Here is a 57,671-nt window from a genome sequence, read left to right on the forward strand (position 1 = left end):
GGGTACGATTGCCGGTGGTGCAGCAGCACGTCCGTTCATCACCCATCATAATACCCTTGATCTTGATATGTACCTTCGCATTGCAACTGAGCTTAATCTGAAGCGCCTTGTTGTAGGCGGCATGGAGCGCGTATACGAAATTGGCCGTGTATTCCGCAACGAGGGCATGGATGTACGCCATAATCCGGAATTTACTTCCATTGAGATTTATCAGGCCTATGCCGATTATAATGATTTGATGGATGTTACTGAGGGCATTGTTCGTGATGCAGCTATGGCTGTTTGTGGCAGCCTGCAGGTGGATTATCAGGGTACCACCATTGATTATTCCAGCTTCAAGCGTATCAGCATGAATGATGCGGTTAAGGAGACTACCGGCAAGGACTTCCTGAGCTGTGAAACCGTGGAGGAAGCCCGTGCTATGGCTGACGAAATCGGTGTTCCTTACGAGAAGCGTTTTGGTATCGGCGGTATTTTAAATGCAGCCTTTGAGGAAAAGGTGGAGGAGACCCTCATACAGCCAACCTTTATTACTGGTCATCCAACTGAGATTTCCCCACTGGCTAAGCGCAATCCTGAGGATCCTCGTATTACTGACCGCTTTGAGTGCTTCGTATATGGTCGTGAGCTGGCTAATGGCTTTACTGAGCTCAATGACCCTATTGACCAGGAGGGCCGCTTCATGGATCAGCTTAAGGCCCGTGAAGACGGTGATGATGAGGCTCACATGATGGACCGCGACTTCATTACTGCCCTTGAATATGGTCTGCCACCAACAGGCGGCTTGGGCATCGGTGTGGACCGTCTGGTAATGTTCCTCACAGACAGCGCATCTATTCGAGATGTCCTGCTGTTCCCAACTATGAAGCCTTTGGCTGAATAAGTTAATACTATTCGGGATAATTTGTTTTTTCGGAGCTGTTTCTTGTGATACAGCTCCTTTTTTATGAGAGTGTGTGTAAAATGAAAAATAAAATTCTTAGTACGTTGCGACGGATTGGGCAAAGTTTTATGCTTCCAGTTGCAGTTATGCCAATTGCTGGTATTCTGTTAGGTATTGGTGCATCTTTTACAAATCCGACCACCATCAGGAGCTATGGACTTGAACCCATACTTGGCGATGGCACGGTGCTGCATTCACTGTTGATGGTTATGAGTGCTGCAGGGGGAGCCATTTTCGGCAACCTTCCTATTATCTTTGCCGTAGGTGTGGCCATTGGTATGGCAAAGGCTGAGAAGGAAGTTGCTGCCCTGGCTGCCATGATTTCTTTTTTCGTTATGCATGTTTCATGTAACGCAATGTTGCGAATAACAGGGAGAATTCTGACTGACGGCTCTATTGCACCTGGGGTACTGGAAGGAACAATTGCACCAAGCTGTGGCATTATGTCACTGCAGATGGGGGTATTTGGCGGTATCATCGTGGGAATTGGCGTTTCCGTGCTGCACAATCGCTACTATAAGATTGTTCTGCCCTCTGCCCTGTCCTTCTTTGGGGGCTCCAGATTTATTCCGATTATATCGACGGTGGTATTTCTGTTCGTAGGTATTATAATGACCTTTATCTGGCCCTTTGCCCAGGATATCATCTTTGGTCTTGGTAATGTGGTTACGGGAACAGGTTATATCGGTACCCTGATTTTCGGTATCGTAAAACGCGCATTGATTCCATTCGGTTTGCATCACGTATTTTATTTGCCATTTTGGCAGACCGGCGTGGGAGGAACCATGATGGTGGATGGCCAGCTTATCCAGGGTGGTCAGAACATCTTCTTCGCTCAGGTGGCTTCCACTAATGTTGAACATTTCAGTTCTGATGCTACCCGTTATTTTTCTGGTGAGTTTATTTTTATGATTTTTGGTCTTCCAGGGGCCGCTTTAGCTATGTACCGTTGCGCTCGTCCTGAAAAGAAGAAGGCTGTGGGCGGTTTATTGCTCTCTGCAGCCCTGACTTCCATGCTGACCGGTATTACAGAACCGATTGAGTTTTCCTTCCTGTTTGTAGCTCCGTTGCTTTTCGGTGTACAGGTTATTCTGGCCGGTGCAGCCTACATGATTGCTCATATACTTAATATCGCAGTTGGTCTTACCTTCTCCGGAGGTTTTCTGGAATTGTTAATCTTTGGTATTATGCAGGGTAATGATAAGACCAGCTGGATGCTGATTATCCCGGTTGGTATTATTTACTTTTTCCTGTATTACTTTTCCTTCTATTTCCTTATCAAGAGGTTTGATTTCAAGACTCCGGGCCGTGAGGATGATGAGGAGGAGACCCAGCTAAACAACAAAGATTATACTGAAGCCTGATGGAATGGCGGAACACTGCTTGGAGGCAGTGCTCCGCTTTTTTTATGTAATTGCTCTTTCTTATTTATGATTAATTTTGATTAATTTTGATTATTTATGACTGATATTGGTTGACTTTGACTGAGTTTGGCTGTATTATTAATACAGAAATCAATTTTAGGAGAGTGATAGCCGTGCTTACCGAGGAGAGGTACGCAGCTATATTGAAGATTTTGGCGGAAAAAAAGGCGGTGACGGTTCTTGAGCTGACCAAAGCCTTACAGATTTCGGAATCCACAGTGCGGCGGGATCTGACCGCTCTGCATCGTAGCGGCAGATTGTACAAGGTATACGGCGGTGCCACGACCATTGATAACAATTACTCAAACGCAGAGGAAGATATGCAGACCAAGTGGGATTTGCATCCTGAGGAAAAGGTTGCTATTGGCCGCAAAGCTGCAGAGCTTATCACGGGTGAGGATTTTGTTTATATTGATGCTGGTTCTACCACGTTGCATCTCATTGATTTTTTGACGGACAATGGTGCGACCTTCGTAACTAACGGTATGCAACACGCAGTGAGTCTGCTAGCCAAGGGCATCAAGGTCTTCATTATCGGTGGAGCGGTAAAGGCCGTAACTGAAGCCGTGGTTGGTACAGAAGCCTTGAAAAGCCTGGAGAACTACAATTTTACCAAGGGCTTTTTCGGTACAAACGGAATAAGCCCCAAGTCTGGCTTTTCTACTCCGGATGCCGATGAGGGGGCTGTCAAAAGTGAGGCAATGGCGCGATGTAAGAGTGCCTTTGTGCTGGCCGACAGCTCAAAGTTCAACAAGATTTCCCCCATTACCTTTGCTGGAATTTCCAGCGCCACCATAATTACAGGACGGCTGGAGGATAAGAAGTATCGTGATTATACCACCGTCTTGGAAGGAGAGTGAGTGCATGATTTATACCGTAACCTTTAATCCGTCACTGGATTATATTCTGCGCCTTGATCATTTCGCTGCCGGCGAAATAAACCGGGTGAACTATGAACAGATTTTAGGCGGTGGCAAGGGAATAAATGTATCCATTGTGCTGAAAAATCTTGGCCATGATAGTACCGCCCTTGGTTTTGTGGCTGGCTTCACTGGTGAGGAAATCAAGAGGCAGCTGCAGGAGTTTGGTGTAAAAAGCGATTTTGTTCAGCTGGAGCAGGGCTTCAGCCGTATCAATGTGAAGGTTAAGGCTGACAAGGAAACGGAGATAAACGGACAGGGACCGGACATTAGCGAAAACAAACAAGGGGAGCTTTTTTCAAAATTAGATAAATTGGTGGCAGGGGATACCTTGGTATTGGCCGGTTCAATTCCAAAGGCACTGCCGGATGATATTTATCAGCGTATTATGGCACGACTTGAAGGCAAGGGGATTCGAATCGTGGTTGATGCGGAAAAGAAGCTGCTTCTGAATGTTTTGCAGTATCATCCATTTCTCATAAAGCCAAATAATCACGAGCTTGGGGATATGTTCGGTGTGAAGCTCACCGACCATGATGAAATAATAACCTATGCCAAGAAGCTGCAGGAAAAGGGAGCACAAAATGTCCTTATATCCATGGCTGGGGATGGAGCTATTCTGCTGACAGCAGCAGGGGCATCTTATAGGTGTCCGGCACCTAAAGGAACTTTGGTGAATTCCGTTGGTGCAGGGGATTCTATGGTGGCTGGGTTTATCACCGGCTTCATGGAATCAAATGGGGATTTTGAGAGGGCTTTCCACATGGGAGTGGCCACTGGGTCGGCTTCGGCCTTCAGTGAAAATCTCGCCACCAGGCCGGAAGTGGAAGAACTGCTCAAAGTAATTGAGTAATAGCCAATAGGCATTATTTATATAACATTTATTTATATAATTTTTATAAGGGGAGAGAAAATTATGCGTATTAGGGATTTGCTCAAGCAAGAGAGCATTGTATTGGGTGCACAGCCGGCGGATAAAAATGCCGCCATCAATCAGTTGGCTGACCTTATGGAGGCCGGTGGCAATTTGTCCGATAAGGCGCAGTATGTGAAGGATGTGCTGGCCCGTGAAGCTTCCAGTTCCACAGGTCTAGGGGACGGCATAGCAACCCCGCATGCCAAGAGTGCCGGAGTAAAGACAGCCGGCCTGTCTGCTATGACAGTGCCCAACGGTGTGGATTTTGATTCCGAGGATGGAGAGCCTAGCCGTTTGTTCTTTATGATTGCTGCTCCGGAATCGGCTTATGATGCCCACTTGGAAATATTGTCCAAGCTGGCTACAATGCTTATGGATTCAGATTTCAAAGAAGCCCTGGTGGCTGCCAAAACCAAAGAAGAATTTTTGCGCATCATAGATGAAAAGGAAGATGACAAGTGCGTTGTTGCTTCAGATGGGGTAGCGGCTCCTTCTGATTACATTCAGATTTTGGCTGTAACTGCCTGTCCTACTGGTATTGCCCATACCTTTATGGCGGCAGAAAGCCTGGAGCAGCATGCCAAAAAAAGAGGCATTTCCATTAAAGTTGAGACCAATGGCTCCAGCGGTGCCAAGAATGTGCTGACGGCAAAAGAAATCAGGAAGGCTGATGCCATTATTGTGGCAGCTGATAAGAATGTTGCCATGGCCCGGTTTGACGGAAAGCCTGTCATTATAGCCAAGGTGGCCGACGGTATTAACAAGGCCGATGAACTTATTGATCGCGCTTTGTCCGGCAATACTCCAATATATCACGCCACTGGTGCCGAAGGTACAGAGGGGGCTGCTGATGTGGAGGGTGAAAGCCTGGGCCGTCAGATTTACAAGCATTTGATGAATGGTGTCAGCCACATGCTTCCATTTGTAGTAGGTGGCGGTATTCTAATCGCTTTGGCCTTCCTCTTTGATGATTATTCCATTAATCCAAGCAACTTCGGTTCCAATACTCCATTGGCGAAGTTCCTTAAGGATATTGGCGGTGCTTCATTCGGCTTTATGCTTCCTATCCTTGCGGGCTTTATTGCAATGTCCATTGCGGATCGTCCAGGTTTGGCTGTAGGCTTTGTGGGTGGTGCATTGGCCAATACCACCGGCTCCGGATTTTTGGGAGCTTTGCTGGCAGGCTTCGTTGCAGGCTACAGTGTAAACCTGTTGAAGAAGGTATTCGCCGCCTTGCCTGAATCCTTGGAGGGTATAAAACCAGTTCTCCTGTATCCGTTCTTTGGTATTCTCCTTATTGGCTTTATCAGCATGTTTATAATTGCACCACCTGTAAGTGCCATTAACACCTGGTTGGTGGATACGCTGAACAACATGGATCCAAATGCCAAGATTATTTTGGGTATTGTTATGGGTGGCATGATGGCTATCGACATGGGTGGTCCTATTAACAAGGCTGCTTATGTTACTGGAACTGGCTTGTTGGCCTCTGGTCAATATTATGTGATGGCCGCTGTTATGGCCGGTGGCATGGTTCCACCGCTTGCTATTGCTCTTTGTACTACTATCTTCCCTAACCGTTTCACTGAAAGCGAGCGAAAGGCTGGTATCACCAACTACATTATGGGGTTGTCCTTTATTACTGAGGGTGCCATTCCGTTTGCTGCCAGTGATCCATTGCGGGTAATTCCTTCAGTATGTGTCGGTGCGGCTACCGCCGGGGCCTTGTCCATGGCCTTTGATTGTACGCTGCAGGCCCCTCATGGTGGTATTTTCGTAGTACCAACCATCGGTAATGCCGGTATGTATCTTGCAGCTATTCTTATTGGCGCAGTAGTGGGATGCATTATGATGTCAGTGCTGAAAAAACCATTGAATAAATAAATGAATAATTGCTTGTTGTCATAAGCATAAAAAATAGTGAACCCATCTCGCCTGTATGAGATGGGTTTTCTTTATTTATATAATGGGCAGATAGGCTTTCTGCGGTATCAGGGAAGATAGTTTTTTTACTCAACTATTCATTTATATATAGCTTAAATATTGGGATTAAAATTTATTTTAATTTTTTTTTAATGTTAGCAGGAATTATGGATATTATGTAGAAATATAAAATCATGTTCAGAATACCTGAGCGAATTTAAAGTTTAATATTGTGCACTGAGGGGTGCGCATGTGAAACGAAAGGGGTAAGTTTATTTATGAAGACAAGTAAGAAATTAGCATCCGCATTGATCGCTTTGGGCTTAGCTTTTGGTGCTGTAGGGGCAGACATGGCTACTACTGAGGCTGCTTCTGTTAGCGAGATTGCTCAGATTAACGTAAAGAAGGATGGCTCCAACTTCCAGTATTGGAATCAGGATTCTGCTTCCTTCAAGGCACTGAAGGCTTATGTTGAGGATGTTACCAATCCTAGCAGCCCTAACTTCATTCCTGTAAAGGATCGTGTATGCGTATCTGACATGGATGGTACTTTCTACGGCGAGTTGGCACCTACTTATTCTGAGTGGTATCTGTATTTCCATCGTATGTTCAATGACCCAACTTATAACCCAAGCCCAACTGAAAAGGCTTATGCTTTGGAATGCCTGAAGGCAGCTAAGGCTGGCAAGATTTCTGCTGACATGGATGAAGGCGAAGACCGTGCACAGTCCTATGCTTTCCAGGGTATGTCCATGGAGGACTTCGACAAGTATGTTGATAACTACTTCAGCAATGCACCTCTTGATGGACTCACTAACTGCACCTTTGCAGAGGCTTACTATCTGCCAATGGTAGAGGTTATTACTTATCTCCAGAACAACGGCTTCAACTTCTACGTTGTAACCGGTACTGACCGTCAGCTGGTTCGTCAGGCTCTGAAGGCTCCAATTCCTTCCATCAATGCTGACCATGTAATCGGTACTGACAGCTTGCCTGTTATGGAGCGTCAGGGCTGGGCTGGTTCTCAGTACTTCCTCTTCAATGAAGATGGCGCAAAAGATAAGGTAATGCGTGGCCCATTCCAGTTCACTGATAACAAGGCTGGTAAGGTTCAGAACATTGCTAAGGAAATCGGTATTCAGCCAGTTATCGCTCTTGGTAACTCCACTTCCGATGGTTCCATGCTGAACTATGCACTTGCTAACCCTAAGTATAAGAGCTTCGCTATGGGCGTATGCTGCGATGATAGCGTTCGTGACTGGGGTTCCCAGGCTAAGGGCGACAAGTTCAAGGCTTTCTGTGAGAAGTATGGCATTACTCCAATTTCCATGGCCAAGGATTGGAAGACTATCTATGGTTATAACGTAACCAAGACTCCTACCCGTGATTTTGATACTGCCAAGGATTTCAAAAAATAAGCATTTGGTTATATGAAATAACCCATCATTAAACACATAAAGGCTGTTTGTCAGGTGATTTATTCATCTGGCAGGCAGCCTTTTCTTATTGCAACGATTTATTATTGAACTGTTATGGCATTATATGTATAATATTCTAGGTGGTTTTTACGCCACATTTTTTGTGTGCAAAAAACTATGGATGGTTATTTTACCCAAGGAAAGGAAGTTATAATATATGGAACTGGATAGCCTTTCTTCGCTTGAAAAACGTGAGATTTTATTTACTGATATAAAAAATGCCATTGAGGTCAACTGGATCAACAATTCCAAGCTACCCAACAATGATGCTATTATTCGTTCTGTTCTCAACTTGTCAGATATTGATTCCGCTGAGGCACGCTTGAGACGTTTTGCACCATTTATCAAGATGATATTTCCAGAAACTGTAGAGTCAAAGGGAATAATTGAATCCCCATTGGTGGAGGTGCCAGAGCTAAGAAAAGCTCTTAACCGTGAAAAAATAGGTGCCAATTTGGCGGGTAAGCTCTATATGAAGATGGACAGTATGTTACCTATAGGAGGCTCCGTAAAGGATAGAGGCGGCATCTATGAGGTGCTGAAATATACCGAGGATTTGGCTGTAAAGAACGGTGTACTGGAAAGCTATGAGGATGATTATTGCAAGCTGGCCAGTCCTGCCGCCAAGGCCTTTTTTAGTACAAAAAAATTACATATAGGCTCCACTGGTAATTTGGGGCTTAGTGTAGGTCTTATGGGCAAGGCCATAGGTTACGAAATAATTGTTCACATGTCCTCTGACGCAGCGGAGTGGAAAAAAGAGCTGCTTCGCAGTAAAGGGGTAATCATAAAGACCTATGAGGGTGATTACGTTGAGGCTGTTTCCAAGGCAAGGGCCGAATCAGAGGTTGATGCCAATGGTCATTTTGTTGATGACGAGGATTCCAAAGAAATGTTTTTGGGCTACGCTGTTGCTGGCAAGAGGCTTAAAAAGCAGATGCGACAGCAGGGCATAGTAGTGGATGATAAGCATCCTCTGTTTGTATATATTCCATGTGGTGTAGGTGGTGCTCCTGGCGGTATTACCTTTGGCCTTAGACAGTTTTTGGGTGACAATGTACACTGCTTTTTTATAGAGCCAACCCAGGCTCCTTGTGTGCTTTTGGGTATGGTTACTGGCCTTTACAATAATATTACTGTTCAGGATATTGGACTATCCGGGAAAACCCATGCTGATGGACTGGCAGTGGGCAGACCATCGGCGGTTATTGGTGATTTCATCAAGCCATTTTTGACTGGAATTATTACTGTCAAGGACAAAAGACTTTTCGATTATTTGCGCATTTTGTGGGAGTCAGAAAAGATTTTCATAGAGCCTAGCTCCTGTTCAGCCATTCATGGTCCTGTTTGCTGGAGCCATTCCAAGGAGATGGATGATTATCTGGAGGATAATAATCTTCATCGTTATATGGAAAACGCAACCCATATTATTTGGGCCACCGGTGGTGGAATGGTGCCTGAGGATATTCGTCAGGAGCTTTTGGCGAAAAGAGTTTGATAAATATATAAATATAGATATTTAGTTGATTTGGAGTTGAAAAAATGGATTTTATGGTACTTTCCCTTCTGGTTTATCTGTTGGGAGCTGTGACATTTATTTGGCCGAAAAAGGCTGAATTAGTGGCACATTATTTTGGTATGCTTTGCTCCATTGCAGCCAGCGGATTGGTGGCTTTTTCATCATTGAGCTATCTTCTTTCCTCTGACAGCGTATGGCTTATTGATATGGCCTGGGGGCAATATACCCTGCAGGCCGATGGCTGGAGCGGGGCTTTTCTTTTGATTACTGGTGTAGCTGGTGTAATCATCAGTATTTATGCCATTGATTATGGCAAGGGATATCTGGGCAGCCGAATTAGGGCATTGGGTGGCCTATGGAATTTATTCCTTATGTCAATTGTTTTGGTACTCATTGCCGGTGATGCCTTTACCTTTATTATTGCTTGGGAAATCATGGCCTTGGTTTCCTTCTTGCTGGTAAATCATGAGTCGGAAAAGAAAAAGACTGTTAGTGCAGCTTATCAGTATATGGTAATGACCCATATTGGAACAGCGGCTATTATGGTGGCCTTTTACTTGGTAGCCAGTGCCGCAGAGAGCTTTTCCTTTATCGATATGGCCAACAATAATTTATCCGGTTACATGAAAAATGTGGCTTTTTTGTTTGCCTTTGGCGGCTTCGCTTTAAAGTCAGGTCTTATGCCACTTCATATATGGCTGCCAAATGCTCACCCGGCAGCACCTAGTCACGTATCTGCTCTTATGAGTGGTGTTATGTTAAAGGTGGCTCTTTATGGCTTTGGTCGCTTTGCCTTCCAGTTTATTGGTATGGATGTATTCTGGTATGGACTTATTGTAATGGTTGTGGGCCTGATTTCCGCCTTTTTAGGTGTACTCTATGCCACTATGGAAGTTGACATGAAGCGCATTTTGGCCTATTCCTCCGTGGAAAATATGGGTATTATTTTCTCAGCCTTTGGTTGTGGCATGGTGCTTTACTCCATGAAATTCCCTATGCTCTCCGTGGTTGCCTTTACTGCGGCCCTGGTTCATGCTGCCAGCCATAGCCTTATGAAGGGACTGCTCTTCATGAGTGCCGGATGTGTAATGCATGCTACTGGCAGTAAAAATATTGAACACATGGGTGGACTGGCAAGAAAAATGCCTTATACCGCTTTATTTACCTTGATTGGATCTATGGCCCTGTCTTCCATGCCATTCACCAGTGGCTTGGTAGGGGAGTGGCTTACTTTACAGAGCTTTATTACCTTTGCTCAGCAGGCTGGATCACCGGAATTACGTTTATTGGTGGTATTTGCCTTTATTATGCTGGGACTGACTGGTGCTACAGCCCTGGGTTGCTTTGTACGTATGTATGGCATTGCCTTTTTGGGTCGAGCCCGTACCAGTATAGTGGAGAAGGCTCACGAAATGCCGTTCTTCATGCTGGCTGGTCTGGCCCTTGAAGCTGTTTTGATTGTTTTTGTTGGTGTAATGCCAGATTTTCTGGTAAATCTTATGCAGCGGGTCGTTTCCGGAAGTGGCATTATCCTTATGGGCAATCCATTGGGAATAATGTGGGGTGGAAGCGGCTACTATGCACTGTATAGTCCTGCTCTTATCTTTATTGTCTTTGCTTTTATTGGTGTATTTATGGTTGCTGCCGTTTATCGTTCCAGCACCTTCCAGGCAAAGGAGGTTACATGGAACTGCGGTACTGTGCCTACCTCCCGTCAACAGTATTCTGCCACTGGCTTCAGTAAGCCACTGCGCCGCGCCTTTGACGGTATTCTCAATCCAAGGCGCCGTACCACATATCTCCGCAAGGAGCATGCTTATTTCGGTCGTAAGCTCCATTATGAGCTGTCCATTCCGGACCTCTTTAATGACAAGCTGTACAAGCCACTTCAGCAGATGCTGATAAATTCATCCTCATCCTTCCACAGAATTCAGGAGGGAAGTGTTAGTATTTATATTGGCTACACCATGGTGGCCATGATTGTTGTATTGATTTGGGGGGTACTGTTGTAATGGAATATATAGTGACAAGTATCGGCCTCAGTTTGGTACAGGGATTTGTGTTATTGCTGATTGCCCCATTGGTGGCTGGTATAATTAACAAGGTTAAGGCACGGCTCCAGAAGCGTCAGGGTGCCAGCATTTTTCAGGAGTATTTTGATATCTGCAAGTGGTGGAAGAAGGCCACAATTTTGACTCCATATACCGGGGTTATCTTTGTGCTGGCTCCAGTGGTTTATTTTATGACCTCTTTTATGGCAGCCACCATGGTTCCAGGCTTTCTGACTGGTCAGTTCAGTATGGGTGATGCCTTCATTTTCGTGTATATTTTAGCCCTGGGCCGTTTCTTTATGACCCTTTCTTCAATGGATGCGGCCACTTCCTTTGGCGGCATGGGTGGTTCCCGTGAAATCTACATTTCCGTATTGGTGGAGCCTGCGGTTATGCTGGCTATTCTCATTAACAGCATCCGCTATCATTCCACGACCCTTTCTGCCATGGTAATTGACTACAATGAGGCGTTCTTTACCGTGTCTGCTGTTTTGGCTTGTGTTGCCTTTTTCCTGGTTATGCTGGCAGAAAACAGCCGTCTTCCGGTGGACAATCCGGATACCCATTTGGAGCTAACCATGATTCACGAGTGCATGACTCTGGAGTATTCCGGAAAGCTTTTGTCCCTTATTCATTTGGGCAGCTATCTTAAAATTGTCGTTTTTCTGGCTTTGTTTGGTGCCCTTTATGTGCCGGTGGAAATTCCTTTGGCACTGAAGGTACTGTTGGGGGCAGTGCTTATCGGTATTGTGGAAACCCTCAACAATAAAATGCGCCTTTTCAAGGTCCGTGTATATCTTGGTGCCGCAATAGTTCTCTTATTGCTGGCTATTATTGCAGAATAAGGGGGTCACAGAAATATGGATTATTTAGTAGTGTTCTTAGTTCTTGTGGTTTTCCTGCAAACCAGAGTTACGGACTTAAAAAGAGCAGTTATCTGTTTGGCTAGTCAGTCGGTAATCATTGCAATTGCTTGCTTTGTTATCGGTTTTTCCCATGGCAACGACATCCATGCCATAATGCCTGGTGTATTGACTCTTATCGTTAAGGTTATCTTCATTCCAGGTGCTGTATATCGTCTGGTAAACAAATTGAAAAACGAGCGGGAAATCGTTTCCGCCAGTAATGTAAATTATTCCACCATGGCGGCGGCCCTCTTTTTAGTAATGGGCTATGCCTTGGTTGAGCGTCTTATGCCTGGTTCTGTTGGCCGTGATATAGTGGCAGCGTCTATTTTGATGATTATGACCGGCCTTTCACTGATGGTGCTCCGAAAGCGTGCCATTATTCAGATTTGCGGTCTTATAACCTTGGAAAATGGCATCTATCTGTTAGGCCTTCTCATGACTGAAGGCTTGCCTCTGGTGGTGGAGCTTGGCGTTTTCCTGGATGTGCTGATTGCCGTAGTGGTTCTGGTTATACTTACCTCCAGAATGCGTCTGTCCTTTATGACAACTGATACAAGCGTAATGAAAAAATTGAAGGGGTAATTTATGAATTTAGATATACGAGAATTAATATATATAATACTTGCCCTACCATTGGTTTTCAGCGCTATCTCGGCGGTAAATTTTCTGGGCAAGAATGTACTTCATTGGTTGAACCGTTTGGTGGCAACCGGAGTTGGGGCAGCTATTGTTATGCTGCTGATGACCTTTGATGCCAATATCCCATTTGCTGGTCAATACATCTATTTAGATGCCCTCAGTATGTGGATGCTTATGATAATTGGTACTCTGTATTTTGCCTTTGCCTGGACCAGTAAGGCATACTTGGATAGAGATACCAATAAGCGCTATGGATACCTTAGACGCTTTGGTTATCTCGAGGGGCGTTTCTATGCTCTTTCCCATATATTCGTATGGATTATGATGCTGGTGGTGCTGGTAAATAATTTGGGTCTTATGTGGGTTACCATTGAGGCGACCACCTTGGTTTCAGCATTGTTGGTGGCCTTTAAGTTTACCCGTACCTCCTTGGAGGCTACATGGAAGTATGTAATGGTATGTACAGTAGGTATCTGTCTGGCCCTTTTGGGTACCATTATTGTTTACTATATTCAGCTTTCTGCCATGGGCAGCGATAACCCATTAAATTGGCTGTACATGGTGGAGCACAGCAAGAATATCGATCCGGTTATGGCTAAGTTCGCCTTTTGCTTTCTCTTTGTGGGCTATGGTACCAAGATTGGTTTAGCACCAATGCACGCCTGGTTGCCTGATGCCCACTCCGAGGCCCCGGCCTTGACCAGTGGTCTGTTATCCGGCTCATTATGTATTTGTGCTATTTATGTGCTTATCCGTAACATCGTTATTCTCATGCCATCTATTGGCATAGATTTCATCAGCGGCTTATGCCTGTTTTTTGGTATATTTACCATTGCTGTGGCTGTACCGTTTGTGGTGGTGCAGCGCGACATCAAGCGCATGCTGGCCTATTCCTCCATGGAAAACTTCGGCCTTATGGTTGCAGGACTTGGTTTATTTGTACCAATTGCCGCTCAGGCCATGCTGCTGCACATGTTTAACCATGCACTGGTAAAATATTCACTGTTTTATACAGCTGGTACTATTATGGAGGAGTACGGAACGAAAAATATGATGCGGATTCATGGCATGATGGTTCAGGTGCCTCGGACAGCCTGCTTTTTACTTCTAAGTATTGTTGCTATCCTTGGTATGCCACCATTTGGTGTATTTTTCAGTAAATTTTACATGATCTATGGCTTCTTTACCGCCGAGCATCCTTGGTTGGGCGTTATCACCCTGATATTGTTGGCTGGTATGCTGATTGGTATCCTGTATCATATTCTCCGCATGATGGGTGGTCAGTCGAAAAAGAAATCCTCCGGAGAGCTTTTTGGTGTTATTGATTCCTTGACCATTGCCGGATTGCTAATCTTTAGTGGAATTGCCAGTGCCGGGTTAAGTGAAATTACTGTCCTTAACCGCCTGTTGGAGGCTGCGGCCAAGATTGTATTGGGAGGTGTCGCATAATGATGACAACTATTATGCCAGAGGCCATCCTTATGGCAGCTGAAAAGATGTCCGCAGGTGGCAAGCATCCTCTCACAGCCATGTTTGGTCGTGATGAAACAGCCAATGGTGTGGGCTATGTTATATATTGTTATTTTGAAATTCCCGAAAATAAGACCGTGGATGGATTTAAGGTAGTATTTAATCCAAACGGTTCTTTGGAGTATGATAGTATCACCCATATTATCCCGGCGGCTGCCTGGTATGAAAGGGAAATTAAGGATATGTTTGGCTTGGTGCCAAAGGGTCATCCTGATCTTCGCTCATTAGTGCTTCATGAAACCTTTCCAGAGGATTTTTACCCTCTCCGTAAGAACGTAAAGGTTAATGCCAAGGTGCGGGGGGAACGCCAGTTTAAGGTGCGTACTGCCAAGGGTGAAGGCCTTTTTGAGGTGCCGGTTGGACCAATTCATGCTGGTATCATTGAGCCAGGGCATTTCCGCTTCAGTCAGGCCGGTGAAGCCATGCTTCAGCTGGATGCCAAGCTCTTTTACACTCATCGTGGCATAGAAAAGGCAGTGGAGGGCAAGACTCCTTATGAGGCTCTGCCTATAGTGGAGCGCATTTGCGGGGCCTGCAGTGTTTCCAACACCTGGAGCTTCTGTCAGGCGGTGGAAAAGGCTGTTAATGTTAAGGTTCCAAGACGTGCTGAAATTATCCGCACCCTGTTAATGGAGCTGGAACGTATCACCAATCATGTTGGCGATATCGGCAATATTCCCGCAGGTGTGGGCTTCAATCCAGCCATCAGCCTTGGTGGCCGCCTGAAGGAAAAGCTGATGCGTCTCTGCGAGGCCGTGGCGGGGAATCGTTTCCTCAGGGGCATGATTATCCCCGGCGGTGTGTCCATGGATATTACTCCTGAGCTTTGTGACCGTATTCATCAAGTGATGGATGAGGTGGCTGATGGAGTGGAGGATATGGCCACCATGTTCCGTGAGCAGGAGAATTTCCAGAATCGTATTCAGACCACTGGTATTGTGCGCAACCAGACTGCCATGGATTTGGCCATGGTGGGCGTTGGTGCCAGAGCCAGTGGCTATAGCCATGACAGTCGCTGCGACTTCTCTTATGGAGTCTATGATGAGCTGGACTTTAAGCCATATACCAAGACCATGGGGGATGTGGCAGCCCGTCTGCTGGTTCGCATCGGTGAGCTGTCTGCTTCCTTTGAAATGGTGGATAAGCTCATTGAATTGCTGAATAGCTGTGGGGAACAGGAGCTTTCCGTGGCAATGGAATATAATGAAGGTTCTGGCTGGGGCATCAGTGAATCTGCACGTGGCAGTAATTTCCAGTATGTGGCTCTTGATGGTGATGGCCGCATTGACAGACTCTTTGTCCGCAGTGCTTCCTATGCCAACTGGCCAGCCCTGCCTATTGCGGTTCAGGGTGATATTATTCCTGATTTCCCGCTTATTAACAAGAGCTTCGAGCTTTGCTATGCCTGCATTGACAGATAAGGAGAGATGAGTAAAAGCTATGTTTAAGGTTTTAGAACGTATTTTTAAAGACAAGCTGGCTACTGAGAAAATCTCTCTGGCAGGCAGTGATAGATATAGAGGGCCAATAGAGGGCAGTGCTAATGGTGATGTACTTAAGGCGTGTGCCGCTGTTTGTCCCGTAAAGGCCTTTGCTGTATCTGGTGAAGATTATACCATTGACTACAAGAAATGTATTTTTTGTGGTCGTTGTGTGGAGGCCTGTGCCAATAAGGCCATAAATGAGTCCGGACTTCAGCATAAGCATGAGGATGCTCTGCCAGTATTGCTGGAAAGCGGCCAGGAGGTTTTACAGGATGTGTTAAAGGAGAAGCTGGGGCGTTCTCTCCATGTTCGTCATTTAGATGCTGGTTCCTGTAATGCCTGTGACTTTGAAATGGGGGCCATGAGTAATCCTGTTTACGATTTGCATCGCTATGGTGTTCATTTTGTGGCATCTCCAAGACATGCGGATATGCTAATGGTGACCGGCGTGGTAACCCGTAATTTGGAGCAGGCTCTTAAGATGTCCTATGATGCTCTTCCAGAGCCAAAGCTGGTAATGGCCTGTGGTGCCTGTGCAGCTGGTGGCGAAACCTATGGTGACACATACGCAGTTGTAGGAGCCGCTGATAAGGTGGTGCCGGTTGATTTATATGTACCAGGCTGTCCTCCAAGACCAACAGCCATGATTATGGGATTGTTGGCGGCTGCTGATATGCTAAAGGAAAAAATGAAATAATTAATTTACATGAATCGGGCTGCGTATTGCAGTCCGATTTTTTGGTGGGAAAATTAAAATTAAATTGCCTAAATATTACATGTATACATGCAAAACCTATATTAAATTTACCGTTTATGGTATAATATGTAACTGTGTTCACTGTATAAATACAGATACATAAAATTTAGGGGGATTGTTTTTATGAAACACGACGAGAATGAGTTTATGCAACACGAATTGCGTCTGCCTGAACTCACAGTTCGTGGTATGCTGCTGGGCGCTTTACTTACAGTGATATTTACTGCATCCAATGTATACCTCGGACTAAAGGTAGGACTTACTTTTTCCTCCGCCATTCCGGCGGCGGTAATATCCATGGCGGTCTTAAAGATGGCCAAGGATGCGAATATTTTGGAAAATAATATGGTACAGACCCAGGCATCAGCGGCTGGTACTCTTTCAGCAATTATTTTCATTATTCCTGGTATGCTGATGATTGGTTATTGGCAGGGCTTTGAATTTTGGCAGACCCTGTTGGTTTCCCTGTGTGGTGGCTGTCTGGGCGTATTATTTACCATACCATTACGACGGGCTATGGTTGTACACAGTGATTTAGCCTATCCTGAGGGCGTGGCAGCAGCTGAAATCTTGAAGGCTGGCAGCCATTCCGAGGATACTGATGGCAAGAGCAGTGGTCTTAAGGAAATTATGGCCGGAAGTATTATTTCTGGTATTGTAGCATTGCTGACCAATGGCTTTCAGGTGATAGCTGGCGGTCTTTCTCTGTGGTTCCCTGTAGGCCGTGGTATTTCTCAGATTGCTTGTGGTTATTCTGGCGCATTGGTTGGTGCCGGATATTTGATAGGTCTCACATCTGGTTTAGCTATTTTGGTGGGTATCATTATCGCCTGGTGCGGTTTTGTGCCATACTATACCATGACTGGAATACTGCCAGATGGTATGACCATGGAACAGTTTGGTGGCGTTATCTTCAAGGATAGGGTTCGTCTTATCGGTGCTGGTACCATGGGCGTTGCCGCTATTTGGACCCTTATTACTCTGGCCAAGCCAGTAATTGAGGGAATGAAGGAATCATTGGCTGCGGTGAATATGTCCTCTGAGGAACGGGGCCTGCATCGCATGGATATTGATATGTCTCTTAAGAGCATTGGAGCAGTATTTGCCCTGACTATGATAGGTCTTTTGGGGATTTTCTTCGTCTTTGTTTCCGCCGAAGGACTTCCTATGAATGAGACCCTTACCTTTACCGTTGTTGGCGTTGCTGTGGCCACCCTTATGGGATTCTTTGTGGCAGCGGCCTGCGCTTATATGGCTGGTCTGGTTGGTACATCCTCCAGTCCTATTTCCGGTATTGGAATCATTGGTATTATAGTTTCTTCTCTGGTAGTTTTGTTCCTGGCAAATTCCTTTGGCATCTTTGATATGCCAGGTGGAGAAAAGTTTGCTACTGCAACTGCAATTTTTACTACCTCAATTATTTTAGCCATCGCCTGCATATCCAATGATAATATGCAGGATTTGAAAACTGGTTATCTTGTTGGTGCTACACCTTGGCGTCAGCAGGTGGCTCTGTTATTGGGCTGCGTAGTAGGTGCTTTGGTAATTGCTCCGGTTCTTAATCTCCTTTATGAAGCCTATGGCTTTGTAGGAGCTATGCCACGTCCCGATATGGATCCGGATCAGGTTCTTTCTGCTCCACAGGCCACATTGATGACTACAATTGCCCAGGGTATTTTCTCCAGTGAATTGGCATGGGAATATATCTATATTGGCATTGGACTTGGCGTTGTTCTGATTTTGGCCGACCAGCTGTTGAAGAAGACCACCAAGAGCTGTGCCTTGCCACCATTGGCTGTAGGCATGGGTATTTACCTTCCACCATCTGTTCAGCTCCCATTGGTAATTGGTGCAGTTATGGGCTACTTTGTAAATAAGAGTGTCAGAAAGGCCAAGGGAGAAGAGGGAGAAGCCGAGGGCCTGCGCCGTGGTACCCTGTTTGCTTCTGGTCTGATAGTTGGTGAATCAATTATCGGTGTAATACTGGCTGGTATTATAGTAGTATCCATATCTGGTGGCGGTAGTGATGCACCACTGGCTATTTCCGGTTTTGAAGCTGTCGCTGATTGGTTGGGCTTTATTGTATTTATGGTTGTAATGGCCATTTTTGTGAAGATTGTTAAGGGCAACGCAAACAATTGATTTATATTTTATTTAAGAGGCGAATGTAGTGATGTTGGATTATTCAGATGAAATGATTATAGATGGCGTGCTGGAAGAATTTTCTCAGCTGGCCAGGATTCCCAGAAAATCTGGTCATGAGAAGGCAGTCAGCGACTATTTGGTGAAAGCCTTTTCTGATATCGGCTGTGAAGTACATCAGGATGAGGTAAATAATGTAATAGCTGATTTGCCCGCCACTGATGGCATGGAGTCTGCCCAAAAAATTATATTGCAGGGTCACATGGACATGGTTTGTGTGGCAGATCATGGTGTGAATTATGATCCGTTAAAGGACCCTATAAAGCTGGTGCGGGATGAAAAATTCCTCTCTGCAGATGGTACCAGCCTGGGTGCCGATGATGGTATTGGTGTTGCAGAGGCTCTTTATATTATGAAGAATCTGAAAAAACACGGACCACTGCGGGCCATAATCACTGTGGATGAGGAGCAGGGAATGACTGGTGCCGTTCATCTGGATGCCAAATATCTAAAGGATGCCCAGTATCTCATTAACTGTGATTCGGAAAACTATGACGAGCTCACCGTGGGATCTGCCGGCAGCGTTAATATTGATTTCAATCGTCAGCTGGAATATTCAGCACCTACTGGCAATAAGGCATATAAGATACACCTCAAGGGACTTCTTGGTGGTCATTCCGGCATGGAAATCAATAAAGGTCGGGCAAATGCCATTCGCATTATGGCTATGCTTCTTAATGCCCTTGATGAGGCTGGTATATCCTATGAGCTGGCCTCTTTTACAGGGGGCAAGGCAAGAAATTCCATTCCTGCAGAAGCAGAGGTGGTTATCTCCACCATGGCTGAGGACCAGGTTGTCCAAGAGGTTATTGATGCTGAGCGCGATAGCTGTCTTGATAAATACGGTGCTGTAGATAATGGTATTGAGTTTGAGCTTACTGCTGCTGCTCAGCCTCAGCGGGTTATGAGTGAGGATGACCGCGATAGTATCATTCGTCTGTTGATTTCCTTGCATAGTGGGGTATATGCCATGTCCCAGGTGGTACCAGGCTTGGTGGAAACCTCTGCCAATATCGGCATGGTGAAGCTGAAGGATGGGGAAGTGTTGAGTATTGCTTATTTCCCTCGTTCCTCCAATGATGCCAAGATAGATGAGTTTATCCTTCAGGCGGATATACTGGCTCAGATGGCTGGCTTTACTGCTGTTATAGATAATCAGGCACCTGGATGGAAGGAAAATCAAAATAGCAAGCTGGCCAAGGTGATGCTGGAGGTTTTTGAGACCCAGAATGGGATGCCGATGAAGGTGGAAACCATCCATGCGGGGCTGGAGTGTGGCTATCATGTTATGAAAAATCCAGAGCTGGATGTGGTATCCATTGGCGTAAACACCTTTGATATTCATAGTCCAAAGGAAAGACTGGAGCTGGCCACCATTCCACCACAGATTAAGCTTATTGTGGAAACCATGGGCCGACTGGCTGAATAAAAATTAAATTATCGCATAATTTTGTAGAAATACAGATATGACAGGTTCCTTTGTCAAGGGAGCCTGTCTTTTTCTTTTGTTTAATTTTTGGAAAAGTCTGGCAATTAACTTTGCCAAATGATAAAATGTAGCCAAGGAAAAGTGTTTCTTAATTTTTTAATCATAGGAGTGATTATATGTTTAAAGAATTAGCTTATTATGATGGACAGTTAGGTACCCCTGATGAAGTGATGATACCGTTCAATGACCGGTCTCATTTCTTTGGTGATGGTGTATATGAGGCTACACCAGCCGGTAATCACGTTCCTTATCTGGTAGAGGATCATCTGGACAGATTTTATACCAGTGCAAATATTATGGATATTAAGATTCCTATGGAAAAGGATGAATTAAAGAAGCTCCTGCAGGATTTGACCAAGCAGGTGGAAGGCCATACCCATTTTGTATATTGGCAGGTTACCCGTGGACTGGCAGCCCGGGACCATGTATATAGCAAGGATATGGTGGGCAAGCTGTGGGTTTACATCCGCCCTTCCAAAATTGGTGATATGGAAAATCCAATAAAGGTGCAGACCCATGAGGATTTGCGTTTTGAATACGGCAATGTGAAGACCCTGAATCTCCTCCCTGCTGTTTTATATTCCCAGGAGGCACATCATAAGGGCGTCACGGAGACAATTCTCCATCGTAAGGGCATAGTTACTGAGTGTGCCCACAGCAATGTTTCTATTTTAAAGGACGGGGCAGTGATTTCCCATCCAAATGACCAGTATATTTTACGGGGTATTGCCAAGACCCACATGATTCAGGCCTGCTATCGCCTGGGGATTCCGGTTTACGAGCGGGAATACACTTTGGAGGAGCTTATGGATGCAGACGAGATTTTTGTAACTTCATCCTCAAACTTCCTTACCTTTGCTGATACTGTGGACGGCAAACCGGCGGGGAACAAGGACCCTAAGACCAGAAACCGCCTTAAGGACGAGCTGATTAGGGAATATTTTGAATATACCGGCTGTACCAAGCTGAATGGCTGATTAAAGTGATTACAGATTTTATTGATAACAAATTTGAATATGTGAGCGATGAGGCTCAGCACATTAAGAAAACAGGGGCCTGCTTCTTTTGGGATGTGGGTCCCTTTGTTGTATTTGAGGAAAAACGCTTACCAATGGAGGAAAAAATGAGCTGTGTGGATTTGAATTGTGATTTGGGCGAGAGCTTTGGTGCCTATACCATGGGTATGGATGAGGCGGTCATACCCCATGTTACTTCTGTGAATGTGGCCTGTGGCTGGCATGCCGGAGATCCCCTTATTATGGAAAAGACTGTGGCCTTGGCCAAAAAGCATGGAGTGGCTGTGGGAGCTCATCCAGGCTTTCCGGATTTAATGGGCTTTGGCCGTCGTCCTATGACCGTGACTCCTGAGGAGGCCGGGGCCTATGTAAAATACCAGCTGGGGGCGCTTATGGCCTTTGCCAGGGGACATGGAATGGAGCTTCAGCACGTTAAGCCCCATGGCGCCCTTTATAACATGGCGGCTAAGGATGAAGCTCTTGCCACTGGTATTTGCGAGGCTATTGCCTCTGTTGACAGGAGCATTATATTTATGGGACTGGCTGGCTCGGTTATGCTAGAGGCAGCTAAAAAGTGCGGCCTTGAAGTGGCCAGTGAGGTTTTTGCAGACAGAGCCTACAATGATGATGGTTCCCTTGTAAACAGAAAGCTCCCTGGAGCTGTGATTCATGATCCTCAGTTGGCTATGGAAAGGGCTGTAAAAATGGCCAAGGAGGGAAAGGTTATCTCCATTAATGGTAAGGAAATCAATATAAAGGCAGACAGCATCTGTGTTCATGGAGATAATGAAAAGGCCATTGAGTTGGTACAAAATATCCGCAAAGCCCTGGAAGGTGCTGGAATAGAGGTTAGGAGCCTGAAATAATGGAAGCTATGAGAATTCTTACTGTAGGTGACTGCGCTGTATCTGTGGAGTTCGGCCAGGAAATCAGTCTGGAAATTAATCATAAGGTTATGGCTCTGAAAATGGTGCTGGAGCGGGAGCCCATCAGGGGAATTGTGGAGCTGATACCCACCTATTGCTCCCTGCTTATTCAATATGACCCTATGGACCTTCGCTATGGGCAGCTGCGGGACAGGCTGGAAGCCTTGGTAACTCAGTTGGATGAGGTGGAAATGCCACCAAAACAGGTGGTGGAAATTCCCGTGGTCTATGGCGGTGAATATGGCCCTGATTTGGGAGAGGTTGCCAGAGCCCATAATATCAGCGAGGAGGAGGTTATAAAGCTCCATTCTGAGCCGGAATATCCCATTTATATGCTGGGCTTTGTGGCGGGATTTCCCTATCTGGGGGGGATGAACAAGGCCATTGCCACACCCCGGAAGCAAAGTCCCCGCCTTAAAATTGAGGCGGGCAGTGTGGGCATAGCCGGTGAGCAGACGGGTATCTATTCCGTGGAATCTCCTGGTGGCTGGCAGATTATTGGCCGCACCCCATTAAAGCTATATGACGTGAATCGTAATGAACCTGTGCTGCTAAAGGCTGGGCAGTACATTAAATTTAAACCAATTACCAAAGAAGAATTTAGGGCGATGGAAAATGAGCATAAAGGTGATTAACAGTGGACTTATGACCACGATACAGGATAAGGGGAGAATGGGCTATCAGGCCAGCGGTATGCAGGTATCCGGGGATATGGACAGATATTCGGCCAGTATCGCCAATGCCTTGGTAGGCAATGAGGATGATGCCCCATTGCTGGAATGTACCTATTTGGGACCGGAGTTGGAGGCCAGTGAGGATGTGCTGGTGGCAGTAACAGGTGGTGAACCAAAGGTTTTGGTAGATAATAAGCCTGTTCATGCCTATGAGTCCTTGATTCTTCATAAGGGGCAGCATATTAAGGTAGCCTCCATGGATGAAGGGATCAGAGCTTATATAGCCATAGATGGTGGCATCGATGTTCCGCTGGTGCTGGGAAGCCATTCCACCAATTTAAAGCTGGGAATAGGCGGCGCAGAAGGCAGCAAGCTGTATAACGGTGAAGTGCTGAATACGGGAAGGCCCACAGATTTGGCCAAGGCCATTATTTCCGGGAAGTCCCATATCCGCCATACGGATCATGAATATATGGCCCATCATCATTTGTGGCAGGAAAATAATCACGGTGACAGCCATGAAATACGTATTGTGCTAGGGCCACAGGATGATTATTTCACCCCGGAGGCGGTAAAAGCCCTTGATGGTGCAGTTTATACCATATCCAACGATTCTGACCGCATGGGCTATCGTTTGGAGGGGGATATAATTCAGCGTGCCACCCAAAGGGATATGATTACTGATGGCATAGTATTTGGTTCCATACAGGTGCCTCCAAATGGACAGCCAATTATTATGATGGCAGACCATCAGACCACCGGCGGCTATCCAAAGGTGGCTACGGTTATTTCGGCTGATTTGCCCCTTTTAGCCCAGTGTTCTCCTGGCAGTAAGATAACCTTTAAGGTGATTTCAGTGGAGGAAGCCCAGGATATTTACGTTCAATTTCGGTTGGCCATGAAGGAGCAGATTGCACTTATGGATAAGGACACAGAAGATGAAGAATGGCCGGACAGCCGGCCCGGGGTAAGGAATTATAATTTGAAAATTGACGGACAACTTTTTCGGGTGTCTGTGGAAGAAGTAAAATGAGAAGATAATCAAGTGAAAGCAAAAAGGGAGGCGGTTACGGTGTCGGAATATGGAGATATGCGTCCTGAGGACTTATGGATAAAAATAAGAAATGGGGAAATAACGGGCCAGACCTCTGGTATGGCCAATGGCTATGCCCAGGCCAATCTGGTAATATTGCCGGAAAAATACGCTGGGGATTTTGAGGAATTCGCCAGAAAAAATCCAAAGCCATGTCCGCTGCTGGAGGTAATTCACGGCAGTAAATTTGTGAAGGATATGGGTGAAGGCGCCAATATTCTTACAGATATACCGAAATATCGCATTTTTGAAAATGGAGTGCTTACCAAGGAGGTTACTGATGCCACCCCATATTGGCAGGATGATTTTGTGGTGTTCCTTATTGGTTGCAGCTTTTCCTTTGAGGAAGCTTTAATGGAGGCTCATATTGACATCCGTCATATATCCATGGGTTGCAACGTTCCCATGTTTAAGACCACCACCATGTGTGAGCCAGCGGGAATCTTTGAGGGTGAGCTGGTGGTGAGCATGCGGCCAATGACGGCCCAGAATGCCATGATAGCCGATGCCATAACCGGTCGTTTTCCTAATGTTCATGGTGCCCCAGTGAATATAGGGCATCCGGAAAAGCTGGGAATAAAGGATGTACTAAAGCCGGATTATGGTGACCCTGTATCCTTTAAGCCAGGTGAAATTCCTGTATTTTGGGCTTGCGGGGTAACCCCTCAGGCTGTGATTGAACATGCCAAGCTGCCATTGGTAATAACACATGCTCCTGGTTGCATGTTTATTACCAACAAGCTGAATAGTGAAATAAATGATTTTTTGGAAAGCAAGAAAAAATAAACAACAGCATTATGAGGAGTGAGCATCATGACTTTTTATGAGAAGCTGGACAGTATAATGAAGGAAGACCCGGGGAAGCGTGGTTTAATTCCCACCATGCCACCAAATCCCGTAAGGGAATTGGACAAGGCCCTGGACAGTATGGAAAGGGTTATACTTTTGACAGGCTTTCCCACCCGTCTGGGTGAAAATAAATGGATAGGAGAAACGGATGGCCCATTGGGGACAGCAAATATTGCCGTGGCCCTGGAGAAGCTGGGGATATCTGTTATGCCCATGACGGATAGTCAGGGGTACAGACCCTTTGAGGCGGCACTGAAAACCATTGGCTGTAAAACCCGTCCAACTCTTATTCCTTATGAAGAAACGGAAGCCTTTATTATTCGTTTGCTGAACAAGTTTAAACCCACCCATCTTATAACCCTTGAGCGGCCGGGGAAGGCCAAGGATGGGCATTATCATAATATGGGGGGCAAAATAATAGATGATATGCTGACGGATTGCTCCTGTATAATTGACGAAGCAAAAAAACGGGGAGTGATTACCATCTCCATTGGTGATGGCGGCAATGAAATCGGCATGGGAGCCCTGCGAGATGTTATTGAGGCCAAGGTGCCCCATGGAGTGGAAATCTGTGCCTCGGAGTGCGCCCAAATCCCCTTGGTATCAGGTGTATCCAACTGGTGGGGCTGGGGGATATGTGCCCTTCTCAGCCTAAAGCATGGGAAAAATCTCCTTTCGGACAAGGAAATGGAAAAGAAGCTCATTAAGGCCATTGTGGCCGCCGGCAGCGTGGATGGCTGCACCCGTCAAAATGGACCTACGGTGGACAGACTGCCTATGAGTGTGCATCTGGATATTTTGAAGAAGGTACAGACAATATTTAATGAAGAACACAAGATAAATGGACAGGTGACAGTTGGCTAGCGCAGTTGAACAGGTCACGTTAAGAAAATATTTTTTGCATTCCTGCATTAGCGATAAAAATTATCTGTTTGAGAGACGCGGAACCAGTTTTGTAATGGCGGAGCGAGTTATAATTTTTATCGCTATTTTATTTTCTGCAAAAAATAATTTTAGTGACGTGTTCTTGCGATAGCCAGCTATCACCTGCCCTAATTTTGTTTCAGCGGTTTAAATTAGCCTAATATTATGATATAATTGCTTCTGTGTGTAAACAATGAAATCTATATCAAATATATGATTTGGATGGTGATAAAATGAAGGTTACCAAGAAGGATATGGAAAATGTAGCAGTATTGTCCCGTCTGGATATTCCTGCTGACAAGGAGGCTCAGTACACCCAGCAGCTCAATGATGTGCTGGAGTATTTTGACAATCTGAGCGCCGTTAATACCGACGATATTAAGCCACTGGCCCATGTATTGCCTATCAGCAATGTGTTCCGTGAGGACGTGGTGAAGGAATCCCTTGATCGCGATTTGGCTTTGTCCAATGCGCCACTTAAGGAAGATGGCTATTTCAAGGTTCCAAAGGTATTGGAAGACTAAACTAGGAGGCAGCACTGTGAAATTATTTGAACAGCCAGCACATGTCCTGCATGACATGCTTGTTAATAAAGAAATAACCTCACTGGAGCTTACTGAAGCAGTTTTGGCCCGTATTGATGAGGTGGAGGGTGATGTTAAGGCTTATCTGACCATTACCCGTGACGAGGCTATTGCCCAGGCAAAGGCCGTAGATGAGAAGATTGCCAAGGGTGAGACCATTTCCTTCTTGGAAGGTATCCCTGGCGCCATTAAGGATAACATCTGCACCAAGGGTGTAAAGACTACCTGTGCATCCAAGATTCTGCAGAATTTCGTTGCTCCTTATGATGCAACCGTTATGACCAAGCTGAAGGCTCAGAACCCTGTTATTATTGGTAAGGCCAACATGGATGAGTTTGCCATGGGTGGTTCCACTGAGAATTCCGCTTTCCAGAAAACCGGCAATCCGTGGAATACTGAGTGTGTTCCTGGTGGTTCCTCCGGTGGTAGTGCCGCTGCTGTTGCTGCTGGTACTGCTGTATGGGCCCTGGGCTCCGATACTGGCGGATCCATCCGTCAGCCAGCATCCTTCTGCGGTGTTGTAGGTATGAAGCCAACCTATGGCCGTGTATCCCGTTATGGTCTGGTGGCTTATGCGTCCTCTTTGGACCAGATTGGACCTATAACCAAGGATGTTACTGACTGTGCTCATATCTTAAATATTATCTCCGGCCGTGATGAAATGGATTCCACCAGCGTAAATGAGGAAGTACCTGATTTTACAAAGGCTCTGGTGGAGGATGTTAAGGGCCTGAAGGTGGGTATTCCTAAGGAATACTTCGTAAAGGGCATGGACCCTGATGTGGAAAAGACCGTTCGTGAGGCTATTGATAAGCTGAAGGAGCTGGGTGCTGAAATCCTTGAGATTTCCCTGCCAAATACCGATTATGCTATTTCTACATATTATCTTATTTCCCCAGCTGAGGCTGCTACCAATCTTGCCCGCTATGACGGCGTAAGCTATGGTGAGCGTGCTGAGGATGCTGCTGATTTGGTTGAGATGATGACCAAGACCCGTACCCAGTATTTGGGTGAGGAGGTTAAGCGCCGTATTATGATTGGTAACTATGCCCTTAGTGCTGGTTACTATGATGCCTATTACTTGAAGGCCCTGAAGGTTCGTCGCCTTATTAAGGAGGACTTCGATAAGGCCTTTGAGCAGGTGGATGTAATTGTATGTCCTACTGCACCAACCCCTGCCTATAAGATTGGTGAGAAGATTTCCAACCCACTGGAAATGTATTTGCAGGATGCCTGCACGGTTCCTCTTAATCTTGCTGGTCTTCCTGGTATTTCCGTACCATGTGGTTACAGCTCCGACAATATGCCAATCGGTTTACAGATTATTGGTAAGGCCCTGGACGAGGAGACTATTCTCCGTGTGGCCTACACTTATGAGCAGAGTCAGTCATTCCATAATGACCGCGCTCAGTTGGGAGGTAACTAAGCATGAGCTACGAGGCAGTTATTGGACTTGAGATCCATAGTGAATTAAAAACTAATACCAAGATTTTCTGTGGCTGTGCTACTACCTTTGGCGCTGAGCACAACACCCATGTGTGCCCTGTATGTCTTGGTCTTCCAGGGGTATTGCCAACCCTTAACAAGCGGGTTCTGGAATTTGCCATTAAGGCAGGCTTGGCCCTGAATTGTGAGATTAATAAATTCTCCAAATTTGACCGTAAGAATTATTATTATCCTGACCTTCCAAAGAACTGGCAGACCTCTCAGTATGATTTGCCAATCTGCGAGAATGGTTATGTAGATATTACCAAGAGCAATGGTGAAACCAAGCGCATCCGCATCACCCGTATCCACATGGAGGAGGATGCCGGTAAGCTGGTTCATTCCGGCAACACCATTAAGGACTCCGATACATCAAATGTAGATTACAACCGTACTGGCGTACCTCTTATTGAGATCGTATCCGAGCCGGATATGTCTTCCCCTGAGGAAGCCCGCCTTTATATGGAGAAGGTTAAGTCCATTTTGCAGTACATTGATGTTTCCAACTGTAAGATGGAGGAGGGCAACCTCCGTGCTGACCTTAACGTATCCCTCCGTCCTGCTGGTAGTGATGTTCTTGGTACCCGTACTGAGATGAAGAACATTAACTCCTTCAAGGCTGTGGAAGAAGCCCTGACTTATGAAATCGAGCGTCAGGAGGAGGTTCTTGAGGATGGTGGTCACATCATTCAGGAGACCCGTACTTGGGACCCTGACCGCGGCATTACCCTTTCCATGCGCAGCAAGGAAAATGCCCATGACTACCGTTATATGCCAGAGCCGGATTTGGTGCCTATCATCACCACTGACGAGGAAATCGAGGCCTTCAGAAAGTCTCTGCCAGAGCTTCCAGATGCCCGTAAGGCCCGCCTGGAGGAGCAGTTTGGTCTGTCTGCATACGATGCCGGCATTATTACCAGCTCCCGTGAAATGGCTGAGTATTTTGATGCGGTTATTGAGACCGGTGCTGATGCCAAGCTGGCAGCAAACTGGATTATGGGAGATTTGTCCAAGAATCTGAATGCTGAGAGCCTGGAAATTTCTGATTCCCCAGTTGACGCAAAGCGTCTGGGTGAGATGATTGGTCTTATCAGCAAGGGAACTATTTCCTCCAAGATTGCCAAGAAGGTATTTGAGGAAATGTGGAAGAGTCCTGACAGTCCTGAGAAAATCGTTAAGGACAAGGGCCTGGTACAGATTACTGATACCAAGGCTATTGAGGAAATCGTTGATAAGGTTATCGAGGCGAACCAGAAGGCTGTTGAGGACTACAAGTCCGGCAACAAAAAGGCTATTGGCGCCCTCGTTGGTCAGGTCATGAAGCAGTCCAAGGGCAAAGCAAACCCACAGACTGTAAATCAGATTTTGGCCCAGAAGCTGGGATAAGTACATAGTGAATAATTAAACGGAGCTGTTTCTGTGTGGAGATAGCTTCGTTTTTTTGTTTTAGCCAAATTTTTGTCCATTTTAAAGGATTTACCATTTATTTGTCGAAAAATAATAAGGAAATAAAGTAAATTGAGAATAGAAAACAGATTGGAGGCATCATATATTATGGATACAATATATCAAATATTTATTGCCAACGGTGCCTTCGCTACTATCTGTAAGGGCCTTTGGGTAACGGTGGAAATCTCCTTGGCTGCCCTTGTATTGGGAACCTTGCTGGGGGCTGTGCTGTGCTTCTTCAGAATGGGAAAAAACAGTCCTATGCGATTTTTGACAGCAGGCTACATTGCTTTGGTACGAGGATGTCCAGTGCTGATGTTATTGATGCTGCTATTTTACGGCGTGTTGGCCCAAAGTGGACTTACACCAATAGTGGTGGCAATTCTTGCCTTTGCACTTCATACGGCGGCCCATGTGGCTGAACTGTTTCGTTCCTCCATTATGGCCACTGATTTTGGACAGGTGGAGGCAGCCAGAACCCTTGGTTTTTCCCGTATCCAGGCTTTTCGTCTGGTAACCCTGCCTCAGATGATGCACATTGCCAGACCAGTTTATCAGTCCACCATAGTGAACTTGATTCAATGGACCAGCGTAGTAGGCTATGTGACTATCACTGATCTTACCCGTGTTATTTATAATACGGCCTCCAGAACCATGCAACCAATGATAACTATACTTGGCGGAATGATTATCTATATTGCCATATCCTATTGCGTATATGGAATCTTCGCTTGGCTGGAATGGCGGGATAAGAGGGAGGTGGCGGAATAAATGGGCATTCTTGATGTAAAGGGCCTGTCCAAAGCCTTTGGGGATTTACAGGTGTTAAACAATGTTGACCTCAGTGTTCAGGAGGGAGAGCGGATTGCCATTATCGGGGCCTCTGGCTGTGGTAAAAGCGTTTTCCTGCGTTGCTTGAATCTTTTAGAGGTACCGGATGAAGGTCATATAACCATTGATGGTGAGGAAATTACAGCCAAGGGAGCTAATATTGACCTTATTCGCCGTCAGATGGGTATGGTATTCCAGAAATTTCATCTCTTTTCCCATTACAATGTGATGGATAATTTGTGCTTGGCACCAACCTATCTTTTAGGTATGGACCGTCAGACGGCGGAGAAAAAGGCTATGTCCTTGCTGTCTCAGGTGGGGTTGGCCTCCAAGGCAAAGGTATATCCTACAGTTTTGTCAGGTGGTCAGCAACAGCGTATTGCCATTTGTCGTGCTCTTATGATGGAGCCAAAGGTGTTGCTGTTGGATGAGCCTACCAGTGCCTTGGATCCTACGATGGTAGGCGAGGTGTTGGCGGTTATTCGGATGCTGGCAAAGAAAAAACTGACCATGATTATCGTTACCCATGAAATGAAATTTGCTCAGGAAGTGGCAAATCGCGTATTGTTTTTTGCTGATCATGGGATATATGAGCAGGGCCCGCCGGAGGAGATTTTCAATTCTCCAAAGAGGGAAAAAACCATTTCCTTTATACGCAAGCATACATTCTTCAGTTATGAAATTTCCAAACGGTCGGAGTTTGACCTGATGAAGCTCCAGGGGGGAATTTGGAGCTTTGCGGAAAAATACGGTATAAATGATAAGCATACTTATTTGCTCCAGCTTTCCAGCGAGGAGCTGATATATGAATTTTTCCATGGCAGCTTTGCCGACGATGAGGAGGTGGACCTTAAGCTGGATGTGACTTATGCTCAAGCCATGGATCGCATCATCTTGGAAGTTGTTAGCGGTGGTGCTGCCTACGACCCGATTTTGGCTGAAAGTCAGGATGAGGATGGTATGGAGCATATTGGTATCACCCTGTTGAAAAAACGGGTATCCAGTATTTCTTACACCCACGAGGGTGGAAAGAACCGGGTGCGTGTTGAAGTTGCAGGAAATTAATTTGAGATTGAGGAGGAAAGAAAAATGAATTGGAAAAAAGCGGCTACAATTTTATTAGGTTGTGCCCTGGTAGGGGCCGTTCTGGTGGGATGCGGTGGCCAACAGGCTGCCCAAAAGGATAATAATCAGGATGGGAAAAATATTGTCAAGGTTGGCTTGCTGACAAGACAAAATCTTAGCGAAGATAAGCTGAATAGTTTATTAAAGGAAAAAGAGTCATCCGGTCAGGCAATGATAGTTACTTATTATGATAATCTTTCCGCTATGCAGATGGGCTTGGATGCCGGTAACATTCAGTCCATGAGAATTTATAAGAGTGTGGCAACTTATTTGACAGACCGCAATAATAATTTGGTAGTAAAGGAAGTTGCTGATCATCCAATGGATGAATTCTGCTTTGGTGTCAGAAAAGAGGATGAAAAATTACAGGCTGATTTGAATCGGGTTATCGCTGATATGAAGGCCGATGGCACCTTAGAAAAGCTGTCCAAGGAATATGTTACCGCGCTGAAGAAGGGTGAGGAGCCACCTGCAGTAACCTTGCCATTCCAGCCAGGGGATGTTCCTTTGAGAATCGCTGTAACTGGTGATTTACCTCCACTTGATTTAGTTAAGGCTGATGGAAGTGCCGCAGGCTTTAACACAGCTATTTTGGCTGAAATCGGTAAACGACTGAGATGCAGCATTGAAGTAGTACAGGTTGCCAGTGGCGGCAGAGCTGCTACCCTGACCTCCAAGAAGGCCGATGTGGTATTCTGGACCGTTGTTCCTGTTGAAAAGAAGGCTAACAATGAGGCTGTTGGTATTAAAGGGTTGTTTATGCCACGCGATGCCGATGTTCCAGAGGGTATGGCTTTGACAGATTCCTATTTTAGTGATGAAGTCGTTGATGTAGCAAAGAAATAAAATTTATTAAAGATAAAAAACGGGGCTGCTTATTTCAATATAAGCAGCTCCGCTTTTAGTTTGTGGTTATTTATCTGTTATCAATTAACGTGTTAGTTACTTACAGTATATGCAAGAAGTCCAACAGGAACCAAATGCTGAACAGATACAGTAATGGATGAATCTCCTTGCGCTTGCCGGCAGCAATGGTAATGGCAACATAGCTTATCATACCGAAGGCAACACCGTTAGTGATGCTGTAGGTGAGGGGCATCATAATGCAGGCCAGAACAGATGGATAAAGGGTTCGTTTTTCCTCCCAGTCAAGGGTACTGATTTCACTGAACATCTGAATACCAGCAATAATAAGCACTGGTGAAGTTATGGCTGGAACAGAGGCTATGGCCTGGGCCAGCGGGAAGATAAAAAGCAGTGACAGGAACAAAATACCAGTAGTTACTGCCGCCAGACCAGTACGGGCGCCCGCCATAACACCAGCGGAGGACTCAGCAAAGCTGGAGCAGGGACCAGTTCCCAGTAAGGTACCCCAGAAGCTGGCAAAGGCATCTGCCATGAGGGCATTGCGTAAATGAGGAAATACTCCGTTTTTTACAATTTTTGCCTGTTTGCCCACACCTATCATGGTGCCGGTGGTATCAAACATGGTTACCAGCAGAATGACCATTACAATAGGAATCATTTCATGTATATGGTCAAATTCCAGCCCACCAACGGTGGAGCCAATGTCTGATGGTAGTGAGATTAGCTCTGAAGGTAGTTGCAGCATCCCCAGCATCCAGGCAGCTATGGCCATAATTACCATACCCACAAGCATAGAGGCAGGAACATTTAAAATAGATAATATAAGACAAAGAACAACACCAATGGCAGTGAGGGCAGTGCCATAATTCGTAAGACTCCCCATGGTCACGAAGGTGTCCGGACTGTCCACCACCAGTCCGCCACTTTTCAATCCGATAAAGGTAACAAACAGCCCTATACCGGCAGTAATACCGATTTTCAGACATTCGGGAATGGAATTAATAAGCTGTTCCCGGAAGGATGTGAGGCTTAAAACCAAAAATATGGCAGATGCCACAAAACAGCAGCCTAAGGCGTCCTGCCAGCTGTATCCCATGGACACAACCACTGTATAGACAACATAAGCATTTATGCCAAGACCGGGTGCAATAACTATAGGATAATTGGCCATCATACCCATATAAAAGCAGCCAATGGCGGTAGCACATATAGTTGCCAGGAATACACCACCAAAATTCATACCGGCGTGTTCAAAGAGGGCCGGATTTACCACTATAATGTACATTATGGCGAAAAAATTAAGAAGACCACATAACAATTCAGTCTTTATGGAAGAATTTCGCTGTTCAATTTGGAAATGACGCAAAACAAAGTCCTTCATACTGTATCAATCCCTTCTGAGTAAAGGCTCATCCCTAAATTACAAGAGATGAAGTATATATTTTTATCTCTACATTATTTGTACTATATTACTATTTATACTATGTTATATTTGATTATGTCAAATGGTTTTAGCTTTTTTGTTATTGTACTTTAACTTTTCTTGATTATATTTAAGATAAAATTTATTTTTTTATTTTTTTTAATAATTTTGTAGGGATAAAAGAATTAATGTCGAATACACTTCAGTATATGATGTATGATGAATTATATATATAAAGGAGTGTGAAGCGATGCGAAAACTTAGTCAGGAAGCCCTGGAAATAAAAAGGGCAGAGCAGGCCTTCGACCGAAAGCGAAAGACTATCGGTATGTTTGGCGCCCCCATATTGGCTATCTTAATTTTTTTTACGCCAATAGACGGGTTGACTGTGGAAGCACATAAGCTGCTTTCCATAATGGTATTGGTTTCTTTGTGGTGGATTACAGAACCGGTTCCAATCCCAGTTACTTCTCTTATCGGCCCCGTGTTGGCTGTTATCACGGGCGTGGTTAAGGCCTCAGATGCCTTTGCTGCCTTTGCGAATCCTATGATTTTCCTTTTCATGGGTGGATTTATTCTGGCCAAGGCAATGATGCTTCACGGACTGGATAAAAGATTTTCCTATTGGCTGTTGTCCATGTCCTGGGTGGGCTCAAACCCACGAAGGATTTTTTTGGCTATTGGTCTTGCTGCAGCCCTTTGTTCCGGCTGGGTCAGCAATACCGCCACTGCAGCCATGATGTTGCCAATTTGTTTGGGCCTCTTGGGTGCCATTAAGGATATGATGGCGGCCAACGGAAAGGATATTGATTTATCAGATTATAAATATGCTACAGGACTTATGCTTATGACGGCCTATGCGGCTTCCATCGGTGGTGTGCTTACCCCTATCGGAACTCCGCCAAACCTGATTATGTTGGGTTTCTTGGATCAGATGGCCAATATTCACATTTCCTTCTTTGAGTGGATGACTTGGGGCTTTATAGCCATGGTGGTATACTTTGTCATTGCTTATGCGGTGCTGATGAAGCTGTTCCCACCTGATGTGGACAAGATTGAGGGCGCAGAGGAATTTATTGCCCAGCGTATTCGTGAGCTGGGTGACTGGACCAGAGCCCAGAAAAATACTCTGTTTTGCTTTATTGTGGCAGTAATACTGTGGGTTACCCCTGGTATATTAAGCATTGCCTTGGGTACCACCTCACCTGTCCTTACAATGTATAACAGATTGTTCCCAGAGGCCATTGCGGCCATGGCAGGAGCCTTGCTGCTCTTTGTTATACCTGTGGATTTTAGTGAAAGAAAGTTCACTATTAAATGGGAAGAAGCCAAAGAAGGCATTGAGTGGGGTACTCTTATCCTCTTTGGTGGCGGTCTTGCCATGGGTTCCATGATGTACAAGACAGGCCTTTCCTCCTGGATTGGTGATTTGATTATCGGCGGACTGGGTGGCTCCATTTCCCAGGTAACCATGGTGGCTATCTTCTCCGTATTGGCATTGATGCTGGCGGAGCTTACTTCCCATACGGCTGCTACTAATATGATTGGTCCTTTGGCCATTACTGCAGCCATGTCAGCTGGACTTAGCCCGGTTCCGGTTTCCGTTGGTATAGCTTTAGCAGCCTCTTTGGGCTTTATGCTTCCGGTCTCCACGCCGCCAAATGCCATTGTATATGCCACGGGCTACATTCCAATTACCAAGATGCTGCGTACTGGTATAATTATCGATTTTGTCGGTATCGCATTTGTAACCATTCCGCTGGTAGTTTATTTTGTAACCTGGATAGTGGGAATTTAATTTACAGCAGATAAATAATTAGGCATATTACCAATATCAGAGAATGAGCTTCAGCTTTATGGGGCTCATTCTTTTAATTTTCAGATTCATGTGTTAAACTATAACCATGAATGAAACATAATCGGAGGTGCTAATATGGTTAGTGAAGAAACTATGATGTTCCGCTTTGGTGCAGATGAGAATAAGGCAGAGAATATTATAAAGAGCACATGCTCATCCATGGAAAAGAAGGGCTATAACCCAATCAATCAGCTGGTGGGTTATCTTTTGTCCGGAGATCCAACCTATGTTACCAGCTTTGAGGATGCCCGCAAGAAGATTCGCACTCTGGAGCGGGATGAGATTTTGGAAGAATTAATCAGATCATATTTGGAGAAGAAATAATGGAAAGAGCTTTGGCCCTTGATGTGGGAGATAGAACTATAGGAATAGCTGTCAGCGATCTTTTGGGAATGACTGCCCAGGGTGTGGAAACCATTCGCAGGACAACCATGGAGGATGATATTAACCGTATCAAGGAACTGACGGCAGAGTACGAAACCACCAAAATGGTGGTGGGTTATCCCCGCAATATGAATGGCACCGAGGGTCCCCGTTGTGAGTTTGTAAAGGAATTCTGTGAGGAGCTCAAGAAAGCTATCCCGGATGCCAATATTATTCTTTGGGATGAGCGATTATCTACTGTGGCGGCTACCCGTTCCCTTATTGAGGCTGATGTAAGCCGTAAGAAGCGCAAGAAGGTTATCGATAAGATGGCGGCGGTATTTATTCTGCAGGGGTGGCTTGACAGTAATGGTTGACAATGGTAGTCCTATAGGGTAAAATCCCATTGGTTACTAAGTTAATTCATGGCCTTAGGGTCATGTGCCTAAAAAGGAGAAAAGCATGGCAGATAATAAGAATGTACCTGAAGAAGATTATATGGATGATGATATTATTGTTACCTTTCAGGATGATGAGGGTAATGAGCGTTATTTCGCAGAGGAAATGCGTATTCCTTTAAATGGTGCTGAATATGCACTGCTGGTGGGCCTCAATGTGGAGGAAGACGAGGACTTTGACGAGGAAGAAAATGTTACCATCGCCAAGATCGTAAAGGACGAGAATGGCGAGGACGAGTACATTGTGGATTTCCCTGAGGAAGAGTTCGATGCTGTTGTAGTTGAGTACAACAAGATTATGGACGAGGCAGAGGCTGAATAATCTTCGTGAATTAAGGGCGGTTGCTTTTGAAGCAGCCGTCTTTTTTGTGGCAAAAATCTGTCTTTATTTTTGTGCTTTGCTATGGACTATGATATTATATTACTATCTGTAACTATGGATATATGAAAAGATTATGGGGTGAACACTGTGGATTTTAAGAATCTGAAGGATTCATTAAAAGACATCGTAACTGAAAGTATTTCTTATGATGCCAAGGCAAGTGAGGAAGAAATAAAAAAGAAAAAGAGAAATATCATCATAGCTGTTTCCGGCCTTATGGTGGTATTTGTTTTGTTTTTTGGAATAATGCTCTTTTCCTTTAAACTGGGCAGTCCAATGAACATGGATGGCAAAAAGGATTTGGTCTATGTCCATGTGGCCAAGGGCATGAGTAGCGCCGATATAGGCAAGGAGCTGGAAAAGAAGGGCGTTATCACCTCCACCACCAAGTTTTGGATTGCCACAAAATTAAATGGGGCTGATTCAAAGTTCAAGGTGGGAACCTTTGCCCTTGCCAAGAATATGAGTGCGGCGGATGCCCTGTCGGTTCTTATTAACGGAAATACTGTGGCTGTGCGGGTAACCATTCCTGAGGGCTATGGGGTAAAGGAAATTGCCAAGCGCCTTGATGAATATGGCGTTTGCAGTGAAAGGGAATTTTTGGAGCTGGCCAAGGATTATGCTCCTTATGATTATATGGAAAAGCATAAGAATACCGTTTACCGGGTGGAGGGCTTCCTGTTCCCGGATACATACGATTTTGCCAGTGACGCCACTGCCAAGGACGTTATGAATCGCATGATAGACGAGTTTGATAACAAGCTCACTGCAGATATGAGAAAAGAGGCAGCAGCCAGGGATATTTCTATTTATGATCTGGTTACCATGGCTTCCCTTGTCGAAAAGGAAGCTCGCTATGAGGAGGACATGCCTATTATTTCCCAGGTGCTGTGGAAGCGTCTGAATATCTCCATGCCTCTCCAGAGTGATGCCACCCTTCAGTATGTAATGGCGGAAATCAAGGAGGATGTATCCATTGCGGATACCAAGATAGATTCACCATATAATTCCTATCAGAACTACGGCTTACCACCTGGACCTATAGCCAGCCCGGGGCTGAAGGCCTTGAAGTCTGCCCTTAGACCTGCGTCTACTGATTATCTCTATTTTGTGGCTGACAGACAGGGTAAAAACTATTACAGCAATACCTATGATGAGCATCTGGCCATCGTGTCGGAGGTTCGTTAATGGAGAAATTTGAGGCTTTAATTGGGGAAATGGAGGAATACGGCCGCAGTAATCACGTTCCCATTATAAATGAAAAGGGAATGCCGGTACTGCTGGAGGTGGTTCGTCAAAAGAAGCCCCACCGTGTACTGGAAATCGGTACGGCCATCGGCTATTCGGCGTTGCTGATTGCCCATAATTCCGCAGAGGATGTGGAAATAGATACTCTGGAGATTTCCCAGGAGCGGGCAGATACAGCCAGAGCCTATATAGACAGATCTGCTTATAGGGATCGCATCAGAATACATATCGGGGATGCAGGGGAGAATATATTGAAGCTCTCCGGTAAGTATGATTTTGTGTTTATTGATGCTGCCAAGGGACAATATCCGGATTATTTCCGTAAGATATATCCCCTTTTGACAGAGGATGCCATGGTGCTGGCAGATAACGTGCTGTTTCGTGGATATGTGCGGGGTGGTGCTGAGTGTCCCCGTCGGTTTAAGACCATAGTGAAAAGGCTGCGGGAGTACATTTCCCTGGTCAGTGATAATAATGAATTTGAAACTGTAATTCGTGAGGACGGCGACGGTCTGGCAGTAAGCCAGCGGTTGCCCAAGGAGAACAATAGATGATAAAAAAGCCTGAATTACTGGCCCCCGCCGGTAATATGGAAAAACTAAAAATGGCCCTGATATATGGTGCTGATGCCGTATATCTGGGAGGCAAGGCCTTTGGACTTAGGGCCTTTGGAGGCAACTTCGACTATGATGAGCTGAAGGAGGCTGTGGACTTTGCCCACAAGCTGGGGAGAAAGGTATATGTCACTGTAAATATCTTTCCCCATAACAGTGATATGGAAAAGCTGCCGGAGTATTTGGCATACCTTAATGAGATAAAGGTTGATGCCATGCTTATAGCTGATTTGGGGATTTTCACACTGGCCAAGAAGTACGCACCAGATACGGATATTCACATCAGTACCCAGGCCAACAATACCAACTGGGTAACTGTAAACACCTGGGCGGATATGGGAGCTTCCCGTGTGGTGCTGGCCAGAGAAATGTCCTTGGGGGAAATCAGAACAATTCGCGAAAAATGCTCTGTGGAGCTGGAGATGTTCGTTCATGGTGCCATGTGTATTTCATATTCTGGCCGTTGTCTTATGAGCAACTATATGACGGGCCGTGATGCCAACCGTGGCAGCTGCGCCCAGGCCTGCCGTTGGAAATATGCTCTGGTGGAGGAAAAGCGTCCCGGCCAGTATTTTCCTATTGAGGAGGATGACAGAGGCACTTATTTCTTTAATTCCAAGGATATGTGTCTGCTGCCTCATATTGGGGATGTTATTGACAGCGGTGTGGACAGCCTGAAAATCGAGGGCCGCATGAAAAGCGTTCATTATGCCGCCAGCATCGTTAAGGCCTATCGGGCTGCCATTGACAGCTATTGTGAGGACCCGGAGCATTTTGAGCTGAAGCAGGAGTGGATTGATGAGCTGGGAAAGGTGTCTCATCGTCAGTACACCACCGGCTTTTACTATAACAAGCCAACGGAGGATGACCAGATTTACGGCACCACCTCCTATGAACAGACCTCAGATTTTGTGGGGCTGGTTCTTTCCTACGATGAGGCCACCGGCTATGCCATGGTGGAGCAGCGCAACAATATGAAGAAGGGGCAGGAAATCGAGGTATTTCAGCCCAACCTTCCAGGCTATCGCATGATTTTGGATGAGATGTATAATGATGAAGGGGAGCTCATTGACGTGGCACCTCACCCACAGCAGCTGGTGAAAATGAAAATGGCCCAGCCAGTGGAGCCATATACTATTTTGCGCCGGGATATATAAAAAGGAGTATGATGAAATGGGTAAAGTTCTTGTAATTCACGGACCAAATCTTAATCTGTTAGGCACCAGGGAACCGGAAATTTACGGCTATGAAACCTTGGCGGACATTAATGATATGCTGCAGAAGCAGGCGGCAGCTGACGGGGTACCCGCTGATTTCTTCCAGTCTAACCACGAGGGAGACATTGTGGACACCATCCAGCAGGCACCAGCCAAGGGCTATAATTTCATTATCTTAAATGCCGGGGCCTTTACCCATTACAGCATTGCTATCCGGGATGCCATTGCGGCCATTAATGTACCAGTCATTGAGGTTCATCTTTCCAATGTTCATACCCGTGAGGAATTTCGCCACAAGTCTGTAATTGCACCGGTGGTAATGGGGCAGATTCTTGGCTTTGGGGTGGACAGCTACTTTGCCGCCATGGCGGTGGTGCTGAGAAAAATCAAACAAAGACTTAATTAGGAAGTGTTTTTTGTGGCTAAGGATAGAATTAGGGCACTTAGAGATTATATAAAGGACAAGGGCTTGGATGGAGTCCTTATAAGCAAGGAGGAAAACCTCCATTATTTTAGTGGCTTCACCGGTGATGATACCATGCTGGTGGTTTCTTCTGATGATGCGGTTATAGTAACGGATTTTCGCTATGTGGAGCAGGCTGCTAATGAGGCTCCTGACTACAGAATTGCCAAGCAGGAAAAGGGCCTTTTGCTGAGAGTATCCGAGGTAATCAAGGAACTGGGTATTAAGAAAATTGGTTTTGAAGGCGCCTCCTTGGTAGTTGATTGGTACGAAAAAATCAAAGAGCAGGTGGGAGATGGGGTTTCGCTGAGTTCCTTGGAGCTTAACAGCCTCCGCCAGATAAAGGACCAGCAGGAGCTGCAGTACATCAGAAAGGCTGTAGCCATTAGTGATAAGGCCTTTGAGGATATTATTACCTTTATTAAGCCCGGCGTAACTGAAAATCAGGTGGCAGCCCGTCTTGAAGGTGTTATGCGATCCTTGGGATCCCAACGGCCTGCATTTACTACCATTGTGGCCTCTGGCAAAAGGGGAAGTCTTCCCCATGGAACTGCAACAGAAAAGTTGATTAATGCAGGGGAATTTGTTACAATGGACTATGGTGCTGTGTATGAGGGGTATCACTCCGATATTACCCGTACCATTTGCGTTGGTCATGCAGATTCCAAGCAGCGTGATGTATACGATGCTGTGCTTCAGGCTCAGCTATTGGGCTTGTCCCTGGTGAGACCTGGAGCATCAGGGAAATCTGTGGATGGTGAGGTCAGAAAATATCTTCACGAAAGAGGATATGCAGAATATTTTGGCCACGGTCTGGGACATAGTCTGGGGCTGGAGATTCATGAGGCACCTACACTTTCACCGCGAAGCACCTGTGAGGCCTTGCAGCCCAACACACTTATTACAGTGGAGCCGGGGGTATATATTCCCAATTGGGGCGGGGTCCGCATAGAGGATACAGTGCTGGTTACAGACACATCAAATGATGTGCTTACATCATCTTCTAAAGAGCTAATGGAGCTTACATTTTAATTATATTTGAGGATGTATAGCTTAGCCTTGGGATGAGGTCAATATAAAAAATTAATTTGCAAATTAAATTGGAGGGTTTTTCTAATGATTACAAGTACAGATTTTCGTACAGGTTTGACAATCGAGATTGATGGTGGCGTATGGCAGGTAGTAGACTTCCAGCACGTTAAGCCAGGTAAGGGTGCAGCCTTCGTTCGTACCAAGATTAAGAATGTAGAGACTGGTGCTGTTGTTGAGCGTACCTTCAACCCTAACGAAAAGATGCCTCAGGCCCGTCTGGACACTGCCCGCATGGCATTCCTCTATGAGACTGACGGCATGTACACTTTCATGGACAACGAGACCTATGAGCAGACTGAGCTTAACAAGGAGCAGCTTGGCGATGCTCTGAACTATCTTCAGGAGAACATGGAGGTTGCCATTCAGTCCTACAAGGGCCGCGTAATTGGTGTAACTCTCCCTAACTCCGTAGAGCTGAAGGTTACTGAGTGCGAGCCAAGCGTAAAGGGCAACACCGCTACTGGTGCCACCAAGATGGCTACCCTTGAGACTGGCTACTCTGTTCGCGTACCTCTGTTCATTAACGAGGGCGATGTACTCCGCATCGATACCCGTACCGGTGCTTACATCGAGCGTGCATAATATTTAATAAGATTACTTTTGGGCTGTGGAAAATGTTGCGACATTTTCTACAGCTTTTTCTTTTTTCGAATCTTTTATGCACGATATACACATTTCTTGAATAACAACTACATGTTTGGTATAATGATAAGCAAGTAATATTATGCATAATTATTGATAGGGGGGTATTTATATGGCAGACGAAATGATTAAAATTGATGACGGTTTAGGTTCTGTTCGCATTGGCGATGAGGTTGTCAGCATGATGGCCGGTATTGCTGCGCTGGAGATTCCTGGCATAGCCGGAATGAGCGGCGGCATTGCCGGGGGTATTGCCGAGCTTCTGGGCAGAAAAAATCTTTCCAAGGGCGTTAAGGTAGAAGTAGGCGAAAAGGAAGCCCGTGTTGATTTGTACATCATCATTAAATATGGTGAGCGTATTCCAGATGTGGCTATTGCTGTTCAGGAGAACGTAAAGAAGCAGATTGAGACCATGACCGGGCTGAGCGTTATCGAGGTCAATGTTCACGTTCAGGGCGTGGATTTCGGAGAAGAAGAAAATAAGGAAGAAACCAGAAAGATCCGCTAGGGGGCAGTTTAATGGGAGTATTTAACAGATTCCTGCTGTTTTTGTACACCTTGCTTTTTGGTGTAGTAAGCCTGGGGGTCGTTTTACTGGTATTTAATGTGGTTCCGGAAAGAGTGCTTCTCAACGAGTATCAGTTTGCTGTAACACAGTGGCAGACAGGTGCTGTTGCTGCTGTTGTGTTTATCATCAGCATTCATCTGTTGTTTTGCTCCTTTGCTGGTAAAGGCAGCAAGGAGCTGGCCACAGGAGATATTGTGCTGGTACACGGTATAGAGGGGGATGTGAACGTTTCCATTAACGCCATAAAGGGGATGATAGAACGGATTTCCAGTGGCGTGCGTGGTGTGCGTGAAGCAAAGGTTAAGGCTCTTTTGAAGCAGGACAAGGAAAAGGGCGACTGTCTGAATCTGGATGTTAAGCTTGAGGTGGGGCAGGAGCGCAGTATAGCAAACATTTCTGATGATGTTCGTACCCAGTCAAGCAAATACCTGACTGACATAGCATGTATTTCTAATTTTAATGTTGTGGTTTCCGTTCAGAGTATTTCCAGCGGTGTGGTTGTCAAGAAAAGACGACTGAAGTAATGGAGGTGTCTGAATGGATAACGAAATCAGTTTGAAGCAGGCTTTGGCCAACGCTTTTCGCCGTCAGTGTGAAAGACGTCCAGGAACCCTTATGGGGATAGCTGGTGGCATTTTGATTGCTGTGGGCATTTTGCTCTTTGGCTTTTGGAGTGTCATGTTTGTAGTCATTTGTGGCTTTATAGGCTGCTTTATCGGTAAGAATATTGATAAGGGCGGTAGCTTTATAGATAATATCCGGGATTCCGTTCCCCGGGATATTCACCGGTGGCGCTGATAGCCAAATATATTATTTTGTTTAAGAATCGAGGAATATAAGTATGAGTCGTAGACAAGCTCGTGAGGTAGCACTTCAGGCTTTGTTTCAGTTGGATATGAATCCGTTGGATGAAGGTATGGATGTAGCTCAGGCCAGACAGAATGCCATTGATGCTGCTGTCTTTGCAAAGGATGAGGATGTTAAGCTGGGCAGCAAGGACATGGATTTTCTGAAGGGGCTGGTAAATGGTACTCTTGATAACCAGGAGTCCATTGATGAAATGATTACCAATAGCTCCAAGGAGTGGAAGCTGCAGCGTATGGCCGGAGTAGACAGAAATATTACCCGTATGGCTGTTTATGAGCTTAAGTTCTGCGAGGAGAAGCTGACTCCTAATATCGTTATTAATGAGGCAGTTGAGCTGGCCAAGAAGTTTGGCAGCGATGAGTCCAGCCGTTTTGTAAATGGTATTCTGGGAGCTATTGCTCGTGTATAAGATTTAGGGCCGCATTTTTGGGTGCGGCCCGTTTTCTGTGTTTTAGAATATGCTTTTTCGGGTGAAATATGGCTGTTATCAGAAGTGTTTCTGAGATAACTAAATATATTGCGGGACTTTTAAAGAATGATCTGGCCCTGCACAATGTCACTATCAGAGGACAGATTTCTAATTTTAAGCAGTATTCCTCCGGCCATTGCTACTTTGATCTGAAGGATAAGGATTCTATTTTAAAGTGCGTTATCTGGCGAAGCTATGCGGAACGTCTGAGGTTTCGTCCTGAAAACGATATGCAGGTGCTGGCCACTGGCAGCGTGGAGGTTTACGAGCGTGACGGCAAGTATCAGTTTTACGTCAGCCGTATGGCTCCAGATGGTGTAGGGGAGCTGGCTCTTGCCTTTGAGCAGCTGAAGGAGCGCCTTTCCAAGGAGGGCCTTTTTGATGCTGAATTTAAGAAGGCTTTACCAGCCTATCCAAAAACCATTGGTATTGTTACATCGCCAACGGGGGCAGTGCTGAGGGATATTTATACGGTGTCAAGGCGACGTATGCCGTCAATAAGACTGGCCCTTTATCCTGTTATGGTGCAGGGGGCAGGCTCAGCAGAGCAGATAGCCCATGGTGTTGATTTTTTCAATACCAAATATCCTGTGGATGTGCTGATAGTAGGCCGTGGTGGCGGTTCTATGGAGGATTTGTGGTCATTTAATGAGGAAGTGGTGGTTCGGGCTATTTTTAAGTCCAGAATACCTGTGATTTCCGCTGTGGGCCATGAAACTGATTTTACACTGGCGGATTTTGTGGCTGACCAGAGAGCAGCCACCCCATCCCAGGCGGCGGAGTTGGCAGTGCCGGATGTGTCTGAGGTAATTCAGCGCATAAATTCTGCCAGGGAAAGGTTGCAGGTGGCGGCTGTTACAAGTATTAAGGACTCCAGACGGAGTCTGGAAGCTATTATGGACAGCTTCGTATTTACCCAGCCCCTTCGTATGCTGGAATCAAGCAGTATGAGGCTGGATAATTTGCAGTCCAGATTAAACAAGATAGCAATTCAGCTGGTGAAGGAGAAGAAAAACCAGCTGCTTCACGATATGGAAAAATTGGAGCTGATAAATCCTCTGGGAGTTATCAGACGGGGTTATGGTATTGTTCATGACAAAAAGGGCACTATTGTCAGTGATATCAGCAATATAAAGGTTGATGATATGGTGTCTGTAAGGCTTAATGGAGGGCAGTTTGATGCCCAGATTAAGGCAATAAGGGAGGAGTAGTTCGATGCCACGGAAAAAAGAGGCTTCCTTTGAGGAAAATCTGGCGGAATTGGAGCAGATTGTAGATAAATTGGAAAGCGGCGAAGCAAGCTTGAAGGATGTTATTGATAATTATACATTGGGCATGGAGCTTTCCAGAAAGTGTCTGGCTGAACTGAAGTCAGTTGAGGACAAGATGAATGTAATCCTCAGTGAAGAGAATGGTAAGGTAGTGGAAATGCCTTTGGAGCTTGAGGGAGGACAATAATTGTGGACAAGACTCAGTGGAATGAACGAATTAAGCTAATAGAAAAAGCTCTGGTGGAGGAGCTTCAGGAAGATAAGGCATTGGACCCGACTCTTTGTGAATCCATGAAATACAGCCTCACTGCTGGTGGCAAGCGTCTGCGCCCAATTCTTGTGATGGCGGCGGCTGATGCCATTGGTGCTAAGGGTACTGATTTTATTCATATTGCCTGTGCCATCGAAATGATTCACACCTATTCCCTTATTCACGATGATTTGCCTGCCATGGATAATGATGATTATCGCCGTGGCAAGCTGACCAACCATAAGGTTTATGGTGATGGTATGGCCATTTTGGCTGGAGATGCCCTGCTGACCCAGGCCTTTGAGGTAATGCTTCGTCAGGATAATTTGCCGGCAGATGTGCTGTTAAATGTAGTTCGGGAAATGTCCATTGGTGCTGGCCCTAACGGTATGGTGGGGGGACAGGCCATTGATTTGGAGGCTGAGGGCAAGCAAAAATCCCTTAGTCTTGAAGAATTAAAGAAGATGCACGCTGGCAAAACCGGAGCTTTATTTAGAGCTGCCATCAGAAGTGGCGCTATTGTGGCCGGGGCCTCTGACGAGGAGCTGGCGGCCCTTACCACTTATGCTGATTGCTTCGGCCTTGCATTCCAGATTACTGATGATATTCTGGATGTTATTGGTGATGAAGCAGTTATCGGTAAGCCTGTAGGCAGTGATGAGCGTAATGACAAGTCCACTTATGTTTCCCTTACTTCCCTGGATGAAGCCAAGAAGCTGGCGGCTGATACCGTGGCAGAAGCCGTCGACGCCTTAGAAATTTTTGGTGACAAGGCTACCTTTTTACGGGAGCTTGTGGAATATTTGTTAAAGAGAAATAAATAATTAAGGAGCCACACTATGTCTGAGAACATATTGGAAAAAATAAATAGTGCTTCTGATGTGGCTAAGTGCAGCTTAGAGGAACTGAAAACTCTGGCTGGCGAAATCAGAAGCAAAATTATAAATACTTGTGCTGCCAATGGCGGTCATCTGGCACCTAGTCTTGGTACTGTGGATCTGACTTTGGCCATGTACAGTGTATTCAATCCTGAAAAGGATAAGATTGTATGGGATGTGGGTCATCAGGCGTACTCCCATAAAATTCTCACTGGTCGTAAGGAAAGATTTAGCACTTTGCGCACCAAGGGGGGCATTACAGGCTTTCCTAAACGCTCAGAATCAAAGTGCGATGCCTTTGGTGTGGGTCACGCCAGTACATCTATTTCTGCTGCAGTGGGTATGGCCATTGAGCGGGATATTCGCAAGCAGGATTATAGCGTTATTGCGGTAATCGGTGATGGAGCCTTTACTGGTGGTGAGGCCTATGAAGGTCTTAACTATGCCGGAACCATCGGCAAGAATATGATTGTGGTTCTTAATGACAATGAAATGTCCATTGATAAAAATGTGGGTGCCATGTCAGAGTATTTGAGCCATATTCGCATTATGCCCCAGTATAACAAGGCAAAGAAGGAGCTGCAGGAATTTTTAAAGGGGTTCCCTGGAATTGGCGAAACTGTATGGAACGCAGCGGGCTCCGTCAAGGATGGTATTTATGCTCTTTTGACTCCGGGCAGTGTCTTTGAGTCCCTTGGATATACCTACGTTGGACCTATTGATGGTCACAACATTGAAAAAATGCAGGAGATTTTCCAAAAGGCTAGGGGCATTGAGGGCCCTGTGCTCATTCATGTGCGAACCACCAAGGGAAAGGGATATTCCTTTGCAGAAAATCAGCCCCATAAGTTCCACGGGGTGGGAAAATTTAACTGCGACACTGGTGAAATGATAAAAAAGGAGGGGGCACCTCCTTCCTATACGGATATTTTCAGTGATGCTCTTATCGAGCTGGCGGGAAAGTATGATAATATTACGGCAATTACGGCGGCTATGCCATCTGGCACTGGTCTAAAGAAGTTTTCTGGGGTGTATCCGGAGCGCTTTTTTGACGTGGGTATTGCAGAGGAGCATGCCATGACTATGGCAGCTGGTATGGCGGCAGTTGGTGGCAAGCCATTTGTGGCATTGTATTCCACCTTTGCTCAGCGGGCATACGATCAGATAATTCACGATGTTTGTCTGCAAAATCTGCCTGTTACCCTTTGCCTTGACCGCGGTGGTCTTGTGGGTGCTGATGGTCCGACCCATCATGGCGTATTTGATTATTCCTATTTGCGTCACATACCTAATATGGTGGTAATGGCTCCTAAGGATGAAAATGAGCTGCGGAATATGCTTTATACAGCAGCAAATTACAATGGCCCTATCAGTGTGCGTTATCCTCGGGGCTCTGCCACAGGGGTACCAGTGAAGGAGGGCTTTGTGCAGCTTGAAATCGGCAAGGGGGAAATTCTTTCCAGAGATAGTAAAGCAATAGTATTACTTGCCGTTGGCAGTATGGTAAAGCAGGCTGTAAAGGCAGCACAATTTTTGAAGGAAAAGGATATTTATACCACTGTTGTCAACATGAGATTTGTAAAGCCACTGGATACCGGGCTTATTGATGAGCTGGTAAGGGATGCCCGTCTTGTGGTAACCCTGGAGGAAAATGCACTGGCAGGGGGCTTTGGCTCCGGTGTTTTGGAATATTTGGCAGATGCTGGTATCAATACCGCCAAGATTATGCGTTTTGGCATTGAGGATAAGTTTATCGAACAGGGCTCCTGCCCTGAGCTTCTTGAGCTTTGTGGTCTTCTTCCAGAACAGATTGCGGATCGCATTGCAAAGAATTATGGTGATTTATAATTATGGGTGATAATACGGAAAAAGTAAAAAAAGAGCGTCTTGACGTGCTTTTGGTGAAAAAGAATCTGGTTCAGAGCCGTGAACGGGCCAAGACCACCATTATGGCCGGGATGGTTATTGTGGATGGTAACAAGATTGACAAGGCCGGTACCATGGTTAAGGAAAATGCTGATATTCGGGTTTTGGGAAATCAGATTCCTTATGTGAGCCGTGGTGGTCTGAAGCTGGAGAAGGCCATCAAGGAATTTGGCGTGGAGCTGAAGGGAAAGGTTACTGCTGATATTGGTGCTTCCACTGGAGGGTTTACTGATTGTATGCTCCAAAATGGTGCTGTAAAGGTTTTTGCCATTGATGTGGGATATGGTCAGCTGGCCTGGAGTCTCCGCACTGATGAAAGGGTAGTTAATATGGAGCGCACCAACGTGCGCAATGTAACCCCGGAGGATATCGGTCAGCTTATTGATTTGGCCTCCATAGATGTGGCCTTTATTTCCCTGGAGAAGGTTTTGCCTGCTGTAAAGGCAATGCTGAAGCCAGATGGCCAGGTGGTGGCTCTCATTAAGCCACAGTTCGAGGCTGGCAAGGAAAAGGTGGGCAAAAAGGGTGTTGTAAGAGATCCTAAGGTTCATCTGGAGGTTATTCATAAGGTTATTGACACTGCCCGTGAGATGGAATTTGTCACCAAGGAGCTGACTTTTTCCCCAGTGAAGGGGCCTGAGGGCAATATTGAATACCTGGTTTGGCTTACCAAGGACAAGGAAGCTGCTGATAATGTAACTGATGAGGTAATGGCAAGCACTGTTGAGCTGGCTCACAACAACCTTGACAAGTAATTCGCGGGAAGATTAGCTAAATAAAGAGGATGTCTTTATGAAGACAATTGCTATTTATCCAAATATTAATAAGGACGAATCAGCCCAGGTTATGGAAAGAATCCGCAGCTATTTTGCGGACAAGCAGGACAGGGTTCGCATTGTTATGTCACGCAGCATTGCGGAAATGTTTAACTGTCCCGAGTACGGTATAGACGATTTGGACAATGAACCCATTGATTTGGGACTGAGTATTGGTGGTGACGGTACCCTCCTGGGGGTATGTCGCAAGCTGTATACCCGAAAGATTCCAGCCTGTGGAATCAACATTGGCCGCGTGGGCTTTCTTACAGATATTGAACTGACGGAGCTGGAGAGTCGCCTTGATAACCTTTTAAATGGTGAGTATCAGGTGGTGGAGCGCACAGTTATCTCCGGCTCTGTTTTGAGTCAGGGCAATCGGCGTATGCTGGGGCATGCCATTAATGATGTGGTTATTGGCAAGGGTGGCCTGTCCCGCATGCTGAGTCTAAGCATGCGTATAGATGATACCATGATTAACGATTATAAGGCTGATGGTGTTATTGTATCCACTGCCACCGGATCTACGGCATATTCCCTTTCGGCAGGCGGACCAATAGTAAATCCAAGTGTTCCCGCACTTCTCATTACGCCAATTTGTCCTCATACTCTGGATGCCAGACCGATGATAATACCAGATGATGAGGAAGTGCAGATTTATATAGCGGCAGTTCATCAGGATATTCAGATGACCTTTGACGGTCAGGAGAGCTTCCAGCTTTTGCCCGGGGATGTGGTTTATATCCGCAAGGGAAAGAACCCGGCACGCATAATAAAATTTGGTGACAAAAATTATTACGACACTCTAAAAAGTAAGTTATGGGGGAATTCTAAATGAAGGCTCATAGACAATCAAAGATTAAGCAGATTATTGAAAATCAGATAATTGAGACTCAGGAGGATTTGGCCGCAGCCCTTAGAGCAAGGGATATTGAGGTTACCCAGGCCACCGTTTCCAGAGATATTAAGGATATGCAGCTGGTGAAGATTCCTTGTGGTAATGGCAAGTATCGCTATGCTTATCCAATGGATACCCAGACTATGCACTCCGAGGACCGTATGCAGCGTCTGTTTAAGGAGCTGGTTAAGAAGATTGACTACAGCGAAAATATCATTGTGGTAAAGACCATGCCCGGGGCAGCCAATTCCATTTGTGCAGCCCTTGATAATGCCCGCTGGCCGGAGGTTATTGGCACTGTGGCCGGTGATGATACCATTTTGGCAGTGGTAAAGTCCTCCAGCATGGCTGAGGATGTGGCTCTGAAGCTGGAAGCCATGAGTATGGGAATTAAATGATTGAAGGAATGTTTGGGTAGCTAGGAGATTTTCAAAATGCTCAACACACTTACAATATGGAACTTTGCTTTGTTGGAGCAGGTTCAGATAGATTTTGACAAGGGACTTAACATCCTTACCGGAGAAACTGGTGCCGGTAAATCAATCCTTATTGATGCCCTGGGGGCTATGCTGGGAAATCGCCTGTCTACGGATTTTATCCGCACAGGGGCTGACTGGCTTCGGGTGGAGGCTATATTCTCTCTGGATAATCAGCCAAGGGTTATTGATTATCTTAACGAAAATGCTATTGATACCACGGAGGGAGAGCTAATTATCACCCGTCAGATAACCAGCAATGGACGTGGCACCATACTGGTAAATGGCTGTCACACCACTGTGGCGGTACTGAAAAAATTGGGAACATTGCTGGTAGACATCCATGGCCAGAACGAGAATCTGGCCCTTCTTAATGCGTCCAATCAGTACAAGCTGGTGGATGGCTCAGATGATCGCATCAAGGTGGCCTTAAGTTCTTATCAGCAGGCCTTCAAGTCCTTTAAGGACAAGGAGCATAAGCTGGCTGAAAAGGAAAAAAGCTCTGCTGATAACGAGCAGAAGCTGGAAATGCTGAAGTGGCAGGTACAGGAAATTGAGGCGGCCCAGCTGCAGGAGAATGAGGATGAGGAGCTGGAACGGGAAATAAAGAAGCTGTCAAATGCAGAAAAGATTTCCAACTATATCGGGGAGGCCTGTCGTAATCTTTACGGCGGCGGTAGCAACGGTATAGGCGTTGTCAGTGCATTGGAAGAAGTGGTGGAGAATCTTAGAGATTTGTCACGATTTGATGATTCACTGGATAATGCAACTGATGCCATAAAAGAGGCTTGTATTCAGATAAAAGAAGCAGCCTATGAGGTTCGTGACTATGGTGATGAGCTGGAATTTAACCCACAGCTTTTAGATAAGCTCCAGAGCCGTATGGATGTAATAGATAAGCTGCGTAAGAAATACGGTGCCACTATTGAGGATATTATGGCGTTTAAGGAAAAGGCCCAGCAGCAGCTCAATGATATTGAAAACTACGATGATGATATTGCTGTATTGAAGCAGGAAATAGAGAAGGCCCGTGAAGAAGCCACAGCTTGTGCTGTTCGTCTTACGGAGCTTAGAAAACAGGCTGGGGACAGACTTTCCATGGCCATCGAGGAGCACCTTCATGAGCTGGGAATGCCTGATGCCAGGCTGGAGATTGCCATTAATGAGGCCGAAGACCTTGGCAGCCTTGGGGCAGATGAATTGGAAATCCTCTTTTCTGCCAATCCTGGACAGGATATGCGGCCAATTCAAAAGGTGGCCTCTGGCGGTGAGCTTTCCCGTATTGCACTTTCCATTAAGGCGGTTACTGCCTTTAGGGATGATTCACCAGCCAGCATGATTTTTGATGAAATTGATACCGGTATCGGTGGCCGTACTGCCCAGATGGTGGCAGAGCGTATTGCCATGGTGGCGGCGGATAAGCAGGTGCTTTGTATTACTCATTTGCCTCAGATTGCCTGCATGGCAGATGTGCATCTTTACATTAACAAGCAGGTGGTTAACGGCATGACCTCAACCTCTGTACGGGCCCTTACTGAAGGGGAGCGGGTTAATGAAATAGCCCGTATGGCCTCTGGAGTGGATGTATCTGCGGCATCCCTTGATAATGCCCGTGAAATGCTGGCTAATGCCGGGGTAAAGAAGCAGCAATACAGCCGTAAATTAGGTTAATTTTTATTATGGACTAAAGCAGAGTTTTATACTAAAATATTTTTTTGGAGGCTTCTATGTACGAAGACTTAATTGAAATAAAGGAATCCAGTGAGAATATATTTGATGGCAATTTGCTCCATGTAAGGAAGGATAAGGTAAAACTGCCAAATGGTGGCACTGCCTACCGTGAGTGGATCAAGCATCCGGGAGCTGCAGCTGTTATTCCCGTTACGGAGGATGGCCAGGTTATTCTCGTGAGGCAGTATCGTTATCCTATTGATGAGGTGACTCTGGAGATTCCGGCGGGGAAGCTGGATATGCCAGGAGAGGATCCTTTGGAGTGTGCCAAGCGTGAGCTCAGTGAGGAAACTGGCTATACTGCCAAGGAGTATAAATTCTTTACCAAGCTGGCCACCTGTGTAGGCTTTTGCAACGAGGTAATTTATATCTATGCTGCCAAGGGTCTGGAGCCAGGAAAGCAGCATACTGATGAAGATGAATTTATAAATGTGGTTAAGCTGCCCCTTAAGGAGGCAGTGGCAATGGTGGAGGATGGCCGCATAAATGATGCCAAATCCGTTACTGCTATTTTAATGCTGGACCGCATTCTGAATAAATAAATGGAGGCTTTATGTTTGATTTTAATTTGATGAGTATTATTGCAGGCTTGCCTGGGTTGCTTTTGGCCCTGGTGCTCCATGAATATGCCCATGCCCGTGTGGCTGTAGCCATGGGGGATTTTACACCAAAGCTCACTGGCCGTCTGACATTAAATCCAATGGCCCATATTGACCCTATCGGTTTATTGATGCTTTTGGTAGCCCGTTTTGGCTGGGCAAAGCCGGTTATGGTAAACCCAAGAAATTTTAGGGATATGAAGAAGGGCAATATTTTGGTGGCTCTGGCTGGCCCGGCGGCTAATTTTTTAACTGCCTTTGTAACACTTTTTATTATGATGGTGTTATTTAAGTTTGGTATGTTAAATACTGTGGGCATTAAGACAGTTTTGTCCATGATTGTTCTCTTTAATATCAACTTTGGTATTTTCAATCTCATTCCTTTGCCACCTCTGGATGGCTCCAAAATTTTGCTGGAGTTTTTGCCGGGAGAGCTGGCTTACAAGTATATGGGGCTTGAAAGATACAGCTTTATCATACTTATTGTTTTGATAATGACGCCTGTTCTTAGCAGTATATTGGTGCCATTGTCAGGCTTAATTTTGCATATCTTTGAGACAATTTTGAGTGTAATCCTGTAATAGGGTAACATAAATGAATTTTTAAATCTGAGAGGGGTTTCAATAAAAAATGGAAAAGATTATTTTAACTGGTGACAGACCAACTGGCAGACTTCATATTGGCCATTATGTAGGTTCTCTTAAGCGGAGAGTTGAACTTCAAAATTCCGGGGAGTTTGATAAAATCTACATTATGATTGCTGATGTTCAGGCCTTGACTGATAATTTTGAGAATCCTGAGAAGGTTCGTCAGAACATCCTGGAGGTTGCTTTGGACTACCTTTCTGTAGGTCTTGACCCAGCTAAATCCACTTTGTTCATTCAGTCCCAGGTGCCACAGCTTACTGAGCTTACCACCTATTATATGAATCTGGTTTCTGTTTCCCGTGTGGAGAGAAATCCTACTGTAAAGGCTGAGATTCAGCAGAAGAATTTTGAAAAGAGTATTCCTGTGGGATTCTTTACTTATCCTATAAGTCAGGCCTCCGATATTACTGCTTTTAAGGCAACTCTGGTTCCAGTAGGTGAGGATCAGCTGCCTATGCTGGAGCAGTGTAAGGAAATCGTTCGCCGCTTTAACATGATTTATGGCGGTGAGGCCTTGGTGGAGCCAGATATTATGCTGCCGGAAAATGAGACCTGCCGTCGCCTCCCTGGTACTGATGGCAAGGCCAAGATGTCCAAGTCTATTGGCAACTGCATCTATCTTTCCGATGATGCGGAAACCGTCCGCAAGAAGGTTATGGATATGTACACTGACCCTACCCATATTAAGGTTTCTGACCCAGGCCATGTGGAGGGGAATGCTGTATTTACTTATCTTGATGCCTTCAGCAAGCCGGAGCACTTTGAGAAGTATCTCCCAGAGTATGAGAATCTGGATGCCCTTAAGGAGCACTACACCCGTGGCGGTCTTGGGGATGTAAAAATCAAGAAGTTCCTGAACAGTATTCTTCAGGAGGAGCTGGAGCCTATTCGTGCCCGTCGTAAGGAATACGAAAAGGATATTGCCGGCGTATATGAAATTTTGAAAAAGGGTAGCGAAGAGGCCAGACGTGTGGCTGAGAACACCCTGCAGGATGTACGTAATGCCATGAAAATTAATTACTTCTCTGACGAGGAGCTGATTAAGGCCCAGGCTGCAAAGTATCAGGCAAATAAGGATTGATTTTGATTTGACTGAAAAATATTCAGTACGGCTTGAGAGCTTTGAGGGTCCTATGGAGCTTCTGATGCATCTCATAGAAAAGAATAAAATTGATATTTATGATATTCCAATAGCAGAGCTCACGGAACAGTACATTGATTATCTTGATCAGTTCCGTGAGTTTAATTTGGAAATTGCCAGTGAGTTTCTGCTGATGGCGGCCACGCTGTTGCAAATAAAATCCCGCATGATGCTGCCAAAGCCACCTAAATCCAAGGAGGCGGAGGAGACTGAGGATATTGACCCTCGTCAGGAGCTTATTGACCGCATTTTGGAGTACAGAAGATATAAGGAAGTCAGCACTGTACTTCTTGATATGCAGGATATGCAGGAAAAGTATGTAACTAGAGCTCCCATGGAGCTGCCGGTACATCATCTGCCGCCTGATAATATGTCAATGCAGGATTTGGTGAGGGCCTTCAGCAATGTTCTTGCCATGCACAAGGAATTAAAGATTCCCGATGCCTTGGTGGAGCCGGAGGAATATACCATTTCTGATAAAATGGAGCTTTTATTGTCACTATTAAATAAAAGTGGTGGCAAAATTTCCTTTGAGGATGCATTTCATACGGGAAACCGTTCTGAGCTGATAACAACCTTTTTGGCTATGTTGGAGCTCATAAAGGTAAAGAGCATCAGAGTGTATCAGGTGGATAGGTTTTCTGAGATTTTTATTGAAGTTAGAGTTGGTGAAGATTAATGTTTATGGGTGAACTGACTGGAGCCCTGGAGGCTGTGCTGTTTGCCAGTGGAGATCCGGTGTCAGCGCAGCAGCTGATGGAGATTTTTGGAATAGATATTGAGAGCCTTGATGAGTTGGTTGAGGCCCTGCAGAAGTCTCTTGATGAGCGGGGTAGCGGTATTATGGTTCAGCATGTTGCCGGTGGTTGGCAGCTGGCCACCCGTCAGGAGCTGTTTAACTATGTGGAAAAGCTGACGGAAACCAAGGAAAAGAAGCTATCAGCCGCAGCTATGGAAACCCTGTCCATTATCGCCTTTAAACAGCCCATTACCAAACAGGAGGTTGAGCACATCCGCGGTGTGCATGTTGAAAAGGTGCTGGCCAAGCTCATAGAGCTGGAGCTGGTGCGGGAGCTGGGGCGTAAGGATGTTTTGGGAAGGCCGATTCTTTACGGTACCACTGATAATTTCCTCAAGTGCTTTGGCCTTAATGAACTGACAGATTTGCCTGATCTTCCTACAGTGGAAATTGATGACAAGGAAATAGAGCAGCTTACTCTTATAGATGAAAATCAGTAAAAAAAATAAGGACTGTTCCGTTGCTGGAGCAGTCCTTTTCTGATGCCTTGATATACGCTTAAATATGAATTTATTTGACTGCCCAGCGCAGCTTGGTGGAATGGGCTCGGCTGTTATTATAGCATTCTTCCTTGCTGGGTCTGATAACCTCTGTGGAAATATCGCTGTATATTCCGGTCCGTTTTAAAGCCTGAAAGGCCTTCTTTACAATGCGGTCCTCCCCTGAGTGGAAGGTAAGAATTGCAGCTCTGCCACCATCTCTCAAAGCATCAGGTAGCTTTTCCATAAATTCATATAGTACCTCAAACTCGTGGTTTACATCTATGCGGAGGGCCTGAAAAACTCTGGCAGAGGATTTCTTAACGGCCATATCCCGGTCTTCCTTGGACAGTTTCACCTTTTGCAGTGCCTTGATGATTTCCTGATGAAGGGCAACAGTGGTTTCGATTTTGATGCCTCGCTTTAAATCGTTGCAAATCTGGCGGGCAATTTCCTCAGCGTATGGCTCATCAGAGTTTTCAATAAACATTCCTGCCAGCTCGTCTCTGTCCACTTCCTTAAGGCGGTCTGCAGCAGAGATTCCGGATTTTGAATCAAGTCTCAGATCAAGAGGACCATCTGCTTTATAGGTAAAGCCACGTTCTGGGTTATCTATCTGCATGGAGGAAACACCCAGGTCAGCAAGGACGAAATCAAAGCCACCTACCTCCTGGGCCAGCTTATCTATTTCGCAGAAGTTCATCAGCCTTGGGGTCCATATATCTTCCCCAAAACCATCCTTTCTAAGGCGGGCTTCTGTTTTGGCTTCCTCAATACTGTCAATATCACCGCTATATAGATGCCCCTTGCCCTGCAGCTTTTCCAGCATGGCTCGCGTATGGCCACCATACCCCAGTGTACCATCAAAGCCCTGTTCTTCGGGCTTTATATTCAGCACCTCAAGTATTTCCTTTACCATAATGGGAATATGCATACCGGCCGGGGTGTTGCCCTTGGCCATAACATGCTTTATTTGGTCACCATATTTGTCTGGATTCAGCTCCTTGTATTTTTCGGAGAATTTTTTGGGGTATTTGCCGCTGTAGCGGACACGTCGCTTATGGGGAGTCTGGCTCTCCTGTGGGGTCTCCTGTGTCAACAAATTTCCTTTATTATTAGTAGTCATATATACTCCTTAAAATTGTTGCAATTATTAAAAAATTAAGTATTTTTTCCTTTATTATACGTTGCTTCGGATATTATAATATACAAAGAGAGTTTTGTGTAGTGTAAGGAGGTTTGTTATGAATTTTTCAGAGGTTATTTCCAAGGCCAAGGAATGTATTGGGGATAAGTGCCATGCCTGTCCCGTGTGCAACGGACGTGCCTGCAGAAATGTTATGCCAGGTCCCGGTGCCAAGGGCGTGGGAGATACTGCTATCCGTAATTATGACAAATGGCAGGAAATCCGTATAAATATGGATACCTTATGTCAGGGGAAGGCTGTAGATACTTCTCTGAGCCTTTTTGGAAAGAAATTTAAGGCACCGTTTTTTGCAGGACCTGTAGGCGCAGTAACGCTTCACTATAGTGATAAGTATAATGATGTAAGCTATAATGAGGTACTGGTAAAGGCTTGTGCGGAAAATGGTATTGCTGCCTTTACTGGTGACGGCGTGGATGCCAGGGTTATGCAGGCGGCCACTAAGGCTATTGCAGCTAATAAGGGTATGGCTGTGCCAACGGTGAAGCCTTGGAATATTGACACCATAAAAGAAAAGATGGCTTTGGTAAAGGAATCTGATGCCTTTGCTGTAGCAATGGATGTGGATGCTGCCGGCTTGCCATTCCTTAAGGGGATGAATCCACCAGCAGGACCAAAGAGCACGGCTGAGCTGAAGGCCATTGTTGAAGCTGCAGGACGTCCATTTATTGTAAAGGGTATTATGACTGTAAAGGGTGCCTTGAAGGCGAAGGAGGCTGGAGCTGCCGGTATTGTGGTATCCAACCATGGCGGCAGAGTTCTGGACCAGTGCCCGGCCACAGCTGAGGTACTGCCAGAGATTGTGGAGGCTCTTAAAGGTTCTGGGGTCAAGATTCTTGTAGATGGCGGTATTCGTACTGGTACAGATGTGTTTAAGGCTCTGGCCA

Annotated in this window: 55 protein-coding genes and 2 pseudogenes (2 of these 57 only partly in view); 55 read left to right on the top strand and 2 right to left on the bottom strand. The window is 45.6% G+C overall.

The genetic code is table 11. From position 1 onward, the window contains the following. From lysS to T355_RS0106440, 27 genes and pseudogenes are all read left to right on the top strand, one after another. A protein-coding gene (gene lysS, locus T355_RS0106310; protein WP_155851684.1) for a lysine--tRNA ligase crosses the window boundary here: on the top strand, positions 1–883 show its 3' portion. The gene continues 584 nt to the left of window position 1, outside the view; only the last 883 of its 1,467 coding nucleotides appear in the window; its start codon lies beyond the left edge, outside the window; it ends in the stop codon at positions 881–883. A gap of 80 nt (positions 884–963) precedes the next feature. Continuing rightward, positions 964–2,295: pseudogene (locus tag T355_RS13780) on the top strand (PTS transporter subunit EIIC); the annotation flags it as partial. Between the two features lie 185 nt (positions 2,296–2,480). Further along, the gene (locus tag T355_RS0106320; protein WP_027397023.1) at positions 2,481–3,227 is read left to right on the top strand and encodes a DeoR/GlpR family DNA-binding transcription regulator; all 747 of its coding nucleotides are present in this window, start codon (positions 2,481–2,483) and stop codon (positions 3,225–3,227) included. A gap of 4 nt (positions 3,228–3,231) precedes the next feature. Then, positions 3,232–4,140, top strand: coding sequence for a 1-phosphofructokinase (pfkB, locus tag T355_RS0106325; protein ID WP_027397024.1), 909 nt, complete (start codon positions 3,232–3,234; stop codon positions 4,138–4,140). A gap of 63 nt (positions 4,141–4,203) precedes the next feature. Continuing rightward, positions 4,204–6,087, top strand: a complete 1,884-nt coding sequence (locus tag T355_RS0106330; RefSeq protein WP_027397025.1) for a PTS fructose transporter subunit IIABC — start codon at positions 4,204–4,206, stop codon at positions 6,085–6,087. Between the two features lie 317 nt (positions 6,088–6,404). Beyond that, a complete protein-coding gene (locus T355_RS0106335; protein ID WP_027397026.1) occupies positions 6,405–7,544 on the top strand; it encodes an HAD family hydrolase in 1,140 nt (379 codons plus the stop codon). 217 nt (positions 7,545–7,761) lie between these two features. Continuing rightward, positions 7,762–9,102 (top strand): D-serine ammonia-lyase, encoded by a 1,341-nt coding sequence (locus T355_RS0106340; protein WP_051555425.1) that lies wholly within the window; start codon positions 7,762–7,764, stop codon positions 9,100–9,102. 44 nt (positions 9,103–9,146) lie between these two features. After that, positions 9,147–11,135 (top strand): proton-conducting transporter membrane subunit, encoded by a 1,989-nt coding sequence (locus T355_RS0106345; protein WP_027397028.1) that lies wholly within the window; start codon positions 9,147–9,149, stop codon positions 11,133–11,135. After that, on the top strand, positions 11,135–12,019 hold the full coding sequence (locus tag T355_RS0106350) for a respiratory chain complex I subunit 1 family protein (RefSeq protein ID WP_027397029.1): 885 nt from the start codon (positions 11,135–11,137) through the stop codon (positions 12,017–12,019). Before T355_RS0106345 ends, T355_RS0106350 begins: the two co-directional genes overlap by 1 nt. Before the next feature lie 15 nt (positions 12,020–12,034). Continuing rightward, on the top strand, positions 12,035–12,664 hold the full coding sequence (locus T355_RS0106355) for a hydrogenase (RefSeq protein WP_027397030.1): 630 nt from the start codon (positions 12,035–12,037) through the stop codon (positions 12,662–12,664). Positions 12,665–12,667: 3 nt separating this feature from the next. After that, complete coding sequence (locus T355_RS0106360) at positions 12,668–14,170, top strand: proton-conducting transporter membrane subunit (protein WP_051555426.1); 1,503 nt, start codon at positions 12,668–12,670, stop codon at positions 14,168–14,170. Further along, complete coding sequence (locus tag T355_RS0106365; RefSeq protein ID WP_051555427.1) at positions 14,170–15,672, top strand: NADH-quinone oxidoreductase subunit C; 1,503 nt, start codon at positions 14,170–14,172, stop codon at positions 15,670–15,672. Before T355_RS0106360 ends, T355_RS0106365 begins: the two co-directional genes overlap by 1 nt. 19 nt (positions 15,673–15,691) lie before the next feature. Continuing rightward, positions 15,692–16,432 (top strand): NADH-quinone oxidoreductase subunit NuoB, encoded by a 741-nt coding sequence (nuoB, locus tag T355_RS0106370; protein ID WP_027397033.1) that lies wholly within the window; start codon positions 15,692–15,694, stop codon positions 16,430–16,432. 183 nt (positions 16,433–16,615) lie between these two features. Beyond that, positions 16,616–18,634, top strand: a complete 2,019-nt coding sequence (locus T355_RS0106375) for an OPT family oligopeptide transporter (protein WP_027397034.1) — start codon at positions 16,616–16,618, stop codon at positions 18,632–18,634. A gap of 31 nt (positions 18,635–18,665) precedes the next feature. Further along, positions 18,666–20,123: a beta-Ala-His dipeptidase gene (gene pepD / locus T355_RS0106380; RefSeq protein WP_027397035.1), complete on the top strand. Its 1,458-nt coding sequence runs from the start codon at positions 18,666–18,668 to the stop codon at positions 20,121–20,123. Positions 20,124–20,299: 176 nt separating this feature from the next. Further along, complete coding sequence (locus T355_RS0106385) at positions 20,300–21,160, top strand: aminotransferase class IV (RefSeq protein ID WP_027397036.1); 861 nt, start codon at positions 20,300–20,302, stop codon at positions 21,158–21,160. A 5-nt stretch (positions 21,161–21,165) separates the two neighbouring features. Continuing rightward, complete coding sequence (locus T355_RS0106390; RefSeq protein ID WP_331279585.1) at positions 21,166–22,065, top strand: 5-oxoprolinase subunit PxpA; 900 nt, start codon at positions 21,166–21,168, stop codon at positions 22,063–22,065. Beyond that, positions 22,065–22,760, top strand: a complete 696-nt coding sequence (gene pxpB, locus T355_RS0106395; RefSeq protein WP_037329929.1) for a 5-oxoprolinase subunit PxpB — start codon at positions 22,065–22,067, stop codon at positions 22,758–22,760. The genes T355_RS0106390 and pxpB overlap by 1 nt, the downstream gene beginning before the upstream one ends. Next, positions 22,741–23,832: a biotin-dependent carboxyltransferase family protein gene (locus T355_RS0106400; RefSeq protein WP_027397039.1), complete on the top strand. Its 1,092-nt coding sequence runs from the start codon at positions 22,741–22,743 to the stop codon at positions 23,830–23,832. Before pxpB ends, T355_RS0106400 begins: the two co-directional genes overlap by 20 nt. A gap of 12 nt (positions 23,833–23,844) precedes the next feature. Further along, positions 23,845–24,678: a putative hydro-lyase gene (locus T355_RS0106405; protein WP_231482998.1), complete on the top strand. Its 834-nt coding sequence runs from the start codon at positions 23,845–23,847 to the stop codon at positions 24,676–24,678. Between the two features lie 27 nt (positions 24,679–24,705). Continuing rightward, positions 24,706–25,605: a DUF4392 domain-containing protein gene (locus T355_RS0106410; protein WP_027397041.1), complete on the top strand. Its 900-nt coding sequence runs from the start codon at positions 24,706–24,708 to the stop codon at positions 25,603–25,605. A gap of 293 nt (positions 25,606–25,898) precedes the next feature. Further along, on the top strand, positions 25,899–26,189 hold the full coding sequence (gene gatC / locus T355_RS0106415) for an Asp-tRNA(Asn)/Glu-tRNA(Gln) amidotransferase subunit GatC (protein ID WP_027397042.1): 291 nt from the start codon (positions 25,899–25,901) through the stop codon (positions 26,187–26,189). A gap of 16 nt (positions 26,190–26,205) precedes the next feature. Beyond that, positions 26,206–27,675: an Asp-tRNA(Asn)/Glu-tRNA(Gln) amidotransferase subunit GatA gene (gene gatA, locus T355_RS0106420; protein ID WP_027397043.1), complete on the top strand. Its 1,470-nt coding sequence runs from the start codon at positions 26,206–26,208 to the stop codon at positions 27,673–27,675. Positions 27,676–27,677: 2 nt separating this feature from the next. Then, positions 27,678–29,120 carry an Asp-tRNA(Asn)/Glu-tRNA(Gln) amidotransferase subunit GatB gene (gene gatB / locus T355_RS0106425; RefSeq protein ID WP_027397044.1) on the top strand — a complete coding sequence of 481 codons (1,443 nt, stop codon included), beginning with the start codon at positions 27,678–27,680 and terminating at the stop codon, positions 29,118–29,120. A gap of 168 nt (positions 29,121–29,288) precedes the next feature. After that, positions 29,289–29,954, top strand: coding sequence for an amino acid ABC transporter permease (locus T355_RS13785; RefSeq protein WP_051555428.1), 666 nt, complete (start codon positions 29,289–29,291; stop codon positions 29,952–29,954). Positions 29,955–29,960: 6 nt separating this feature from the next. Beyond that, positions 29,961–30,680 (top strand): annotated as a pseudogene (locus T355_RS15465) (amino acid ABC transporter ATP-binding protein); the annotation flags it as partial. A 423-nt stretch (positions 30,681–31,103) separates the two neighbouring features. Then, entirely contained in the window at positions 31,104–31,985 is an 882-nt protein-coding gene (locus tag T355_RS0106440) for a transporter substrate-binding domain-containing protein (protein WP_027397046.1), read from the top strand. 100 nt (positions 31,986–32,085) lie between these two features. Here T355_RS0106440 and T355_RS0106445 read toward each other — a convergent pair whose 3' ends face one another. Further along, positions 32,086–33,387 (bottom strand): NCS2 family permease, encoded by a 1,302-nt coding sequence (locus T355_RS0106445; RefSeq protein ID WP_027397047.1) that lies wholly within the window; start codon positions 33,385–33,387, stop codon positions 32,086–32,088. Between the two features lie 292 nt (positions 33,388–33,679). On the opposite strand from T355_RS0106445, the gene T355_RS0106450 reads away from it, so the two are divergent. The 27 genes from T355_RS0106450 (at position 33,680) to scpB (ending at position 55,541) form a co-directional block, all read left to right on the top strand. After that, positions 33,680–35,227 (top strand): SLC13 family permease, encoded by a 1,548-nt coding sequence (locus T355_RS0106450; protein WP_027397048.1) that lies wholly within the window; start codon positions 33,680–33,682, stop codon positions 35,225–35,227. Positions 35,228–35,362: 135 nt separating this feature from the next. Further along, on the top strand, positions 35,363–35,611 hold the full coding sequence (locus tag T355_RS0106455) for an IreB family regulatory phosphoprotein (RefSeq protein WP_027397049.1): 249 nt from the start codon (positions 35,363–35,365) through the stop codon (positions 35,609–35,611). After that, positions 35,611–36,027, top strand: a complete 417-nt coding sequence (ruvX, locus tag T355_RS0106460; protein WP_027397050.1) for a Holliday junction resolvase RuvX — start codon at positions 35,611–35,613, stop codon at positions 36,025–36,027. The genes T355_RS0106455 and ruvX overlap by 1 nt, the downstream gene beginning before the upstream one ends. Positions 36,028–36,112: 85 nt before the next feature. Beyond that, entirely contained in the window at positions 36,113–36,430 is a 318-nt protein-coding gene (locus tag T355_RS0106465; protein ID WP_027397051.1) for a DUF1292 domain-containing protein, read from the top strand. A gap of 147 nt (positions 36,431–36,577) precedes the next feature. Beyond that, positions 36,578–37,678 carry an endolytic transglycosylase MltG gene (mltG, locus tag T355_RS0106470; RefSeq protein ID WP_081777628.1) on the top strand — a complete coding sequence of 367 codons (1,101 nt, stop codon included), beginning with the start codon at positions 36,578–36,580 and terminating at the stop codon, positions 37,676–37,678. Then, a complete protein-coding gene (locus T355_RS0106475) occupies positions 37,678–38,292 on the top strand; it encodes an O-methyltransferase (RefSeq protein WP_027397053.1) in 615 nt (204 codons plus the stop codon). The genes mltG and T355_RS0106475 overlap by 1 nt, the downstream gene beginning before the upstream one ends. Further along, entirely contained in the window at positions 38,289–39,509 is a 1,221-nt protein-coding gene (locus T355_RS0106480; protein WP_081777629.1) for a peptidase U32 family protein, read from the top strand. Before T355_RS0106475 ends, T355_RS0106480 begins: the two co-directional genes overlap by 4 nt. A 16-nt stretch (positions 39,510–39,525) precedes the next feature. Further along, entirely contained in the window at positions 39,526–39,975 is a 450-nt protein-coding gene (aroQ, locus tag T355_RS0106485) for a type II 3-dehydroquinate dehydratase (RefSeq protein ID WP_027397055.1), read from the top strand. Between the two features lie 12 nt (positions 39,976–39,987). Beyond that, entirely contained in the window at positions 39,988–41,064 is a 1,077-nt protein-coding gene (locus T355_RS0106490; RefSeq protein ID WP_037329931.1) for a M24 family metallopeptidase, read from the top strand. Positions 41,065–41,148: 84 nt separating this feature from the next. Further along, a complete protein-coding gene (gene efp, locus T355_RS0106495; protein WP_027397057.1) occupies positions 41,149–41,706 on the top strand; it encodes an elongation factor P in 558 nt (185 codons plus the stop codon). A 172-nt stretch (positions 41,707–41,878) separates the two neighbouring features. Then, positions 41,879–42,274: an Asp23/Gls24 family envelope stress response protein gene (locus T355_RS0106500; protein ID WP_027397058.1), complete on the top strand. Its 396-nt coding sequence runs from the start codon at positions 41,879–41,881 to the stop codon at positions 42,272–42,274. Positions 42,275–42,285: 11 nt separating this feature from the next. Next, positions 42,286–42,858 carry an alkaline shock response membrane anchor protein AmaP gene (amaP, locus tag T355_RS0106505; protein WP_027397059.1) on the top strand — a complete coding sequence of 191 codons (573 nt, stop codon included), beginning with the start codon at positions 42,286–42,288 and terminating at the stop codon, positions 42,856–42,858. Between the two features lie 13 nt (positions 42,859–42,871). Beyond that, positions 42,872–43,132 (top strand): DUF2273 domain-containing protein, encoded by a 261-nt coding sequence (locus tag T355_RS13790; protein ID WP_051555430.1) that lies wholly within the window; start codon positions 42,872–42,874, stop codon positions 43,130–43,132. Positions 43,133–43,175: 43 nt separating this feature from the next. After that, on the top strand, positions 43,176–43,610 hold the full coding sequence (gene nusB / locus T355_RS0106515; protein WP_027397061.1) for a transcription antitermination factor NusB: 435 nt from the start codon (positions 43,176–43,178) through the stop codon (positions 43,608–43,610). Between the two features lie 68 nt (positions 43,611–43,678). After that, complete coding sequence (gene xseA, locus T355_RS0106520) at positions 43,679–44,881, top strand: exodeoxyribonuclease VII large subunit (protein ID WP_027397062.1); 1,203 nt, start codon at positions 43,679–43,681, stop codon at positions 44,879–44,881. A 4-nt stretch (positions 44,882–44,885) separates the two neighbouring features. Continuing rightward, positions 44,886–45,128 (top strand): exodeoxyribonuclease VII small subunit, encoded by a 243-nt coding sequence (gene xseB, locus T355_RS0106525; protein ID WP_027397063.1) that lies wholly within the window; start codon positions 44,886–44,888, stop codon positions 45,126–45,128. 2 nt (positions 45,129–45,130) lie between these two features. Beyond that, on the top strand, positions 45,131–46,015 hold the full coding sequence (locus T355_RS0106530; RefSeq protein WP_027397064.1) for a polyprenyl synthetase family protein: 885 nt from the start codon (positions 45,131–45,133) through the stop codon (positions 46,013–46,015). A 15-nt stretch (positions 46,016–46,030) separates the two neighbouring features. After that, entirely contained in the window at positions 46,031–47,917 is a 1,887-nt protein-coding gene (gene dxs, locus T355_RS0106535; protein ID WP_027397065.1) for a 1-deoxy-D-xylulose-5-phosphate synthase, read from the top strand. A gap of 2 nt (positions 47,918–47,919) precedes the next feature. After that, on the top strand, positions 47,920–48,750 hold the full coding sequence (locus tag T355_RS0106540) for a TlyA family RNA methyltransferase (RefSeq protein ID WP_037329933.1): 831 nt from the start codon (positions 47,920–47,922) through the stop codon (positions 48,748–48,750). A gap of 37 nt (positions 48,751–48,787) precedes the next feature. After that, positions 48,788–49,648: an NAD(+)/NADH kinase gene (locus T355_RS0106545; RefSeq protein ID WP_027397067.1), complete on the top strand. Its 861-nt coding sequence runs from the start codon at positions 48,788–48,790 to the stop codon at positions 49,646–49,648. After that, complete coding sequence (gene argR / locus T355_RS0106550; RefSeq protein WP_027397068.1) at positions 49,645–50,106, top strand: arginine repressor; 462 nt, start codon at positions 49,645–49,647, stop codon at positions 50,104–50,106. The genes T355_RS0106545 and argR overlap by 4 nt, the downstream gene beginning before the upstream one ends. 36 nt (positions 50,107–50,142) lie before the next feature. Beyond that, positions 50,143–51,855 (top strand): DNA repair protein RecN, encoded by a 1,713-nt coding sequence (gene recN, locus T355_RS0106555; RefSeq protein ID WP_027397069.1) that lies wholly within the window; start codon positions 50,143–50,145, stop codon positions 51,853–51,855. A 56-nt stretch (positions 51,856–51,911) separates the two neighbouring features. Next, positions 51,912–52,457, top strand: coding sequence for an NUDIX domain-containing protein (locus T355_RS0106560; RefSeq protein ID WP_027397070.1), 546 nt, complete (start codon positions 51,912–51,914; stop codon positions 52,455–52,457). Between the two features lie 11 nt (positions 52,458–52,468). Further along, entirely contained in the window at positions 52,469–53,095 is a 627-nt protein-coding gene (locus T355_RS0106565) for a site-2 protease family protein (protein ID WP_027397071.1), read from the top strand. A 49-nt stretch (positions 53,096–53,144) separates the two neighbouring features. Then, positions 53,145–54,242: a tryptophan--tRNA ligase gene (gene trpS / locus T355_RS0106570; protein WP_027397072.1), complete on the top strand. Its 1,098-nt coding sequence runs from the start codon at positions 53,145–53,147 to the stop codon at positions 54,240–54,242. Between the two features lie 7 nt (positions 54,243–54,249). Then, positions 54,250–54,981 carry a segregation and condensation protein A gene (locus tag T355_RS0106575; protein WP_037329934.1) on the top strand — a complete coding sequence of 244 codons (732 nt, stop codon included), beginning with the start codon at positions 54,250–54,252 and terminating at the stop codon, positions 54,979–54,981. Further along, complete coding sequence (scpB, locus tag T355_RS0106580; RefSeq protein WP_027397074.1) at positions 54,981–55,541, top strand: SMC-Scp complex subunit ScpB; 561 nt, start codon at positions 54,981–54,983, stop codon at positions 55,539–55,541. The genes T355_RS0106575 and scpB overlap by 1 nt, the downstream gene beginning before the upstream one ends. A gap of 70 nt (positions 55,542–55,611) precedes the next feature. On the opposite strand, the gene rsmH is transcribed toward scpB, so the two are convergent. Continuing rightward, positions 55,612–56,706: a 16S rRNA (cytosine(1402)-N(4))-methyltransferase RsmH gene (gene rsmH / locus T355_RS0106585; RefSeq protein ID WP_051555431.1), complete on the bottom strand. Its 1,095-nt coding sequence runs from the start codon at positions 56,704–56,706 to the stop codon at positions 55,612–55,614. A gap of 118 nt (positions 56,707–56,824) precedes the next feature. Between rsmH and T355_RS0106590 the strand changes: the two genes are divergently transcribed. Further along, positions 56,825–57,671, top strand: partial view of an alpha-hydroxy-acid oxidizing protein gene (locus T355_RS0106590; protein WP_027397076.1) — the 5' portion only. 176 nt of this gene lie beyond the right edge of the window; the window shows 847 of its 1,023 coding nt (coding positions 1–847); the start codon lies at positions 56,825–56,827; its stop codon lies off the right edge, out of view.

Origin of the sequence: Anaerovibrio lipolyticus LB2005, from assembly GCF_000621545.1 — a bacterium.
GTDB classification, from domain to species: Bacteria; Bacillota; Negativicutes; order Selenomonadales; family Selenomonadaceae; genus Anaerovibrio; species Anaerovibrio lipolyticus_A.

Coding starts and splice junctions, on each gene's coding strand:
- ruvX (WP_027397050.1), top strand. CDS start 35,611: ATGGAAAGAGCTTTGGCCCTTGATGTGGGAGATAGAACTATAGGAATA.
- nuoB (WP_027397033.1), top strand. CDS start 15,692: ATGTTTAAGGTTTTAGAACGTATTTTTAAAGACAAGCTGGCTACTGAG.
- T355_RS0106560 (WP_027397070.1), top strand. CDS start 51,912: ATGTACGAAGACTTAATTGAAATAAAGGAATCCAGTGAGAATATATTT.
- T355_RS0106335 (WP_027397026.1), top strand. CDS start 6,405: ATGAAGACAAGTAAGAAATTAGCATCCGCATTGATCGCTTTGGGCTTA.
- T355_RS0106410 (WP_027397041.1), top strand. CDS start 24,706: ATGACTTTTTATGAGAAGCTGGACAGTATAATGAAGGAAGACCCGGGG.
- gatB (WP_027397044.1), top strand. CDS start 27,678: ATGAGCTACGAGGCAGTTATTGGACTTGAGATCCATAGTGAATTAAAA.
- xseA (WP_027397062.1), top strand. CDS start 43,679: ATGGCTGTTATCAGAAGTGTTTCTGAGATAACTAAATATATTGCGGGA.
- aroQ (WP_027397055.1), top strand. CDS start 39,526: ATGGGTAAAGTTCTTGTAATTCACGGACCAAATCTTAATCTGTTAGGC.
- pfkB (WP_027397024.1), top strand. CDS start 3,232: ATGATTTATACCGTAACCTTTAATCCGTCACTGGATTATATTCTGCGC.
- argR (WP_027397068.1), top strand. CDS start 49,645: ATGAAGGCTCATAGACAATCAAAGATTAAGCAGATTATTGAAAATCAG.
- T355_RS0106385 (WP_027397036.1), top strand. CDS start 20,300: ATGTTTAAAGAATTAGCTTATTATGATGGACAGTTAGGTACCCCTGAT.
- T355_RS13785 (WP_051555428.1), top strand. CDS start 29,289: ATGGATACAATATATCAAATATTTATTGCCAACGGTGCCTTCGCTACT.
- T355_RS0106330 (WP_027397025.1), top strand. CDS start 4,204: ATGCGTATTAGGGATTTGCTCAAGCAAGAGAGCATTGTATTGGGTGCA.
- T355_RS0106475 (WP_027397053.1), top strand. CDS start 37,678: ATGGAGAAATTTGAGGCTTTAATTGGGGAAATGGAGGAATACGGCCGC.
- amaP (WP_027397059.1), top strand. CDS start 42,286: ATGGGAGTATTTAACAGATTCCTGCTGTTTTTGTACACCTTGCTTTTT.
- T355_RS0106365 (WP_051555427.1), top strand. CDS start 14,170: ATGATGACAACTATTATGCCAGAGGCCATCCTTATGGCAGCTGAAAAG.
- T355_RS0106375 (WP_027397034.1), top strand. CDS start 16,616: ATGAAACACGACGAGAATGAGTTTATGCAACACGAATTGCGTCTGCCT.
- T355_RS0106445 (WP_027397047.1), bottom strand. CDS start 33,387: ATGAAGGACTTTGTTTTGCGTCATTTCCAAATTGAACAGCGAAATTCT.
- pepD (WP_027397035.1), top strand. CDS start 18,666: ATGTTGGATTATTCAGATGAAATGATTATAGATGGCGTGCTGGAAGAA.
- T355_RS0106345 (WP_027397028.1), top strand. CDS start 9,147: ATGGATTTTATGGTACTTTCCCTTCTGGTTTATCTGTTGGGAGCTGTG.
- T355_RS0106455 (WP_027397049.1), top strand. CDS start 35,363: ATGGTTAGTGAAGAAACTATGATGTTCCGCTTTGGTGCAGATGAGAAT.
- scpB (WP_027397074.1), top strand. CDS start 54,981: ATGTTTATGGGTGAACTGACTGGAGCCCTGGAGGCTGTGCTGTTTGCC.
- T355_RS0106565 (WP_027397071.1), top strand. CDS start 52,469: ATGTTTGATTTTAATTTGATGAGTATTATTGCAGGCTTGCCTGGGTTG.
- T355_RS0106540 (WP_037329933.1), top strand. CDS start 47,920: ATGGGTGATAATACGGAAAAAGTAAAAAAAGAGCGTCTTGACGTGCTT.
- T355_RS0106480 (WP_081777629.1), top strand. CDS start 38,289: ATGATAAAAAAGCCTGAATTACTGGCCCCCGCCGGTAATATGGAAAAA.
- pxpB (WP_037329929.1), top strand. CDS start 22,065: ATGGAAGCTATGAGAATTCTTACTGTAGGTGACTGCGCTGTATCTGTG.
- trpS (WP_027397072.1), top strand. CDS start 53,145: ATGGAAAAGATTATTTTAACTGGTGACAGACCAACTGGCAGACTTCAT.
- T355_RS0106350 (WP_027397029.1), top strand. CDS start 11,135: ATGGAATATATAGTGACAAGTATCGGCCTCAGTTTGGTACAGGGATTT.
- dxs (WP_027397065.1), top strand. CDS start 46,031: ATGTCTGAGAACATATTGGAAAAAATAAATAGTGCTTCTGATGTGGCT.
- efp (WP_027397057.1), top strand. CDS start 41,149: ATGATTACAAGTACAGATTTTCGTACAGGTTTGACAATCGAGATTGAT.
- gatC (WP_027397042.1), top strand. CDS start 25,899: ATGAAGGTTACCAAGAAGGATATGGAAAATGTAGCAGTATTGTCCCGT.
- T355_RS0106440 (WP_027397046.1), top strand. CDS start 31,104: ATGAATTGGAAAAAAGCGGCTACAATTTTATTAGGTTGTGCCCTGGTA.
- T355_RS0106450 (WP_027397048.1), top strand. CDS start 33,680: ATGCGAAAACTTAGTCAGGAAGCCCTGGAAATAAAAAGGGCAGAGCAG.
- T355_RS0106360 (WP_051555426.1), top strand. CDS start 12,668: ATGAATTTAGATATACGAGAATTAATATATATAATACTTGCCCTACCA.
- nusB (WP_027397061.1), top strand. CDS start 43,176: ATGAGTCGTAGACAAGCTCGTGAGGTAGCACTTCAGGCTTTGTTTCAG.
- T355_RS0106500 (WP_027397058.1), top strand. CDS start 41,879: ATGGCAGACGAAATGATTAAAATTGATGACGGTTTAGGTTCTGTTCGC.
- T355_RS0106545 (WP_027397067.1), top strand. CDS start 48,788: ATGAAGACAATTGCTATTTATCCAAATATTAATAAGGACGAATCAGCC.
- T355_RS0106355 (WP_027397030.1), top strand. CDS start 12,035: ATGGATTATTTAGTAGTGTTCTTAGTTCTTGTGGTTTTCCTGCAAACC.
- T355_RS13790 (WP_051555430.1), top strand. CDS start 42,872: ATGGATAACGAAATCAGTTTGAAGCAGGCTTTGGCCAACGCTTTTCGC.
- T355_RS0106400 (WP_027397039.1), top strand. CDS start 22,741: ATGAGCATAAAGGTGATTAACAGTGGACTTATGACCACGATACAGGAT.
- xseB (WP_027397063.1), top strand. CDS start 44,886: ATGCCACGGAAAAAAGAGGCTTCCTTTGAGGAAAATCTGGCGGAATTG.
- recN (WP_027397069.1), top strand. CDS start 50,143: ATGCTCAACACACTTACAATATGGAACTTTGCTTTGTTGGAGCAGGTT.
- T355_RS0106465 (WP_027397051.1), top strand. CDS start 36,113: ATGGCAGATAATAAGAATGTACCTGAAGAAGATTATATGGATGATGAT.
- rsmH (WP_051555431.1), bottom strand. CDS start 56,706: ATGACTACTAATAATAAAGGAAATTTGTTGACACAGGAGACCCCACAG.
- T355_RS0106340 (WP_051555425.1), top strand. CDS start 7,762: ATGGAACTGGATAGCCTTTCTTCGCTTGAAAAACGTGAGATTTTATTT.